Origin of the sequence: Neisseria oralis, from assembly GCF_045062685.1 — a bacterium.
In the GTDB taxonomy this organism is placed as follows: domain Bacteria; phylum Pseudomonadota; class Gammaproteobacteria; order Burkholderiales; family Neisseriaceae; genus Neisseria; species Neisseria oralis.
Map to the genome: position 1 here is coordinate 1 of NZ_JBJGEB010000009.1, position 57671 is coordinate 57671.

Here is a 57671-nt window from a genome sequence, read left to right on the forward strand (position 1 = left end):
CACACCCCACCAGTCAAGTCAAACAACCGCAAAAATTTACCCCACCCCGCAAATAACTGTTATTCAAAGAAATATTTTATTCCCTCCCGCCAAAATACCAACACAACACAAATTTTATTGAATCCAACAATCCTTTAATTGTTGGCCTGAATTATTTTATTTGTTTAACGTCCGTACATTTTCCATAGCCCGTCCTGCAAACCGACGGGTTTTTCGTTTTCAGACGGCCTGCAACGTTCGTATGTGCCATCCGGCTGCATCAACCATGCATGGGTATTATCTTGTAATGCCATGTCAAGCCCTTCACTGATGACGCGCTCTTTGAGTGCTTGGGTTTCTATCGGAGTGGCGACTTCGATGCGGCGGAAGAAATTGCGCCCCATCCAGTCTGCACTGGAGATGAAGGTATCGTCCGCGCCGTTATTGTGGAAGCAGTAAACGCGCGAATGTTCGAGCTGTCTGCCGATAATGGAGCGGACGCGAATGTTTTCGGACAGGCCTTTGACACCGGGGCGCAAGGTACACATGCCGCGTACGATGAGATCGATTTGCACGCCTGCGGCACTCGCTTGATAGAGGGCTTCGATGACGCTCGGCTCAATAAGAGAGTTCATTTTAGCGATAATGCGCGCGGGTTTGCCTGCTTTGGCGTGTTCGGTTTCTCGACTGATGCGTTCGATAACCATTTGGTGCAGGGTAAACGGGCTTTGGTAGAGTTTGTTCAGTCGCCCGGGTTTACCCAGTCCTGTAATTTCCATAAAGATAGTATTCACGTCGGCGGTGATTTGGTTGTCGGCGGTGATGATGCCGAAGTCGGTATAGATGCGGGATGTACCTTGGTGGTAGTTGCCGGTGCCAAGATGGGCGTAACGTTTGAGCGCACCGTCTTCGCGGCGGATGACGAGTGCCATTTTGGCATGTACTTTGTAGCCGAAGACGCCGTAAACGACGTGCGCACCTGCGTCTTCAAGCTGTTGCGCCCAGTTGACGTTGTTGGCTTCGTCAAAACGCGCCATGAGTTCGACGACGACGGTTACTTGTTTGCCGGCAAGGGCGGCTTTCATCAAGGCGCGGACGAGTTCGGAGTTGCTGCCGGTACGGTAAATGGTCATTTTGACGGCGAGTACGTCGGGATCGGCGGCGGCTTCGCGTATCATTTGGACGACGGGGTCGAAGGACTGGTACGGATGGTGCAGCAGGATGGGGGACTGTTTGGCCAGTTTGAAAATGGAACCGTTCTTGCGCAGTGCTTTCAGACGGCCTGCACTACGCGGCGGATACTTCAGGTCGGGGCGGTCTACCAAGTCGGGAACGGAATGGAGGCGCACGAGGTTGACCGGGCCTTTGACTTGATACAACTCTGACTCGTTGAGTTTGAATTGGGCAAGCAGGAAGTCGTGGATATGGGCGGGACAGGTGTCGGCAACTTCAAGCCGCACGCCGTCGCCGTATTCGCGGTCGTGCAATTCGTTTTGGATGGCGGCACGCAGGTTTTTTAGGTCTTCTTCATCGACGGTCAAGTCGCTGTCGCGGGTGAGGCGGAACTGGTGGCAGCCTTTGACCGCCATGCCGGGGAAGAGTTTGCCGACATGGGCGTGTAGGATGGAGGAGAGGAAGACGAAGCCGCTGCCGCCTTCGCACAATTCTGCGGGCAGAGGGACGACGCGCGGCAGGATGCGTGGGGCTTGCACAATCGCCATGCCGGAGGGGCGGCCGAATGCGTCCGTACCTTCCAATTCGACGGCGAAATTGAGGGATTTGTTCAAGGGCCGCGGGAAGGGATGCGACGGATCCAGCCCGATGGGGGTAAGGATGGGCAGCAGTTCGGCATCGAAATACTGCTCGATCCATTTCTGCTGCCCGGGCGTCCAATTGCGGCGGCGGTAGAAATGGATGCCTTGTTTGCCCAGTTCGGGCTGCAAAACTTCGTTGAACAACTGGTACTGCTCCCGTATCAGCGCGTGCGCTTCGGCAGCGACGGCAGCGATGGTTTCAGACGGCGTGGTGCCGTTATCCAGACGCTCGTGCGGACGCAGTTTCTGTTCTCGTTTGAGCCAAGCCATACGCACTTCGAAAAATTCGTCGAGATTCGATGAAACGATGCACAGAAAGCGCAACCGTTCCAACAGGGGGACGGACGGATCTTGCGCCTGCGCCAAAACGCGGCGGTTGAAGGCGAGCAGGCTCAATTCGCGGCAAAGGATACGGTTTTGTTCGGGCATAGCATTCTCTTCGATACGGTAATACGGCGGACTGACTATTATATATGAATACCGGCAAAGGCCGTCTGAAAGCATGTCGGCACTCCGCCGCAGGAGTTGTAAACAGGCTTAAAGTCGGAATAATCAAATGTTCAGTATAACGCGTTTGACTGTAAAAAGTGCGAAAACATACGAACGTGATTTCCTTCAGACGGCCTCGTCACCGAAGCCGAAGAAACGATTATGCCACGTCCGCTCCGCCGCCGTATTAGTCGGCTTTCTTCAGCAACCGGCGTTATCTGCGAGGATTTGGGCGTTTCGGCCTCACTGTCGGGCATGGCGCAGACGGCGGCGGAATGCGTACCGGTATGGTTTTCCGCCGACTCAAAAACGCTTCGCCAAACGGCGCGGAGGCCGTCTGAAAACCAGGTGCGGCAGACGGCTGTTTTTCGTTTAAATATTGTTTTCTATACTGAAACAGCCGCGTTTGCTATAATCGGCGCTTCCTGCAAACCGCAATACCATATTAAGGATGAAGACAATGGGCTTTCTGCAAGGCAAAAAAATTCTGATTACGGGCATGATTTCCGAACGTTCCATCGCTTACGGCATCGCCAAAGCCTGCCGCGATCAGGGCGCGGATTTGGCCTTTACCTACGTTGTGGACAAACTGGAAGAACGCGTACGCAAAATGGCGGCCGAACTCGGTTCGGAACTGGTGTTCCGCTGCGACGTCGCCAGCGACGACGAAATCAACCAAACTTTCGCCGATTTGGGCAAACACTGGGACGGTTTGGACGGTCTGGTCCACTCCATCGGTTTTGCACCTAAAGAAGCGCTGAGCGGCGACTTTCTCGACAGCATCAGCCGCGAAGCCTTCAACACCGCCCACGAAATTTCCGCATACAGCCTGCCCGCACTGGCCAAAGCCGCGCGCCCGATGATGCAGGGCCGCAACGGTTCCATCGTCGCCCTCACCTATTTGGGCGCAGTGCGCGCGATTCCGAACTACAACGTAATGGGCATGGCCAAAGCCAGTCTGGAAGCCGGCATCCGCTTCACCGCCGCCTGCCTGGGCCGCGAAGGCATCCGCTGCAACGGCATTTCCGCCGGTCCGATTAAAACGCTGGCCGCATCCGGCATCGCCGACTTCGGCAAACTGCTGGGACACGTCGCCCGGCAAAACCCGCTCGGCCGCAACGTAACCATCGAAGAAGTCGGGAACGCCGCCGCATTTTTGCTGTCTGACTTAGCGTCAGGCATCACCGGTGAAATCACTTATGTCGACGGCGGATACAGCATTAACGCCCTAAGCGTTGAAGAATAAGCCGTTTTTACTGTCGCAAAGGCCGTCTGAAAAATGCTGCGAAAACGCAACGCTTGATTTCAAACGGCTTTTTTTCAGGTTAAAAGGCCATGGTTTGATTGGCAATACACAATTTAACTTTTACAAAACTTTTTTAACCTCAAACACAGTAAGATGCCAGCCTTTCTTTTTCCTTAACCTATCTAACGAAACACACAGGAGTGTAAATAATGTCTATTGCATCTGAATTTAAAGAGTTTATTATGCGCGGCAACGTGGTTGACTTGGCAGTCGGTATGGTTGTCGGCACTGCGTTCAGCGGCATCGTAAAATCGCTGGTCGACGACGTCATCATGCCCCCTATCGGTATCCTGATTGGCGGCGTAGACTTCTCCAACCTGTTTATCACTCTGAAAGACGGCACGCCCGCGCCCGAAGCAGGCTACGCCTCCCTGGCTGCTGCCAAAGCCGCCGGTGCGGTTACTCTGAACGTCGGCCTGTTCATCAACACCATCATCAGTTTCCTGATTATCGCCGCCGCCATTTTCGTGGTAGTCAAGCTGTTGAACTCGCTGAAGAAAAAAGAAGTTCCGGTGGAAGAAGCACCGGCCGAACCGAGCGAAGAAGTTTTGCTGCTGCGCGAAATCCGCGACTCCCTGAGCAAAAAATAACGGTTTGACAGTCATCCGTTAAACGGTCAAACCCAAGAGAGGCCGTCTGAAAACACCTGCAAAACCTGTATCGGTGTTTTTCAGACGGCCTCCGTTTGTAGCGGTAGACATTGAACAGATGGGCCGCCATATCCGCCTCCGTAACGCAACAAAAAAGCCGCTTCCCGAAAGAAGCGGCTTCCTTATCATCCGATGAGGCCGTCTGAAATCACCAGATGTCCGATTTGATTTTGCGTTTCAGCCCCGGGTGCTCGGACAATTTGAACTGCGGGTCTTTGCCCATCTTCAGCTTGGCCGTGTAGTCTTTCAACAGCAGGAACACCAGCGGCGAGAGCAGCAGGATGGCAATCAGGTTGATCCACGCCATCGTACCCATCGCCATATCGGCCATGTCCCACACCAGCGGCACGCTGTTAACCGCACCGAAATACACCATGCCCAGCACGCCCATGCGGAACAGCGACAAAATCAACCAGTGGCTTTTAATGAATTTCACATTCGATTCGGCGTAGGCATAGTTGCCGATAATGGTGGAAAACGCAAACATAAACAGCACCACGGCCAGAAAATCCGCGCCCCAGCCGCCCACATGGCTGACAATCGCCGCCTGCGTAAGCTGCACGCCGCTCAAGCCCGAATCGGCGGGCAAGTCCGACATCAACACGATAAACGCCGTGCACGAGCAAACAATCATGGTATCGACAAACACACCCAGCATCTGAATCATACCCTGCGAAACAGGGTGTTTCACTTCCGCCGCCGCCGCCGCATTCGGTGCAGAACCCTGCCCCGCTTCGTTGGAATACAGGCCGCGCTTGATACCCATCACCATCGTCTGCGAAATCAGGCCACCGAGCAGCCCGCCGCCCGCCGCATCGAATTTGAACGCATTGCTGAAAATCATATCAAACACTTTCGGCACCATACCGATATTGGTTGCCACGATATACAGCGCCATCAGCAGGTACAGCGTCGCCATCACCGGCACAATCATTTCCGACCAGCGCGCCACCCGGCGGATACCGCCGAAAATAATCGGCGCGGTCAGAATCATCAGCGCCACGCCGACGGCGTGTTTGTCCCAACCCCAAGCCACTTCCATCGCCGCCACAATCGAATTGGCCTGCACCGACTCATATACGAAACCGAAACAGAAAATCAGGCTCAAGGCGAACAGAATGCCCAACCAACGCTGTCCCAACCCCTGCGTAATATAATAGGCTGGACCGCCGCGGAAATGATGGTCGTCGTAATCGCGGATTTTGAAAAGCTGCGCCAGCGACGACTCGGCGAAAGCCGAACTCATGCCGATTAAGGCCACCAGCCACATCCAAAACACCGCGCCCGGCCCGCCGACACTGATGGCGATGGCCACGCCGGCGATATTGCCCACACCCACACGGCTGGCCAAGCCGGTAACGAAAGCCTGAAACGGCGTAATCCCGTGCGGGTCGTCGCCCTGCTTCCGCCCGCCGAGCATTTCACGGATACTTCGCCCGAACAGGCGGAACTGCACGAATCCCGTGGCCAAAGTAAAAAACAGCCCCACGCCCAACAGCACGAAAATCAGGCCGTCCCACATCGGGCCGTTGATTTTATTGACCCAATAGTGCAGCGATTCGGTAAAACTTCCGTTCATAAATAACCTTTCAGAATGGGTTGCGTCCAGACGGCCTCAACCGCTTTGCCTGTTACCGGCAAAATCCTGCCGTCCGAATTTCCAGCGATTGTAACAGATTGCCGACAAACTTTGTAACAACGGGTTACAAAACATCAAAACAAATTGTTCATTTTCAAATAGTTAATACAAAACCATCATCAAAACGGCATGTAGGGGCCGTCTGAAAAACCATCATTTCAGACGGCCCGAATACCGAATTCGGGTTTGCACCGGTTGCGGCAATTCATTATAGTGAAGGCCGTTGTTTACAACCGCGCAGCAACCCGCCCGCACTGGAAAAATCATGCAGCCGATTCCCGCCAACATCACCCAATTCTTCCAAACCAACCACGTCGTCAGCATTGCCGCCTGTGCGGACGGAATCATCTGGAGCGCGTGCTGCTTCTACGTTTTCGACGAACCCGCCGCACGGCTGATAGTATTGACCTCGCAAAAGACCAAACACGGCCGACTGATGGCGGCAAACCCGCACATCGCCGGTACCGTGGCCGGACAGCCGGGCAGCATCACCAAAATCAGCGGCATCCAATTCACCGCCCGCGCCCGCCTGCTTGAAGACGAAACCGCCAAGAAACCCGCCCTCTCCCTCTACTACAAAGCCCACCCCGCCGCCCGCGCGATGAAAAGCGACGTGTGGGTGCTGGATTTGGATACGGTCAAATTCACCGACAACAAACTGGTGTTTGCCCAAAAAACCCATTGGCAGCGGGAAGAAGGCTGATCAGAGACGAGTCTCTCATATTAAATTCGTTTCCTAACCACAAATAGTCAACCCTAAAAGAACATGCAAACTGGATTGCAACAAATTTGATGAAGAACCACAACGAACGGTATCGAATTGCTAAAAGACAATACGTTAACAAACACCATGCCAAATAAACTTAAATGCAAAAATAAAGCCGTCTGAAAATCTCGTATCAGGTTTTCAGACGGCCTTTTTACTCAGTTAATCCTACTATTCAACTGTAACGGATTTCGCTAGGTTACGCGGTTTGTCCACATCCGTGCCGCGTGCGAGGGCGGTGTGGTAGGAGAGGAGCTGCACGGGGATGGTATGCACGATCGGCGAGAGTACGCCGACGTGGCGCGGGGCGCGGATGACGTGCACGGCATCGGTGGCGTTGAAATTGCTGTCCAGGTCGGCGAAAACGAAGAGTTCGCCGCCGCGCGCGCCGACTTCCTGCATATTGGCTTTGACTTTGTCTAAGAGACTGTCGTTGGGGGCGATGACGACAACGGGCATGTTTTCGTCCACCAATGCCAGCGGGCCGTGTTTCAACTCACCTGCGGGATAGGCTTCGGCATGGATATAGGTGATTTCTTTCAGTTTCAACGCGCCTTCGAGGGCAATCGGGAAATGGATGCCGCGTCCAAGGAAGAGTGCGCTGTTTTTCTTGGCGAATTTCTGCGCCCAGGCGGCAATCTGAGGCTCGAGGTTAAGGGCGTGTTGTACACTGCCGGGCAGTTGGCGCAATTCTTCGATATAGGCGTGCGCTTGTTCTTCGGATATTAAGCCGCGCTGTTTGCCCAAGGTAACCGCCAAGCCGAAGAGGACGACCAGTTGCGTGGTGAACGCTTTGGTAGAGGCGACGCCGATTTCTGCACCGGCGCGGGTGTACAGCACCAATTCGCTTTCGCGCGGCAAGGCGGATTCCATGACGTTGCAGACGGAAAGACTGTGTTTGTGCCCTAAGGATTTCGCGTATTTCAGGGCTTCCATCGTGTCCAAGGTTTCGCCGGATTGGGAGATGGTGATGACGAGCTGTTCGGGATCGGCAATCACGTCGCGGTAACGGTATTCGCTGGCGATTTCCACGTCGGTCGGCATTTTGGCGATGGATTCGAGCCAGTATTTGGCGGTCAGCGCGGCGTAGTAGGACGTGCCACAGGCGAGGATTTTGATGCTGCGGATGTCGTCGAACACTTCGCGTGCGTTCGCGCCGAAGTTTTCGGGTTCGAAGCCGCCGTCAAGGAAAACTTCGGCGGTATCGGCGATGGCGCGCGGTTGTTCATGGATTTCTTTCTGCATGAAGTGGCTGTATGGGCCCAATTCCAGCGAAGCGAGCGACAGTTCGGATACTTTGACGGTGCGCTGGGTTTCAGCACCGGTTTTGTCAATGAGTTTGTCGATGCCGTTCGCGCTTAGAAGGGCAATGTCGCCGTCTTCCAAATAGGCGATACGGCGGGTAAAGGCGATGACGGCGGATACGTCGGAGGCGATGAAAGTTTCTTGATCGCCCAATGCCACCAGCAGCGGGCAGCCCATGCGTGCGACCACCATTTCTTCGGGTTTGTCCTGCGCCATCACGGCGATGGCGTATGCGCCGTGGAAACGGGCGGTGGCTGCGCGGACGGCTTCAAACAGTTTGCCGCCGTTTTGGGTGTATTCGTGATTGACGCTGTGGGCGATGACTTCGGTGTCGGTTTGCGATTCGAAGGTGTAGCCCAAGGATTGGAGGCGTTCGCGTTCGGCTTCGAAGTTTTCGATGATGCCGTTGTGGACGACGGCAATCATGCCGCCGGAGATGTGGGGGTGGGCGTTGGGTTCGGTTACGCCGCCGTGGGTCGCCCAGCGGGTATGGCCGATGCCGATGTGTCCGAACACGCCTTTTTCGCGTGCGGCGTCTTCCATCAGCTGCACGCGGCCGACGCGGCGCACGCGTTTGATTTTGCCGTCGGTATTCACGGCGATACCCGACGAGTCATAGCCCCGATATTCAAGGCGTTTGAGACCGTCGGTCAGAAAATCGACTACATTGTGATTGGCGCGGATGGCGCCGACGATACCGCACATATAAGTTCCTTAGTATCAATATGGGGCGGTAGCCCCGTTGGTAAAATCCGCAACGCTGACTTTCAGACGGTACGGGGTATTGTTTCAAGTTTTTCGGTGCCATTACTAACTAAAAGAACGGCCACCAAAACTTTTCTCAACTACTTCCCGTTGTGCTTCTTGGGTAATAGTTTGTTGTTCTTCTTGCTTTATTTTCTCCTGAACTTTGGCATCAAAAGCATCAACGATATCTTTATTGTCTGCTAACAACTGTTTGGTAAACGAACCGTCTGTATCATTGATCAGGTTGTTAACTAAAGTACTAAAATCATCGTATTGTGCGTTTGATGAATGTTGCTGCCCTTTTTGAATTTTATCTAAATATTCAGGAGTTAGTTTTTGATAATACTCATCATACTTATTTTGTCTATCTGCCAAACCATTTAAACCGCCATTAATATATTTTGTAGCTTGTCGTACATTCTCTTTGTGAGAATCCGGAACTCTTTTTTCCCAATATAAAATAGCTATTTTAGCCGCAACTTCTGAAGTTGCGGCTAATTCTGGTTTATTAATTAGATCGATCTGCAATTCTTTCGTAGCCATTTCATAATTACTGCGCCCAGTTAATTGAATATATCCTCTACCTCGATAACGGTAACCATCTCCCGAATTAGAATTACCATTTCCCATTCTATTGGAGTACACATCATTAGCAATTTTTTCAGGGTTTTTAGCAATTTTCAGAGCTTTTTCATTTGGATTATGGTTTCCATCTGCATATCTTTTGGGCCATAATTGAGCTAATCTTTTAGCAGAATAATTTAAATTTTCTTCCATAGTACTAAAATTGTCAGATTCATGAGCAACCTGAGCAAGAAGATTGGCCAGTTCTTTTCTCGAAGAAATTCCATTCGACATAGCCTCTTGAAGGATTTTTTCCTCATGCATCAATTTCGTATTATTATTCATATAGACTCGCTCTACTTAATTATAAAAAAATTCATCATAATTGAAATCTTGAAGTTTTACTGGTTTTGAACTATTTATACTTTTCCTTCTTATCTCATTCTTGCCAGTTACCGTATCATACACGTTCAATCTCGCTTTTCTCAAAATCCATGTACTTAATTTAGGTGAATATTGAAATCTATATACAGAAGTCCATCTTTCACGACTTCCTCCTTCTTGTGTGATTTCAAACACATTTCTTTTTGCTTCAACCGAAACCAAAGGATCTCCTGTACTCACTCCTCCACAGTCTTTGCATAAAACCATATTACGGTTTTCAATAACTGTATTCCACTGTTTTTTAGAATCTTCAACAAGGATTTTTAAATTTCTTTTACCTTCCGTGTTTTCCTCAATAACTAATTTATCCTTTATTCTATCTTGATTTAAATCTATTTCTTTTTCATAAATTATTTTGGCAAGACTTTCAGGCTGACTTCCGGCATAAGCATTTGTTAAAAATAAAAAACTTGAAAATCCATATAAGAAATACTTTACCACGTTTAAAATCCTCACTATTTATTTAGCTCAAATAAGTTATCATCGTTTTTTAATAACTCTATACCCATTCTCTCCAGCCTTATTTGCCCTCGCGTATAAGTCGTTTCCACAACGGACAATATCTGCTTGGCTAATCCGTGTAACCATATCTGCATCGAGCTTCTCACTCTGAATAACACTCGATAAAACCAACCCAATGCAGTTCCCCCGATAACTAAGGTCGCCAATGTTAGTAATGTAACCCATACAGACCGGGAAGAAATTTTATTATCTCCTTCCTGTACTTTTCAAAGGTAATTATATGTTGGTTGAATCTACCATTTCATACTCCTTATTTAGTTAAAATAAACTCATTGCCTTTTTTATATAATTTATTATCTGTCATATCATATTCAATAATTTTATTATTTTTTTTAATAAAATAACTTCCGTCATTTTCATATTCAGGACAAGATTTATACCAATTATTTCCTTCATCAGAACAATAATTTAAAAATAGTTTATTTCCCTTCACATATCCTTTTAGTTTTCCACTTCCCCCGCTACCTGTCGAAATTCCCTCATTCCATATCCCTGTAACTAAATTACCCGTTTGTTTAAGGACCAATTCTTTCCCTCCAACGGTATCTCCAACCTGATCCGTATATAACCAAGTCCCTGAAAAAGATAATGGGCGAGCATTAGAAAATGCTGCCAAAGGAATTAATAAAAATATTGCGATAAGTTTTTTCATTATTTACCCTCCAAATATTACTAGTATCGTTTCTGAATTACTCTGTAACCATTTTCTCCAGCCTTACTTGTCCTTGCGCATAATTCGTTTTCGCAACGGACAATATCCGCCCGATTAATCCGTGTAATCATATCTGCATCGAGCTTCTTACTCTGAATAACACTCGAATAAAACCAGAACAATGCAATTCCGCCAACAACCAACGTTGCTAATGTTAGCGATGTAATCAATACAGAACGGGAAGAAATTTTATTATTCTCCTGTTGTACCTTATGCAGATAACTGTTAAATTCTCTGACTTGTTCTCTCATTCGATTACGGGCTTCCTCCATATCTTCCACATAACTATGGACAGTTTGAGAAATTTCATTTGTTATTTCTTCTCTGAGCATTTGGATAATCATATGACGTTGTTCAGCCAAAGATCTATCTAATTCATGTTGCACACCATTAACAATTTTTTCGCTATTTTCTTTATATGCAACCATTAGCCTAGACGTTTCAATCACCAAATTACGGGCTCTTTCTATATTATTATGTTCTTCCATTATTTTTCCTAAGAGAATCTGTGGCTTTCAGACGGCCTTTTGGTTTTGAAGGCCGTCTGAAAAAAGATAGAAACCAGTTGACTTTATTTCTTATCCCCTTTTTCCGGACGCACCCAGCCTTCGATCACCGTTTGGCGGGCGCGGGCGAGGGCGAGTTTGTTGTCTTCGACGTTGCGGGTAATCGTGCTGCCTGCGCCTGTCGTGACTTTGTTGCCGAGGGTAACGGGCGCGACTAGGACGCAGTTGGAACCGATGCGGACTTCGTCGCCGATGACGGTTTTGTATTTGTTCACGCCGTCGTAGTTGGCAATAATCGTGCCTGCGCCGAAGTTGGTTTTGCTGCCGACTTCGGCGTCGCCGATGTAGGTGAGGTGGTTGGCTTTGGTGCCTTTGCCGATGGCGGCGTTTTTGATTTCGACGAAGTTGCCGACGTGTACGTCGTCTGAAAGGCGGGCTTGCGGACGCAGGCGGGCGTAAGGGCCGATTTGGTTGTTTTGTCCGATTTCGCAGTCTTCGAAGTGGGAGAAGGGGGCGATTTTGCTGTTTGCGCCGATTTTGGCGTTTTTGATGACGCAGTTTGCGCCGATTTCGACGTTGTCGCCGATTTCGATGTCGCCTTCGAGGACGACGTTGACGTCAATCACGACGTCTTGTCCGTGTTTCAGACGACCCCTTAAATCGAAGCGGGCGGGGTCGCGCAGGGTAACGCCTGCTTTGAGCAAGGCTTGCGCCTGTTCGGTTTGGAAGATGCGTTCGAGTTCGGCGAGCTGGAGTTTGTTATTTACGCCGGCGGCGAGGTGGGAGGCGCGCACTTGGACGGGATGGACTTTGATGCCGTCGGCAACGGCTTTGGCGATGAGGTCGGTCAGGTAGTATTCGCCTTGGGCGTTGTTGCTGGAGAGGCTGTTCAGCCAGTTTTCGAGTTTGGCGTTGGGCAGGACGAGGATGCCTGTGTTGATTTCGCGGACGGCTTTTTGGGCGGCGTCGGCGTCTTTTTCTTCGACGATGGCGGTTACGCTGCCTTGGCTGTCGCGGATGATGCGGCCCAAGCCTGTCGGGTCGGCGGGAACGTCGGTCAACAGTCCGACTTCGCTGCCGGCGGCTTCGAGCAGGGTTTCGAGGGTGGCGGTGTCAATCAGGGGAACGTCGCCGTACAGCACCAGCGTGCGGCCTTCGGCGGCGAGGTGGGGCAGGGCGGTTTTGACGGCGTGGCCGGTGCCGAGCTGTTCGGTTTGTTCGACCCAGACGACGTTGCGTTTGACGGTGTCTAAAACTTGGTCTTTGCCGTGTCCGATGACGACGCAGATGTTTTGGGGATTCAGGGCGGCGGCGGTGTCGATAACGCGCTCGACCATGGGCCTGCCGCCGACACGGTGCAGCACTTTGGGCATTTTGGAATACATGCGCGTGCCTTTGCCGGCGGCGAGGATGACGATGTTGAGGGGTGTTGTGGACATGGGGATTCTTTCGGCTGATGGAATTCGCTAGATGGACAGAGGCCGTCTGAAAACGGGTTTCAGACGGCGTTACGGTTGCGTCTACGCAGTGTTATTCGGCGGTTGTTTCGTTTTGTTTTTGGGGTTTTTGCCAGTTTGTACCGCGTACATCCCGTTCGGCGTTCATCGCAGGCCGAATGGCATGTTGTTCGGGGCGGAACTGGTTATAGCGCATGTTGCGGGAGTAGGTGCCGTCCTGATAATAGACGCGCGTGCCTTTTTCGTATTTCTGCCGCAGTGAGGTGTGGCCGTCGGCATTTTGGTAGGTCTCCCATGTGCAGCCTGCCAGCGCGGCAGCGGCCAGAATCATTGCTAAATAGCGCATTTTCGGTTTCCTTAAACAGATAATATTCAAATTGTAATGAATTTGCGTATCGATTCATAGTGGCGGCCCCGTTTCCGATGCCTTACGGCCCGACATTGCCGCCCCACTCTGCCAGCGCGGCCATGTTGGAAACGGCGGCGTCGGTAAAAGGCAGCGGATGCGCGTGCCGGCCGAACCATACGGTCCGCATACCCAGCATTTTGGCGGCGTGCAGGTTGTCGGCGCTGTCGTCCACCATGATGCAGGCGGCGGGATGTGTTGCCAGCAGGCGACAGACATTCAGATAGGCGCGCCGGTCGGGTTTGTAAAGCAGGCCGAAGTCTTCGGTGCCCGCCAGCAGGTCGAAATATTTTTCCAACCCGAGGGCGTTGACGACGGCGCGGACGTAAAACGACGGACCATTCGAGAATACTGTTTTTCGACCTTTCAGACGGCCTAAAGTTTCTTCGGTGCCTTCAATCGGCGTGAGTTTGGCTAAAATTTCATCAAGGGGGTGGGATTGGCGCAGAAAGTCGCCGACATCGATTTCAGGATGGTGGATTTGCAGTCCGGCCAGCGTGGCGCCGTAGCGGTGCCAGTAATCCTGCCTGAGGCGCGAGGCTTCTTCTTCGGGCAGGTTCAGACGGCCTGCCAGATATTCGGTCATGCGGCGGTTGATGAGGTAGAAAATGCCCGCATCGGCGTTGTGCAGCGTGTTGTCGAGGTCGAACAGCCAAACGGTTTCGTTCATCGTTAATTCCGGATTAAAAACGGCAGAGGCGGTATGGTATGATGGCTGCCTTATCTACACAATAAGAAAGGAAGAAATAATGAAACTGCACGTCTTCTCCGGCATCGCCGCACTGGCGCTCTGCCTGAATGCGTGGGGGCAGGCGGAGGTCCGCCTCGCGGTGCACAAAACGTTCAAACTGCCCAAGGAAACCATCGCCCGATTCGAAAAAGCCAACGACGCCAAGGTTTCGGTCATCACGGCGGGCAGCGGCAACGAAATGCTCAACAAGCTGATTTTAAGCAAGGCCAATCCGATTGCCGATGCGGTATACGGTTTGGACAATGCCAACATCGGCAAGGCGCGGCAGGCCGGTATTTTGGCGGAGCGGCAACCCGAATCCGCGCCCGTTTCGGCCTCCATGCCGGTGGCGTTGGCGGTGGATTACGCCTATGTCGCGCTCAATTACGACAAAGAATGGTTTGAGAAACACAAACTGCCGCTGCCCAAAACCATGCAGGATTTGGCCAAACCCGAATATAAAGACCTGCTGGTCGTGCCCAATCCGGCCACATCCAGCACCGGCCTGACCTTCCTGCTGGCCAATATCGGCGGCATGGGCGAAGAGGCGGCGTTCAAATGGTGGGCGCAAATGCGGCAGAACGGCGTGAAAGTCGCCAACGGCTGGAGTGAGGCGTATTACACCGATTTCACCCGCAACGGCGGCGCATATCCCCTCGTCGTCAGCTACGCCACCAGCCCTGCGGCCGAAGTGCATTTTTCCAAAGGTAAATTCAGCGTGCCGCCGACCGGTAACCTCTTCCTCAAAGGCGGCGTGTTCCGCCAAGTCGAAGGCGCGGCGGTATTGAAAGGTGCGAAACAGCCGGTGCTGGCGGCAAAACTGGTGCAATGGCTGCAAAGCGGCGAAGTGCAAAAAGCCCTGCCGACCGAAATGTGGGTCTATCCCGCAGTGAAAAACACGCCGCTGCCCAAAGTGTTCGAGTTTGCCCAAGCCCCGCAGCATAACGATTCACCGGGCCGTGCCGACATCGACGCCAAGCAGAAACAGTGGCTTAGCCGCTGGACGCGGACGGTGTTAAAATAGCCGCCCCGCACGCAGCGGAAAACCGTTAAACCGTTGTCCCCGCCCGTCAAAAAAGGCCGTCTGAAACCGAAATGCCGTTTCAGACGGCCTTATCACGGCAAAAGCTTCCAAACGTCCGTTCAGAACCAACCATAAATTTCAACAGTTTCGATTTCCACCGCCTCGCCGGCCGCAACTTTTCTGCACACCTATGCCGACGAAAAAATCATGCTGCTCAACAGCATCGTTAACCAATCCTCGCTGCCGCTCTGGCGCGCGCAGGTCAATGCGATTTGAACGGGCAGGTTGTCAAAAAATTGCGCGCGGCCGACATCAACATCCCATTCCCGCAGTGCGACGTAACATATCGTTTCACAAAATGCCTGAATCCGCCGTCTTACAATGGAAGGCCGTCTGAATTTTGTTTCAGACGGCCTTTTGCTACAATGAAATCTTTTCAGACGCAGGCATTCCCATGAGCAAATCCGCCGTTTCCCCGATGATGCAGCAGTATCTCGCCATCAAATCGCAGCACGCCGACAAGCTGGTGTTTTACCGCATGGGCGATTTTTACGAGCTGTTTTTGGATGACGCGGTGGAAGCGGCGAAGCTGTTGGACATCACCCTGACCACGCGCGGGCAGATGGACGGCGTGCCGATTAAGATGGCGGGCGTGCCGTTTCACGCGGCGGAGCAGTATCTGGCGCGGCTGGTGAAGATGGGCAAAAGCGTGGCGGTGTGCGAGCAGGTGGGCGAAGTCGGCGCGGGCAAAGGGCCGGTGGAGCGCAAAGTCGTGCGCATCGTTACGCCCGGCACGCTGACCGACGCGGCGTTTTTGGAAGACAAGGAAACCAACCGCATCGCGGCGGTGAACGCGGATAAAAAACACATCGCCATCGCGTGGGCATCTTTGCAAAGCGGCGAATTCAAAACCAAGCTGACGACGGCGGACAAACTCGCCGACGAGCTGGCGCGTTTGCAGGCGGCGGAAATCCTGTTGCCCGAAGGCAAAAGCCTGCCTAATGGTTTTCAGACGACCTCTGCCAACATTACGCGCCTGAACTCATGGCAGTTTGCCGCCGACGCGGGCGCGAAGTTGTTGACCGAATATTTCGGCTGCCAAGACCTGCACGGCTTCGGTTTGGATGGCAAGGAACACGAAGCCGCCGTCGGCGCGGCGGGCGCGCTGTTGAACTACATCCGCCTGACGCAAAACCTGATGCCGCAACACCTCGACGGCATTTCGCTCGAAACCGACAGCCAATATATCGGCATGGACGCCGCCACGCGCCGCAATCTCGAAATCACGCAAACCCTCTCCGGCAAAAAATCGCCGACTCTGTTTTCCATACTCGACGGCTGCGCCACCCACATGGGCAGCCGCCTCTTGGCACTCTGGCTGCACCACCCCTTACGCAGCCGCGCCCACATCCGCGCCCGCCAAGAAGCTGTCGCCGCGCTGGGTTCGCAATACGAAACCCTGCAAGGTCGTCTGAAAAACATCGCAGACATCGAACGCATCGCCGCCCGCATCGCTGTCGGCAACGCCCGCCCGCGCGACCTCGCCGCCCTGCGCGACAGCCTGTTTGCCCTGTCCGAAATCGAATTGTCCGCTTCAGGCAGCAGCCTGTTGGAAACCCTCAAAGCCGTTTTCCCCGAAACCCTGCCCGTCGCCGAAACCCTCAAAGCTGCCGTGATGCCCGAACCCGCCGTCTGGCTCAAAGACGGCGGCGTCATCAACCAAGGCTATTGCGCAGAACTCGACGAACTGCGCCACATCCAAAACCACGGCGACGAATTCCTGCTCGACCTCGAAGCGCGCGAACGCGAACGCACCGGCCTCTCCACCCTCAAAGTCGAGTTCAACCGCGTCCACGGCTTCTACATCGAGCTATCCAAAGTCCAAGCCGAACAAGCCCCCGCTGACTACCAGCGCCGCCAGACCCTGAAAAACGCCGAACGCTTCATCACCCCCGAACTCAAAACCTTCGAAGACAAAGTCCTGACCGCGCAAGAGCAAGCATTGGCACTGGAAAAACGCCTGTTTGAAGCCCTCCTCAAAGACATTCAGACGACCCTGCCCCAGCTTCAAAAAGCAGCCAAAGCCGCCGCCGCCCTCGACGTACTCTCCACCTTCGCCGCCACCGCCGCCGAACGCGGCTTTGTCTGCCCCGAGTTCGCCGACTACCCCGTCATCCATATCGAAAACGGCCGCCATCCCGTCGTCGAGCAACAAGTGCGCCACTTCACCGCCAATCACACCCGCCTCGACCACAAACACCGCCTCATGCTCCTGACCGGCCCCAACATGGGCGGCAAATCCACCTACATGCGCCAAGTCGCCCACATCGTCCTCATGGCGCACACCGGCAGCTTCGTCCCCGCCGATGCCGCCCAAATCGGACCCATCGACCAAATCTTCACCCGCATCGGCGCATCCGACGACCTCGCCTCCAACCGCTCCACCTTCATGGTCGAAATGAGCGAAACCGCCTACATCCTCCACCATGCCACCGACCAATCCCTCGTCCTCATGGACGAAGTCGGACGCGGCACCTCCACCTTCGACGGCCTCGCCCTCGCGCACGCCATCGCCGAACACCTGCTGCAAAAAAACAAATCCTTCAGCCTTTTCGCCACCCACTATTTCGAACTGACCAAACTGCCCGAAGCCCACGCAACGGCAGTCAACATGCACCTTTCCGCGCTCGAACAAGGACAAGACATCGTCTTCCTCCACCACATCGAACCCGGCCCCGCCAGCAAAAGCTACGGCATCGCCGTCGCCAAACTCGCCGGCCTGCCCAACCGCGCCCTCAAAGCCGCCCAAAAACATCTGGACGAACTCGAAGCCCAAGCCGCCGCCGTCCGCCCGCAGTTGGACATCTTCAGCATGATGCCGTCTGAAAATAGGGTAGAGGAGGAAAAGATTGAGTGTACCGACAATCCGCCAGCAGATGCCTTAGTCGAAGCCTTGGCGCAGATCCAGCCCGACAACCTCACACCGCGCGAAGCCTTGGATGCGCTGTACCGCCTCAAACAGATTTTAATCTGATCTTTTATTCAATAAATCACAACCGTTTGAGAAAGTTTACTTGGCTTACGAACCCGTAGGTTTTATACTCCAATGTCCTGACGATTTAGAAAAAACAGTAACTTAGATAATTTTTCACATAAGGATTACCAATGGACTTAGGCCATTCCCGTAACCGGGACCTTGAGCAAAACCAGCCGCAGCAGCAGGAAATGTCTCACGAGCAACGGGTCGGTCAGCTTTACAACGACATAGACGCCCAAAGCAGGAAAAACAGCGAAGTCGCCCAAATATTCAACCGCTATTCAGGCCCCGAACAGCTCGAACTCAAAAACCAAATCGCCCATGCCGCCGCTTCGGCAACGCGAAGTCCCGATCCCCACATCACCGGCATGTTCGTCAGCAACGACAACCGGCACATCGCCGGATGGGTAAACGAACATTTCATGTTCAAAGTCCCCTTTCCCGAACATTCCCGAAAAGAAGAACAACCGCAGCCTATCCAGCAGAGGGTTGAGGAAGTGGTAATAGATGGTCAGAGATATAAAATGACCATCGAAAGTGCAGAGGCGATCGATCCACCCACAGGAAAAACGGAAGGCCATCCGGCAACACCGTCCGGCATCACGCAGGAAAAAAATCTTATCGGCAAAAGCGGCGACTGGTTGGAAGAAAACCTTACCTCACCCGTCCGCAACGGTTATGAAGAATATGTCAAAAGACCGTTAGCGGATGCCTTAAAAATCGAAGCGGACGATTCCGAAATTACCCGCACCTTCAAGCAGGGAGCGACCGCCGTCGGCGGGGCGGCCTTGGGTGTAGCGGAATCCGTCGGGGAAGGCATTACCGGAGCAGGCAATCTAGCCAAGGAAGGCGCGTCGCTCGCCTACGACAAAGCCTCCCTCTTCGCTTACGAACACCTAGACATAGACATAGGCACAGGCAGCGAAGACGACGCCCGGATGGCCAAAGAGCGTTCCGACGCGCAATTGGAAACCCTATCGCGGGTATGGGAACATACCAAAGATTCCGCACAGGAATACATCAACAATCCCGCCAAACTGAAAACCGACCTTTCAGACGGCTTGGACAGCATGAAAGCCGGTGCGGAGCGCTGGGCTGAAGCAGTGGGCAATGCCGATCTGAACCGAACGGTGGAAGAAAGCAAACCGCTGACCGATGCGGCCACGTTGCTTGTGGGTGGGGCGGGACTGGTCAAAGGCGGGATGGCTTTACGCCGCAAGGCCCTGCACGCCGCCGAAGAAACCGCCGCCCGCGCCAAGGCGGAATTCTATCGAGAGAACTTGCAGAACATAGGCGATTGGGGAAAAGATAAAAACCTGTCTCCCGACAGCTTTGTCTATAAAAATCTGGCCGAGTCGCTGGCGCGGGAGAATATGTCGTTCGAAGACTTTAAGGCCCTGACCCGCACCCATATGGACGACATGACGCAGGAACAGATCGGGCAGATGAAGCGCATACGGGATGATGTGCCGATGATCGACGATAAGACGACGGTTACCAAAGTCATGCCCTACGAATATCTGGAAGGATTTGCCAGCGGCAGAAATAACCAAATCGGCGGTTTTATCGCCCGACAGTCGGATACGGCACACCTGAGCGGACATAATCTGAAGCAGACGATAGATAATTTTGCTTTGGATTACGAAGGTTCGAGATTTACGCAGGCATTGGCCGACGGGCAGGACCGTTATTTGATATTCGAAGGCAGGCTAACCGGCACAAAAAATCATATAGATATTCCGAGAGGGGAGCGTTTCGGAGGACAACATACGGATAACCTTCCTTGTACGTTAAACGGTTTCACAGCCTGCCGCTCGGATGAGATTCTGCCCGAATACAAAATCCCATATAAACAGGAACGCTATCCCGAACATGGGTCGACAATTTCTGTAATAGAAAATGGCATTAAAAGAGAAATGTTGATGTTCGATAGCAAAGAAGGGAAATTTGTTCCTTTCCAAAGTATTAAATGAAGGATAATTAAATGAGTATTAAATCAGGAATATATACTATATATTATGGAAAAGAATATCGTATAGCTAGGATAGAAAATCATTATGAGATCATATCAAATGATGAAAAAGATTTAAATAAAGGTTTTATTGAATACAAACCTGAGAAAAATTTAAATCCTAGAATTTTCTTTAAAATGGTCTCCCCTTCCGAAATAGGAGACGTTTACGAAATCAGCACCTTCTGTCTTTATCACGGTTTCGAATTTCATATTACCTACGACGACGGTGAAAATTACGTTTTGGTATCCGATTACAGTCCTTTAGTCGAAAAATTCAATTTTACCCGTATCGACAAATTCGGATACGAAAAAACCGTTCCCAAGGATGAAGTCGATTTGGTGTATGAGAAAAAAGAACTGATTACCGACTTCTTCGATTAAACTTGAGGCCGTCTGAAAAATATCTTTCAGACGGCCTTTATAGTTTATGCGACTTACTTACGGTCTGAAGCAGACGATAAACAATTACGTTAAACAGATTCATAGCCTGCCGTTCCGATGAAATCCTGCCCAAATTTGAAGTTAATGCTAAAAATCAATATCCTGAACACGGTTCTGTTATTTAGGTAATAGTGAAAGGGAAAAGACAAAAGGGTGCCGTATTCGATAAAATAGAAAAAAGATTTATACCTGCTGAAAATTTTTATAAGGAAATAAATAATGAGAAATGATACCTATGCCATTTATAACAGAAAAGAATATAGAATATTTTTATCAGAAGAAATGGCCGAACTCATTTCTAATGATGTGAAAGATTTATCTAATGGTTTTAAAGAATATAGGCCCGAAAGAAATCATACTATCCCTATATTAACTAAAACTGTTTCCCCTTCCGAAATCGAGGAAGTCTATGAAATAAGCACTTATGCCCTATATCAAGGATATGAATTTTGGATTAAGTGGGCAAGTGAGAACGAATATCTCCTAGATGGAAACAATAACCTTACCCTTATGGATAAATTAAACTTTAAAAGAGTAGATAAATACGGTTATGAAAAATTAGTTAAAAAAGACGAAGTTAATTTAGTGTATGAGAAAAAAGAACTGATTACCGGCTTCTTCGATTGAACTTGAGGCCGTCTGAAAGAGATTTTTCAGACGGCCTTTTTATAACGGGAAACAACCATTACGAAAAATACAACCCCTTTGTCAGCTTTTCTCACACTGTACAATCCTTAAATTATATATATGGCTGAGATATTTTTGATAAAATGACGAACGTTTCGATTCAAATGAAAACAACGTCTTTTAACATCTTGTCTTGACCTCTCAAATTTATCTAACATTATGATTTCTTTAAAACATAAAATATTTTTAGTATTACTGGGACTGCTGGTCGCACTCTTCGCAGGTATTTATTTATCCGGCTGGATATTGCTGACATGGGTGCATTCCCACCAAAGTACCGAATTTACGACCATATTTCAGTATCTGTATCACTATGGCGACCATCCTGTCCATGGAACAAAAATCAAAATATCCGCATTTATAGGTTTCTTAGCCCCGCTCCTGCTGTTGATTTTCTTCGCGGCAGTGCTTTTAGTGCGCAAAGAAGAAAACTTATACGGTAAAGCTAGATTCGCCAAATCATCTGAATTGCAGAAGGCCGGTTTCTTCAAATCTACTGAAAATTCAATTGTTGTCGGTAAGCAAGGTAATCAGTATCTTTTCTATAGTGGGCAGCAATTTGCTTTATTGGCTGCTCCTACCCGCTCAGGCAAGGGAGTGGGCATCGTTATTCCTAACTTGCTTAGTTATCAGGGTTCTATGGTTGTACTGGACATTAAACAGGAAAACTTTGACTTAACCAGCGGCTTTCGTGAAAAGCATGGGCAAAAAGTATACTTGTTTAATCCTTTTGCCGAAGACCAATGTACACACCGTTGGAACCCTTTGAGCTATGTTTCTGAAGATCCGAATTTTCGGATTTCGGACCTATCCAGTATCGCCAACATGCTTTATCCGACGGGAGAAAATCCGAAAGACAGATTCTGGCTCAATCAGGCTCAAAATGTTTTTATGGCACTTGCTTTATTTCTCTTGGATAAACGCAACCAGGACGGTTCTACTCTTTGTTCGATAGGCGCTTTATATCGTTTGTCAAACGGAGACGGCAGGGATTTGCGGGATTATTTTCGGGAAATATCAGAGGCTCCTTTTGTCAGCAAACAGTGTAAATCTGCTTTTGCCGGAATACTCGGACAACCTGAAGAAACTTTCGGCAATATTATGGCTACTTTCAAGGAACCGCTACTTCCTTGGTTGAACCCTATTGTAGATGCGGCAACCAGTGCGGATGATTTTCTGCTTACCGATGTACGCAAACAAAAGATGACTATCTATATCGGTATCCAACCAAACAAACTGGCTGAAGCCCGATTAATCATTAATCTATTCTTTAGCCAACTGATTAACCTTAATACCAAAGAACTTCCTCAAAGCAATAAGGAACTGCGGTATCAGTGCCTTTTATTGATGGATGAATTTACTTCCATAGGTGCTGTAGATATTATTGCCAAATCAGTCAGTTATATCGCAGGTTACAACATTAGGCTGTTTCCGATCATTCAATCTTTAGCCCAATTAGATTCTGTATATGGAAAAGAAGTAAGCCGGACTATGGTAACCAACCATGCCTTACAAATCCTCTACACCCCGCGCGAGCAACAAGATGCAGCGGATTACTCGGAAATGCTCGGTTATACATCAGTAAAAAAATCCAATGTAACTAAAGGCAGGGAGAAAAGTGTCAGTATTGGTGACGAACGTCGGGCATTGATGCTTCCACAAGAATTAAAGGCAATGCCGGAAGATAAAGAGATTTTCGTGTATGAGGGTCTATCCCATCCTGTAATGTGTGAAAAAATCCGCTATTATAAGGATAGTTCGTTTACAAAACGATTACAAGGCAAGATTAAAGTGCCGAGATTAAACGTATCTGCTTAACCATATAATTTCTATAAAATATTTAAGGCCGTCTGAAACTGTATCGGGATACGGTTTCAGACGGCCTACAAAGTGCGGTCAATTTTAACCGTGTTTTTCATTTTAAGGATTTATTGCTACAATGCTACAAAATCACAGCTACTCAAGGAGTTATTATGCAATATAAAAAATTACTCATTATCCCAACTATTGCACTTTCTATTTTTTCGGCAGGTTGTACAGTGAATGCAAAAGAGCCTGTTTCTACAATAAACGATTCATATATGAATGAAACAACGAACTACAAATTTAACTTTCGGGCTGCCAATGGCACAATTTATTGTGGAGCAGAAAGTCAGCTTGAAGATGCAGAAGTAATAGGCGTAGAGTGTTTTACCCGAATTGAGAATGAGCCGATTTTGCCACGCGGTGAGTGTGAATTGGAATGGGGTGAATCGTTTTTTGTGGGACAAAATGGAAAAGCCAGTCTGGTTTGTAGTAGCGATTTTCCATTTAACCCTAGGGCAACAATATTAAAATCAGGGGAAAGTATTAAAGGTGATGGTTGGCAATGCACAGCAAGCGAATCAACGCTAACTTGTACTAACCGTGATAAACATGGCTTTAAAATCAACAAACAGTCACAGGAATTATTTTAATCCCTAAAAATCATCAGGTAGCCGTTGTATTATTTAGATTTCAACCATTATTTCAAAGGAATGAAAATGGCAGCAAATGAATTTAAAGTAAGCAATCAAGAAAATTCGAAAGAATATATTAAAGATCAAGTAATTAATGATTATATTGAAAACTTAAGGAAATATAACGGCTATACAGAAAAAGGCAAAGACATAACCATTTTTGGTGCGCACTATGGACTACAAGGAAAATTTTGGTGCGATATGTATGTTGATTATGTTATGGAAGAATCTTTTGGTAAACAAAATGCAAGACAAATGATTGGGGGATTTTCCGCAAGAACAGAAAATAGTAAAAATAATTATCAAAAAATTGGGGGGTGGAATGATTCGGCAAATTATACACCCCAAAAGGGAGACCAGATTTTTTTCCTCTTACCTACAAAAGACAAAACTAGAACTGTTAATCATACTGGCGTTGTTACCGATGTGGATTTGGAAAAAGGGATTGTTTACACGATAGAAGGAAATACAAGTGCCAAACCAGGCGATCGTTCTGGAACAACTGTCAGAGAAAAACAATATAATTTAAATCATCCTTCAATTAAGGGGTATGGCACGCCTAATTGGGATATTGAAATTAAGGACAGATTAGATAATTTAGAACAAAACGAAAATACAAAAGAAAACAACTCTCCAGCCGACAAACTCCAAGCCCTTATTCAAGGTTTGAAAAACGACACCGACGGCACATTTGCCACCAAAGCCTTGGCAGAAAATCCCGATGTAGTGGCAAATTTCCGTGCCGAACAGGCAGAAGCCTTAAAAGAAAACCGCCAGCAGCAAGAAACCGCCCAAAATACGCCGCAAATGCAAGAAGAACGCAGCTATGGCGGTAGGTCGTTCGGTTGATTTAACAGATTATAGGGAATGCTGATAAAGCATTCCTTTTGTTTTATTTTTTCTTTAAGAAAGCGATTCATGGATAACAATGAAATTGAGCGTGCGCACAAACTTTTGCTCGAGACGGCGGATGGTTATGGCGCAATTCAAGCAAAACAGCAATAAAATTGTTCAAAATCTTCAAGAAAAATTGGACAAATCCCTTTACGAACAACGTGAAATGATTACGGATATGGTTCGTTCCAGCGTTATGCACGAACCGATGCCAAAGATGCCAAAATGCTCGCCTTCTTCGCACAGATGATGACGCAGAAAGAAGATTGGCAAACCATGCATGCTCTACCACCCGCCCACCGAAGCGGAAGAAGTGTTGGAAGCATTGGTCAACCGCCGCAACCAGCTGGTGGATATGCGGGCTGCCGAGAAAAACCGACTGCATCAGGTTCACGAAACGCAAGTCGAAAGCGTCAAACAACTGATTGCCCATTTTGACCGGCTGATTGACGAATTGGACAAACAAATCGACGACCACACCCACACGCATTTTGACGGCAAAGCCCAAGTGGCAGAGCAAATCAAAGGCATCGGTTCGATAACGACGGCGATGCTGCCCGAATTGGGACGGCTGTCGCACAAACGGATAGCGAGTTTGGTCGGCATTGCCCCGCACCCGAGGGAGAGTGGGGAAACCAAATTTAAAAGCCGCTGCTTCGGCGGAAGGTCTGCGGTGCGTAAGGCGCTGTATATGGCTACCGTGGTAGCGACACGTTTTGAACCGCTTATTCGGGATTTCTACCAACGCCTGTTGTCTAAGGGGAAGCCGTATAAGGTTGCCGTTACGGCATGTATGCGCAAACTGCTGACGATATTGAATGCCCGGATGCGTGATTACTTTGCCGAAAACGGTACCACCGAAAACGGTATCCGAACGGCTTGATTTGAGTTTTGGTATTTTTGCCCGACGGGGTGAAAAATACAGTTGCTACTTAATTTTCAGCGGTTTGCCTTCTGAACCGTCGTTTTGACTGGAGATGCAGACTACCTACAGCCCCAGTAGCCCCTGTCCCAAAAAACCGCCTTTTTCTACACCGGGCAGGATGAAGAAATAGCCGCCGCCGAAGGGGCTGATGTACTCTTCCAGCGGTTCGCCGTTGAGTAGGTTTTGGACGAAGATGAAGCCGTCGGAGAGGTTGGCTTGGTAGCAGATGAAAACCAAGCCGACGTCGAGCTGGCCGTTGGCGGCGAGACCGCGGGAGTAGTTGAAGGCGCGGCGGTAGAGCAGGTGTTTTTTCATGAACTCGGGGTCGCGCGGGTTGGCGAGCCTCATGTGGCTGTCTTTGGGGGTGGTTTTGCCGTCGGGGTCTTTGGCGAAGTCGGCGGTGTCGCTCTCTTTTTTGCCGTCCATGGGGGCGCCGCTGTATTTGCGGCGGCCGAAGATGTCGGTTTGTTCCTGCAAGGGCGTCCTGTCCCAGAATTCGACGAAGTGGCGGATGAGGCGGGCGGCCTGATAGCTGCCGTTTTTGGTCCAGGCGGGTTCGTCTTGGCTGTTGGCGGCGATGCCTGTCCAGAGGACTTGGTCGGCAATTTTGGGATCGGATACGTCGGGGTTGCCGGATCCGTCGCGGAAGCCTAGGAGGTTGCGGGCGGCGATGGCGCCGGGTTCGGCTTTGGGCAGCCAGCCGTCTATGCTCCAGCGGATGACGGCGGTTTGGGCGGTGTTTTTGATGATGTCGCGCAGGGCGGCTTGGCAGGTTTCGGGGGTGAAGGCGCAGATTTGGAGGCTGAGGTCGCCGTCGCACCATGATTTTTGGAGGCGGTCGTTGGGGAAGTCGCGCATTTCTTGGAGGTGGCGGGGTTTTTTGTCTTTGAGTCCGAAGCGGTCATCAAAGAGGCTGCTGCCGACGCCGACGGTGATGGTGAGCCCGTCGGGGCGGAATGTTTTGCCGAGCAGGCCGCTGCCTGCGGGGGGGAGTTTTTTGTCGCCGTCTTGGTATTCGCCGCCTTGGGTGAGGAATTCGATGCGGGCGGTAAGGGTGCGGAAGAGGTTTTCGAGTTGTTTGGGGTCTTTGGCGGTTACGTCGAAGGCGCACATGATGCCGAAGAGTTGGTGCGGGGTGGTAATGCCGGCTTGGTGCGTGCCGTAGCAGGGGTAGGCTTGCGGGGAGTGTTCGTTGTTGCGGGTCTCGGCGGCGGTTTCGCCTTGTTGTTTGCCGGCGAACCAGCCTGCCGCGCCGGCTGCGCCGGCGGCTAGGACGGTTTTGAACAGGGTGCGTTTGGTCGGTTGGGCGGGTTGTGGGTTGTTGTCTTGGCTCATGGCGGAGTCCTTTGTGGGATTCGGGCTGCGGTATGTACGCGGTTGTTTTGTTTAAGTTTGCTATTTTGAATTTTCAGACGACGTTTAAGGTCGTCTGAAAACTTTGAATCATCGATCAATCGAATAAACGGTAAGGGATGCGCGATTTCCGCGTGCGTGGCTGCGCCACACACCCTACCTGTTCTTCTACCGGAGGATTAGCGGACCTCCGAAATGCTTGTGCTTGCATTTGGGGCAAACCAAACTTTCTCAGAAATCTAATCTTGGAACGGCGATACAGCTAACCCGTTTAATTTTTGATACGGCTGTCAGCAGGGCAGGTTGGGTTGGCAAACCCGACCCAGCCTACGATTTCTGTATTCGGGTTTTTCGCAGGCAAAGCCCACGCTACGGCCTTTCCCTTTCCGTGGGAGAGGGCATCAGCGATAAGTTTTCAGACGACCCCTTGTATCTCAAAAGGTCGTCTGAAACGGGCGGGTCAAGTTTATTTGAGGCCCAGTGTGCCGCGCAGTTGGCTCAGGTCTTCGGCAAGGGCGTTAATCGGTGCCTGAAGGGTTTTGCGGTCTGCGTCGCTGAGTTTGTCGTAGGTTTCAAAGCCGTCTTTGGTTTTGTATTTGGCGAGGATGTCGGTTACTTGTTTGAAGTTGGCATCGACTTTCTCGAGCAGGGCTTTGTTTTTCTCGGCAATCATCGGACGGAAGAGTTCGACGATTTTTTGCGCGCCTTCGATGTTGGCTTGGAAGTCGCTCAAGTCAGTGTGGCTGTAACGGTCTTCTTCGCCGCTGATTTTGCTGCCGGCAACTTCTTCAATCAACACTGCCGCGCCGCCGACGACTTTGTTCGGCGGGAAGGAGAGGGCGTCGATTTCTTTTTGCAGGGCTTCAACGTCTTTCATGAGTTTGTCGGCAATGTCTTTCACGCCGGATACGTCTTTTTTGACCCACAGGGCGTGTTCGATGCGGTGGAAGCCGGTGAAGGCCGCGTCTTCGGTTTTGTCTTTGAAGTCGTCTTCACGCGCGTCGATGGCGGGGTCGAGTTCGTTGAAGAGTTCGGCAATCGGCTCGATGCGTTCGTAGTGGGTGCGGGCGGAGGCAAACTGGGATTTGGCTTTTTCGATGTCGCCCGCTTTGACGGCATCGGTGAAGGCTTTGGTTTTGGCAACCAGCTCTTTGGCTTCGCCTTGGACGTAAACTTTATAGTCGGCAAGCGGTTTGGCGAGTTTTTCCAAATCGGCTTCGTTGCCGGTGTCTTTAAAGCCGCTGTCGGTTACCACCAGCTTGCCGCGCGGGTTGGTCAAGAGGCCGCAGGTCATTTCGTATTCGCCCGGCAGCAGGGTAACGGTCATTTTGTCGGAAAGTCCGGGTGCGATGTTTTCGCGTTCGTCAACCACCATCACGCCTTTGAGGATTTCCCATTCGAGCTTGCGACCGCTGTTGTTTTTGATGTTGAACACGACTTGTCCGCTCGGTACGGTCAGTTCCATCGGTTCGCAGGCGGTGTCGTTCACGCCGACGTTGACGGTGCCGCCGGCATTCGCGCCGGACGCGCCCGAAGCACCTGACGCGGCAGGCGCAGATTTTTCCGCTTCGGGCGGCTGACACGCGGTCAGACCCAAAGCCAGCATCACGGATAAAGCAGTTATATTGAGTTTTTTCATTTCAAACCTCTTTGGCATGTTGATAAGAATGAGATACGGAATTTTTAAGCGCCACTAATGGCTTTCAGACGACCTCTGCACCGCGGCGGGCTTACTGCCGTGCAGAAACCAAATCATGACCGGAACCAAATACAGCAGCCACGCCAGCACCTCGCCCTGCGTCGGGTGATCGGTATAGCCGAAGAAGCCGCCGAGCAGCACGCCCAGCGGGCTGTCTTCATGCAGGTATTTGGAAGAATCAAACACCACCTCTTGCAGGTGGTTCCACACGCCTGCCTCATGCAGCGCGCGCAGCGAACCGGCCACCAAACCGGCCGCCACTACAATCAAAAACACGCCCGTCCAGCGGAAAAACTTCGCCAGATTCAGACGCATACCGCCCTGATAAATCAGCGCGCCGATGACCACTGCGGCCAGCAGCCCCAATACCGCGCCGACGGGCATAGACCAAGTCGGACTTTGTTGAAATACCGCCAAGAGGAAAAACACACTCTCCAGCCCCTCGCGCGCCACAGCCAGAAAAGCCATGCCGACCAAAGCCCAACCTTGGCCGTTGCCTCGGTTTAAGGCCGTCTGAACCGAATCCTGAAGCTGCTGCTTCATCGAACGGGCGGCTTTTTTCATCCATAAAATCATATAAGTCAGTATCGCCACCGCCACCAAACCGATAACGCCGACCACAAATTCCTGTTCCTTCTGTGGAATCTCGCCCGTTGCCGAATGGATGCCGTATCCGATGCCCAAACACATCAGCGCAGCCAAAGCCACGCCCAGCCACACCTTAGGCATCAGCCGCGAATGTCCCGACTGTTTCAAAAAACCGGCGACGATGCCCACAATCAGGGCGGCCTCGATGCCCTCGCGCAGCATAATCAAAAAAGCAATCAGCATAAACGAATCCTAAATTATTTTGGTTGGGCTGCCTTAAAAGGCAATTTTTCCATTTATATGCGTATATTTGTACAAATGCAAATAATTTTTGTTCTTTAATTAAGTGATGATTGATTAAGAAATTGTCGGAACAAGAAAACGGGTTTGCCGATTTAAATCGCGGCAACCGGACGGGAACGATGCCCGCCGCCGTTTCAGAATGTCATAAAAGGCTGATTTGTCGGCATATTCGGCATGACATACATTCTATGTTAGAATGAAGCGCAGCAAGACAAACCCTTAAACGATGCCGTCTGAAACCCCGTTTCAGACGGCCTGCTTCTTTCCTTGGCCCATATAATCTATGAACACAAACAAACAGATTTTCCGCACCCTGCTGCTCGGCCTGACAGCCGCACTCTTATCGGCCTGTCCGAGCAAAAGCATCAAGAAACCGCAAACCGGCACCACAATCCCCGTCGTCAAAGGCCCCGACCGGCCGACTGGCACGCCGCACCCGCCCGGTACGACCGTTACCCCCGGCGGCGGCGCCAGCTATACCGCCGTCCGACACGGCGACCTGCCGCACTGGGCGACCCAGCACTTCGCCCAAAGCCTCAAATCGTTCAAACTCGGCTGCGAAAAGCTGAGAAACCGCGAAGGCTGGCAAGACGTCTGCACACAGGCCGCGCAAACCGGCGAACATCATTTCTCCGCCAAGGCCTTCTTTGAAAAATACTTCACCCCGTGGCAGGTCAGCGCCAACGGTTCCCAGGCCGGTACCGTAACCGGCTATTACGAACCCGTCCTTCACGGCGACACCCGCCAGACCGCCAAAGCAAAATTCCCCATCTACGGCATCCCCCACGACTTTGTTTCCGTACCGCTGCCCGCCAACCTGCGCGGCAGCAAATCAACCGTCCGCGTCCGCGCCACCGGGCAAAACAGCGGCGTGATAGACGAAGCCGGACAATACGCCGCCGATTTGTCCCAGTTCCCCATCACCGCCCGCACCACCGCGCTCAAAGGCCGTTTCGCAGGCGGCCGCTTCTTGCCCTACCACAACCGCAATCAGATTAACGGCGGCGCACTCAACGGCAAAGCCCCGATTCTCGGTTACGCCGACGACCCCGTCGAACTCTTCTTCATGCAGATTCAAGGTTCAGGCCGTCTGAAAACCCCGTCCGGCAAATACATCCGCCTAGGTTACGCCGATAAGAACGAACAACCCTACGTCTCCATCGGCCGCTACATGGCCGACAAAGGCTACCTCCCGCTGGGACAGACCACCATGCAGGGCATCAAAGCCTACATGCAGCAAAACCCGCAACGGCTGGCCGAAGTATTGGGGCAGAACCCCAGCTACGTCTTCTTCCGCGAACTTCCCGGCGACAGCGACGAAGGCCCGCTGGGCGCACTCGGCACGCCGCTGCTGGGCGAATACGCCGGCGCCGTCGACCGCCACTACATCACCCTCGGCGCCCCCCTGTTTGTCGCCACCGCCCACCCGCTCACCGGCCACGCCCTCAACCGCCTGATTATGGCGCAGGATACCGGCAGCGCCATCAAAGGCGCCGTGCGCGTGGACTACTTCTGGGGCTACGGCGACAAAGCAGGCGAAACCGCCGGCAAAATGAAAGCCAAAGGCTACGTTTGGCTGCTGCTGCCCAACGGAATGCAGCCCGAATACAGGCCGTAACCGGCATTTCTGACTTCACAAGGCCGTCTGAAAAACATTTTCAGACGGCCTTTCGTATTGAACGGCCGGCCCGCACCCACACTCTCTTTCGGAAAAATTATCCGCCTGCGGGCGCAAACATACGGAAAATCCCTTATAATTCGGTCTTTAACGACACTTCCCGCCGGATACCCGTCCGGCGCGCCTCCTCCAAAACGAAAGAATCACTGTGGACAAACTCAAAATCACCGCTAACGGCCCGTTAAACGGCGAAATCACCGTATCCGGCGCGAAAAACGCCGCCCTGCCGCTGATGTGTGCGGGTCTGCTGACCGCAGGCACGCTGCGCCTGAAAAACGTGCCGATGCTGGCCGACGTCAAAACCACTCAGAAACTGCTGCAAGGCATGGGCGCGCGCGTGCTGACCGACAACGTCCATGAATTCGAAATCAACGGCGGCACGGTCAACAACACCTGCGCCCCCTACGAATTGGTCAAAACCATGCGCGCCTCCATCCTCGTGCTCGGCCCGACGCTGGCGCGTTTCGGCGAAGCCCAAGTCAGCCTGCCCGGCGGCTGCGCCATCGGTTCGCGCCCCGTCGACCAGCACCTCAAAGGCCTCGAAACCATGGGGGCGGAAATCACCATCGAACACGGCTACGTCAAAGCCAAAGGCCGTCTGAAAGGCTGCCGCGTGGTGATGGACGTGGTAACAGTGGGCGGCACGGAAAACCTGCTGATGGCGGCAACCCTTGCCGAAGGCACCACTGTTTTGGAAAACTGCGCCATCGAACCCGAAGTCGTCGACTTGGCCGAATGCCTCGTCAAAATGGGCGCGAAAATCAGCGGCATCGGCACACCCGTCATGACCGTTGAGGGAGTCGAAGAGCTGCACGGCTGCGAACACAGCGTCGTACCCGACCGCATCGAAGCCGGCACCTTCCTCTGCGCCGTCGCCATGACCGGCGGCAAAGTCGTGCTGCGCCGCGCCGCGCCGAAAACGATGGAAGCCGTGTTGGAAAAACTGACCGAGGCGGGCGCGGTCATCGAAGCAGGCGACGACTGGATTTCCATCGACATGCAGCAGCGCCCCAAAGCCGTGGACATCCGTACCGTCGTCCATCCCGGCTTCCCCACCGACATGCAGGCGCAGTTTATGGCGATGAACGCCATTGCCGAAGGAAGCTGCCGCGTGGTCGAAACCATTTTCGAAAACCGCTTCATGCACGTTCCCGAACTCAACCGCATGGGCGCGAACATCACCACCGAAGGCAACACCGCCTATGTCAAAGGCGTGGAAACCCTCTCCGGCGCCACCGTCATGGCGACCGACCTGCGCGCCTCCGCCAGCCTCGTCATCGCCGGCCTAGTCGCAGGCGGCGAAACCATCGTCGAACGCATCTACCACCTCGACCGCGGCTACGAGCATATCGAGAAAAAACTCGGCCGCGTAGGCGCGAAAATCGAACGCGTTTCGGGTTGAGCGGCCATATAGCCTGAAAGAAGGGAGGCCGTCTGAAAATCCTGTTTCGGGTTTTCAGACGGCCTCTTTTTGATTTGCTATTTTTCCCATGCAGAATATGGGTGCTTGCTCAGATACGCATTGGTGAATCTGCCGTCGGACGTGATTTCTTCGCCCAGCCAGTCGGGTTTTTCAAATCGGGCGTCTTCCGAGGGCAGTTCGATTTCCGCCACTATCAGGGGCGCGTTGTCGCCGCCGTATTCGTCGATTTCAAACACGAAGCCGCCGTAAGGCACGCGGTAGCGGCGTTTTTCCATTTTGAACGGACACATGCCGTCCATCATCTGCCGCGCGTGTTCCAGCGGGATTTCATACTCAAATTCGCTGCGGCTGAGGTCGGAAATATAGCCTTTCAGCGTCAGCCAAGCCCTGTCGCCAATGATGCGCACGCGGATGGTGCGTTCCTTTTCCACGCTGATATAGCCCTGATGCAGGGTTTGCGGCGCGGACGCTTGGTTGCGCCAGCCGTCGTGTTTCAGCAAAAAACGGCGTTCGATTTCAACAGTCATGTTCAGACGGCCTCTCCGGATTCGTCAATCAAAAATCAAAACGGTTTGAATACCACCAGATACAGTGCGGCAACCATCATCAAAACCGGTATCTCGTTAAACACGCGGTACCATTTGTGCGAATGGCGGCACGCGTGTTCGCAAAAACGGCGCAGATGGGCGCGGCAGACGTGCTGGTAGCCCAGCAGCAGCAGGCCCAGCAGCAGCTTGACATGTACCCAGCCGAATCCCCACCAGCCGTTGGCAAACGGTATCACGATGCCGCACACCAGCGCGCCGATGCCCAGCGGCGACATGAATTTGTACAGCCGCTGCGCCATGCCCAGCAGCCGCTGATATTCCGCCGGCTCGGCCTGCGGGTCGACCTGTGCCAGATTCACATAAATGCGCGGCAGGTAAAAAAGTCCTGCAAACCAAGAAATCATAAAGAAAATATGGAGGAGCTTAAACCACAGATACATTTTCAGACGGCCTCAAAACACAATATCCGTATTGTAACGGCAAAACGGAGCCGATTGCCGCCCTGTTTTGTATCAATCGGAACACAACGACCGCCGCAACACCGTCCGAAAAGTGCGGCCGAATGCACATTCTGTTAAAATAACTTCAGTAAGTAGTTCATAACAATAACGTTTCAAGTCAACGCATATACGGAAAGGAAAGCCTGATGAAACAGTTTGAAATCAACGGCGGCGTGAAAAAAGCCATCAACGACTACCTGCTGGCGCATGGTACCGACCTCAAAACCGCGATGGACAGCGAATCCGCCAACGGCGAAATCGCCGCCATCATCCACAACGGCCTGCCCGCAATGGTCAGGAAGATTTATTCGCTGGAAAAAATGAAAACCTTTTTCTGGACGAAAAAAGACCTGATGGTCGAGTTCGTCGCCATGCGTTTGGCGGCGTCGGACAAGAAAAAACCGGCAAAAGCGAAACGCTGATTTAAAGAAGTCCGTTCCGTCGAAAGGCCGTCTGAAACACCCTTGCAGAGGTTTCAGACGGCCTTTCCATATTTGTTTTGCGGTATAATTCACCATCTTTAATGATTGTTTTCCCAAGCATAAACCATGACACGCAAAATCCTCGTTACCTCCGCGCTGCCCTATGCCAACGGCAGCATCCACCTCGGCCACATGGTCGAACACATCCAAACCGACGTTTGGGTGCGCTTCCAAAAACTGCGCGGCCACGAGTGCCACTACTGCTGCGCCGACGACACCCACGGCACGCCCGTGATGCTGGCTGCGCAAAAACAAGGCATCGCGCCCGAAGACATGATTGCCAAAGTGCGCGAAGAGCACCTCGCCGACTTTACCGGTTTCCACATCGGCTACAGCAATTACTACAGCACCCATTCCCCTGAAAACAAAAAGTTTTCCCAAGACATTTACCGCGCGCTGAAAGCCAACGGCAAGATTGAGAGCCGCGTCATCGAGCAGCTTTTCGACCCCGAAAAACAAATGTTCCTGCCCGACCGCTTCGTCAAAGGCGAATGCCCCAAATGCCACGCCCAAGACCAATACGGCGACAACTGCGAAGTCTGCGGCACGACCTATTCCCCGACCGAACTGATCAACCCGTATTCCGCCGTTTCCGGTGCCAAACCCGAATTGCGCGAATCCGAACACTTCTTCTTCAAACTGGGCGAATGCGCGGGCTACCTGAAAGAATGGACTTCCGGCAACAACCCGCACGACGGCAAGTCCCATCTGCAACCCGAAGCCCTCAACAAAATGAAAGAATGGCTGGGCGAAGGCGAAGAAACCACCCTGTCCGACTGGGACATCTCCCGCGACGCCCCGTATTTCGGTTTCGAAATCCCCGACGCGCCGGGCAAATACTTCTACGTCTGGCTGGACGCGCCCGTCGGTTACATGGCGTCGTTTAAAAACCTGTGTGACCGCATCGGCATCGATTTCGACGAATACTTCAAAGCCGACAGCCAAACCGAGATGTACCACTTTATCGGCAAAGACATCCTCTATTTCCACGCCCTGTTCTGGCCCGCCATGCTGCATTTTTCCGGCCACCGCGCCCCGACCGGCGTGTACGCACACGGTTTCCTGACCGTGGACGGACAAAAAATGTCCAAATCGCGCGGCACCTTCATCACCGCCAAATCCTATCTGGAACAGGGCCTGAACCCCGAGTGGATGCGTTACTACATCGCCGCCAAGCTCAACAGCAAAATCGAAGACATCGATTTGAACCTGCAAGACTTTATCTCGCGCGTCAACAGCGACCTCGTCGGCAAATACGTCAACATCGCCGCCCGCGCGTCAGGTTTCATCACCAAACGCTTTGAAGGTCGTCTGAAAGACGTTTCAGGTAGCGCATTGCTGGCAAAACTCGCTGCCGAAAGCGAGACCATCGCCGAGCAATACGAAAACCGCGAATACGCCCGCGCCCTGCGCGACATCATGGCATTGGCAGATGCCGTGAACGAATACGTCGATGCCAACAAGCCGTGGGAGCTGAACAAATTTCTGGAATCTCCAAAATACAAATGGAGATTTACTAAGAAAGACAATGCTAAATTAGCAGACTTACCTGAATTGGATGATGCACTTTTTACCAAACCAATCATTATCAAAAATGATTTAGATGATTTAAATAAATTTATTAATTCACTTCCTAAAAATAAAAAAGATATTTTCCAAAAAGAAAAAGAAACTTTCTCATTGGAAAACTATGAAAAAGTTAAAGAATCAATTCTAGGGTATTCACAAGAGGAAGGAAGAAAAATTCTCGAGAATTATAATAACGACCCTAACCACAGCCCATACCCCCTGAGCTTAGAGGAAATTCAATCTGAAAATTTGGCGACTACTATTGCTGACTTATGGATCAGTATTAAGGTACTGGATACGCATCATATATTAGATGATTTGCTGCACGAAGTATGCAGCGAACTCATCAACGCCTTCACCATGCTGACCGCCTACCTCGCCCCCGTGTTGCCGCAAACCGCCGCCAACGCCGCGCGTTTCCTCAATCTGGACGCGATTACCTGGGCGAACACGCGCGAAACCCTAGGCGAACACGCCATCAACAAATACGAACATTTAATGCAACGAGTGGAGCAAAAACAAGTGGACGATTTAATCGAAGCCAACAAACAAAGCATTCAGACGACCCCCGCGCCTGCCGCCGAAGAAAGTCAATACGAAAAAGTCGCCGAACAAGCGAGCTTCGACGACTTCATGAAAATCGACATGCGCGTCGCCAAAGTATTGAACTGCGAAGCCGTCGAAGGCAGCACCAAACTTTTGAAATTCGACCTCGATTTCGGTTTTGAAAAACGCATCATCTTCTCCGGCATCGCCGCGTCTTATCCCAACCCCGCCGAATTGAACGGCCGCATGGTCATCGCCGTCGCCAACTTTGCCCCGCGCAAAATGGCAAAATTCGGCGTATCCGAAGGCATGATCCTCTCCGCCGCCACCGCCGAGGGCAAACTGAAGCTCTTGGATGTCGATGCAGGCGCGCAGCCGGGCGACAAAGTGGGTTAGGGTTTGCTGTTTTCCGTCTGAAACAAATTAAATCTTAAGGAAAAACCATGTTCAACCTTTCCAAACCGGTGCTTAAGGAAATCGAGTTGCTTGATGCCGCAGGATTGTCGGTCGGCGCCATCGTTACGGCGTTGCGTCTGAAATTCCCGATAGAACTTATTGATCGGGATGACAACGAACTCGAAGAGGTAGTCCGCCTGACGGTAAACCCGCCGCGGAAGGCGCCGTCTTTTTCCCGTTAACGCGCTGCTGCCGGTTTGAAGGGCAGATTCGGTTATTTTCCTACAAAGGCCGTCTGAAAAATAAATTTCAGACGGCCTTTTGACATATTTTATTGCGGGAAAATACCTCTTTATTTGATTCGGCAGGCCGTTTATCCGCTTTCCCGTTTGGCCATCTTTCGGCGCTTGAAAAATCCTGTAATTTAATATAAATTAAAGAAACAATAATTGTTATCGATTAAATTATAAGGAATAAACTTAATGAAATTTCAGCGTTTGTCCGCCTTCGCGCTGGCTGCCGCACTTTCCTGCGCAACCCTTGCCACTTATGCCAAACCGGTTCAGATTACCGATGTCAACGGCCGCAAAGTAACCGTCGATCTGCCTGCCAAGCGTGTGGTTTTGGGCTTTTATTATCAAGACTACATGGCCATCGGCGGCAAGGACGCGCTGAATAATGTGGTCGGTTTCTCCAAAGCGGTTTGGGCCGACTGGGCGCCGCCGAGCTGGGTGGCGTTCAGCAAAGCCGTGCCTAAGCTGAACCAGCTAGCCGACGTGGGCGAGGTGGAAGTCGGCACGTTCTCCGTTGAAAAGGTTTTGGCATTGAAGCCTGATTTGCTGATTCTGGCGGACTGGCAGTATAAGGCTTTGGGTTCAGACCTTGCCCGTATCAACAAAGCGGGCATTCCGATTGTGGTGTTGGACTACAACGCGCAAACGGTCGCCAAACACGTCCAGTCAACCAAACTCATCGGCACGCTGACCGGTCAGCAGCAAAAAGCGGACAAGCTGGCGGCAGACTACAAACGCATCGCCGACACCATCCAAGCGCGCGTGAAAAAAGCCAACCTGCCCAAGCCTAAAGTGTATGTCGAGTTCGGCAACAAAGGCCCTGCGGAACACAGCGTCACCTTCGGCAAGAGTATGTGGGGTTCGATGGCGACGCTGGTCGGCGGCAACAATATTTCCGCATCTTCGGTCGAGTTCTACGGCCCGATCAACCCTGAAAAAGTCCTCGCCGCCAAACCCGACGTCATCGTGATTACCGGCCGCGAAACCGAATTAAAGAAAAGCCCGACCGCCATGGTGATGGGTTGGGGCATTCCGAAAGCCGAAGCGGAAAAACGCTTGGCCGGTTTTGCCAAACGCGCCGGCTGGGCGAACCTGCCTGCGATTAAAAACAACCGCCTCTACGCCGCCTACCACGCCAACTCGCGCACGCTTTCCGACGGCGCATCAATTCAATTTATGGCCAAAGCGATTTATCCGCAGTTGTTCAAAGACTTCAATCCTGAGAAAACTTATACCGACTTCTACCGCCAAAATCTGCCGGTCGTGCCGAACGGTACGTTCTACCTGTATCCGAAAGGGCAGTAAGGCGGGCTTATGGGTTTCAGACGACCTTTTTTATGCGAAAGGTCGTCTGAAAGTAGCGTGAATCTTGTACAGAACTGTAGCGTGGGCTTTGCCCACGGGTAAAGTTTGCAGAAATGATGGCGAACGGTATGGGATTTCATGTTTTTGTTGGCAAAGCACACGCTATGACTTTCCGTCGTGCCGAACAGGGAACTTCAGGTGGGTTTGACTGTTGTGGCCCTCTCCCTAACCCTCTCCCACGGGGAGAGGGGATCAGATAACTGAAGCCCGACCATTGTTGTGACTCCCTACAATTTGCTCCCTCTTTCATGGGGAGTAGCATTTGTAGAAATGATGGCGAACGGTCTGAGGTTTTCCCTGTTTTCGCGGGCGAAGCCCACGCTACGACTTTCCGTCGTAGCGAGCGGGGAGTGTTAGGTGGGTTTGACTGTTTTTGCCCTCTCCCTAACCCTCTCCCGCGGGGAGAGGGAACAAATGGCAGAGAATCACAACAATGGTCGGACTTTACCCTCTCTCCGTGGGAAAGAGAACAAAACAAATTGCAGGGAATCACAACAATAGTTGAATTTCAGTCATCCGATTCCCTCTCCCCGTGGGAGAGGGCTAGGGAGAGGGCAAAGCCGTTTGGAATGCCGTTATCCCGATTTTCAAAAAACCACCTTTCAAAACGGATACAGACAAAAGAGATTGCAGGGTATGGATACCCGACCTTGTTCCTTAATTTCAAAGGTTTGAAAAATGAATGATTCGGTTGTCGCCGAGATTGTGAGAAACCAGCGCAGGCTAGAAGGCAAGCGTTGGTTGATTGTTTTGATGTTTTTAATCATCGCGGCGGTCAGCTTCCTATTCGACATCGCCACCGGCCCGGCGATGACGGACACGCTGCCGGTCGGCGAAGTGGTCAATGTTTTGCTGGGCAAACCCGAAGTCGATGAAATGAACCGCCTGATTGTGATGGATTTGCGCCTGCCGATTGCGGTGATGGCCTTGGTGGTCGGTGCGGCTTTGGGTGTCGGCGGGGCGGAGATTCAGACGCTGTTGAACAATCCGATGGCCAGCCCTTATACGCTGGGCTTGGCGGCGGCGGCGGGTTTGGGCGCGTCGGTGGTGATTGCGTTCGGCGGTTTCGGGCTGCCTGAAACGGTCGCCGTCCCCATCGGCGCGTTTGTGATGACCATGCTGGCTTCGGGCATCTTGTTTCTGTTTGCCTCGGCGCGCCGCTTCAATTCGGCGATGCTGGTGCTGGTGGGGATTGCGCTTTTGTTCCTATTTCAGTCGATTCTGTCGCTGATTCAGTTTATCGCCGCGCCTGAGATTTCGCAGCAGATTCTGTTTTGGCTGTTCGGCAGCCTGACCAAGGCGACTTGGGAGACGGTGGCGGTTACGGCGGCGGTTACGGCGGTGTGTGTGCTACTGCTTTCGCGCGATGTGTGGAAGCTGACCGCGCTGCGCTTGGGCGAAGAACGCGCCGTCGGGCTGGGCATCAATCTGCAACTTTTGCGCCTGAAAACGCTGGTGTTGGTGGCGGTGATGACGGCGACGGCCATCAGTTTCGTCGGCGTCATCGGCTTTATCGGACTGGTCGCGCCGCATGTGGCGCGGATTCTTTTGGGCGAAGACCAACGCTTTTTCCTGCCCGGCGCGATGCTGGCGGGGGCGGCGTTTTTATCGGTAGCGAGCGTGTTGTCCAAGGTGATTATCCCTGGCGCGCTGTTTCCGGTGGGGATCGTTACGTCGTTTGTCGGCGTACCGTTCTTCTTCTGGATTGTGTTAACGAAACGGTAGGTCGTCTGAAATGTTGAAACTTGAAAACGTCCATATCCGGCGCGGCGATTATGTGGTCGCCGACAGTATCGATTTGACGCTGGAACAAGGCAAAGTCTATTCCGTGCTCGGCCCCAACGGCACGGGCAAATCCTCGCTGATGAAAACGATTTTCGGCGAAGTGGCGCACAAAGGCACCATCCGCTACGGCGACGAAGTGTTGAGCAAAATCCACCTGCAAAGCTGGCGCAAACGCATAGGCTATATGCCGCAGGACACCGCCGCCGAAGCCTCGCTGACCGCGCTGGAAGTCGTGTTGCTCGGCCGCATGGACGCGCTGCACATGCACGTCGGCGACGAACTGCTGCACGAAGCCGCAAGTATCATGGCGGAGCTGGGCATCGGCCATCTGGCGCACCGCGACGTCATGCGGCTTTCCGGCGGACAGCGGCAGCTCGTCATGTTTGCCCAAGTCATGCTGCGCCGCCCCGAAATCCTGATGCTGGACGAACCGGTCAGCGCGCTGGATATGCACCATCAACTCAATCTTTTAGAACGCGTGGTGCAATACACGCACGAACACAATCTGGTTACGCTGATGGTGTTGCACGATTTGAGCCTCGCCGCGCAGTTTTCAGACGGCGTTATTCTGCTCGGCGAAGGCAAAGTACAGGCGCAGGGCGCGCCGCAGGATGTGTTGCAGGCGGACATGATAGGCAGGCTGTATAAAGTGGACATCGAACTTTTATACGACAGCAAAGGCCTGCCCGTTATCCGCCCGATGCGGCAGAGTGCTTAACTTAACCGCTCCTGAAATGTCGGATTTGAGCATCCGGCCTGCGGACTCCCTGCAACTTATCCCCTCTCCCGCGGGAGAGGGTTAGGGAGAGGGCGGTAAGCCCAAGGCTTACCTCTTTGACCCATCAGCCCGCCCCATATTTTTTATCCTTAGAAAGGACTCCCTCCATGAAAAAATCCCTCTTCCTCCTCATGCTGACCGCTTCCCTCGGCGCATACGCCGCCAATCACGAAGTCAAAATGCTCGACAACGGCAAAGACGGTAGCATGGTGTTCGAACCCGGCTACGTCAACGCCAAAGTCGGCGACACCGTAACCTTCAAAGCCGCCAACAAAGGCCACTGGGTGCAAAGCAAAGCCCTGCCCGACGGCGTTGCCGACTTCCTGTCCGAAGACGGCAAAGACTTCACCCTCAAACTCGACAAAGAAGGCGTGTACGTCTATATCTGCCCGCCGCACCGCATGATGAACATGAGCGGCGTGATTCAGGTCGGCAAACCGGTAAACAAAGCCAAAGCACAAGCCGTCGTGGACGAACTGGAAAACCGCGCCATGCAGAGCAAGGGTCGTCTGAAAAAATACATGCAGCAGGTCAAATAAACCGCAAAGGCCGTCTGAAAACGTTTCAGACGGCCTTTTGAGATTCCTGTCCAACCGATACCGCCCGACCATGCTCACCATCACCACCTGCCGCACCTATCCGCAGCCGCCGCAAAACCTGCTGCCGCTGGCGGACATACTTAACCGCCAATCCGTCCCCACCCGCTTCGACATCTGGCAAAACCGTCCGGCCGACCCATTCCTGCTGCCTCTGTGCGCGTGGGACTATGCCGCCGAACCGCAGGCATTCCGCCGCTGGCTGGACGACGCGGAAAAAAGCGGGCAGCGGTTTGTCAATCCGCCGCCGCTGATGCGCTGGAACATGAACAAAAAATACCTGTGCGACCTGGCCGCATGGGGTGCGGACGTGATACCGAGCGTGTTCGCACCGCCCGAAAATCAAGCGGTGCAAAATATTTTGCGCGAACGCGGCTGGCAGGAAGCCGTCATCAAACCCGCCGTCGGACAAAGCGGGCGCGCCGTCGCCAGAATCACCGCCGCTTCGCCGCCGCCCGATTGGCGGGCCTATCCGCAGGGCGTCATCGTCCAGCCATACATCCGCGAAATCGAACAGGCGGGTGAAACCTCGCTGATATTTTTCAACGGCGCATTCAGCCATGCCGTACTCCGCCGGCCGCCGCAGGGCGAATGGCGCGCCAATTCCGCCTACGGCGTCGGAATCCGCCCCGTCGCCCCGTCCGAAACCGTCGTCCGCACCGCCCGCAGCGTGCTGGACTTATTGCCGCAAATGCCCGCTTACGCACGGGTGGACGGCACAATCATCGGCGGCAGGCTGCTGCTGAACGAACTGGAACTCATCGAACCCGCACTCTACCTGCACACGGCGCAAGGCGCGGCGGAACGCTTTGCGGCGGTGCTGGTTTCCTTACTATTTTCTGTTCCGTCTCAAGAATAGGCCAACTCTAAACCACCCTTGATCATAAAAACCACACCCCGCATGTAAACATAGATTTTTAGACGGAACATTCTAAACTCCGTCTTTTTACCGCATTACGTTTTAAAAACAATCGGATTCTTTCCCAAATTCTGCCGCATTATCATTACGCTGAACAAAAACGGGCAGATGCTGCAACAATCACTTTAAACACGTAATTTCAAAAAACCCTTAAATTACAAACGTAAAATCGAAGCAGCGGCGTGTAACCTCTAGGCAAAGGCTGTTGCAGGCCGTCTGAAACGCTTTGATACTGTAATCGTCGGAAAGCGAAAAGCCGCCTTCCTTTCATTCTGACAGGAGTTATGAAAATGAAGAAAACTTTATTGACTGCATTCTTTCTGAGCGCCGCAGCTTCCGCCGTTGCCGCCCCGTTGAATACTGAAGGTACGTTTACCGGTGCCGCTGTCGAAGTGGGCGCAGGTGTGAGCAAAAGCGATGTCAAAAATTCAAGCCTGAAAGAGAAAAACAAAGCCGACGTATCCGTGCGCGGCAACTACAATACCCAGTTTGGCGCAAGCAACTGGATAGGCGGCGCGGAAGTGGCCGTCAAACCGTTGCACCGCACCATAGGCGAAAACTCCATCGGCAAAGCCAAACAGAAAGTTGATGCTTCTGCCTCCTATATTCAGGGCTACCGTCTGACCAATGACGTGATGGCCTACGGTAAAGTCGGCTACCACTACGGCAGATTCGAGGGCGGAGGCCGCAGCCGTACCAATATGAACGGCCTGGGCTACGGAGTGGGTGCGAAATACGCCGTTACTCCGAATGTGGAAGTAGGCGCGGAATGGGAACAGACCCGCTATAAAAAAGACAATTTGAAAATCCACAACAACAGCTATATGGCTACCGTGGGTTACCGCTTTAAATAAACCGTTTTATTGCTGTAAAAGGCCGTCTGAAAAACCTGAAATAGGTTTTTCAGACGGCCTTTTTTTATTTTGTTTCCTGAACTGACAGGTTCAAATGTTTTTTGTCAGATTCTCCGCCAGCCAATCCAGCGCGAACCGTACCGCCTGATTGCGGACGCTTTCGCGGTCGCCTTCGAATAAAGCCGTGCGCTCCAGTGATTCGGTCGGGGTAGCCAAGCCGAACCATACCGTGCCTACCGGTTTGGCCGCACTGCCGCCGCCCGGTCCGGCGATACCGGACACGCTCAGGGCATAATCGGCTCCGGCAACGGCTTTGGCGCCGCGTGCCATTTCGTAGACCGTTTCCCGACTGACCGCGCCGTGTTTCAACAGCGTATCGGGCATCACGCCGAGCCGGTCTTCTTTGGCTTTATTGCTGTATGTTACAAAACTTTGGTGGAACCATTGCGAGCTGCCGGCAATACTCGTCAATGCGCCGGCCAGCAGGCCGCCGGTACAGGATTCGGCACAGGTAACGGTTTGGCGGCGTTCAGTCAGGATGCGGGCGATTTTTTCTAAAGACGGGTTCATACGGATTCTCCCATTCAAAGAATATTTCTGTCAGATGAAAAACAATAATACTGCTATTGCCATGATGATGAATATTAAGGCGTTAAACCTGTTTTTGTTCTTAATCTCGGCAACTTGTACCCATTGAAATTTCAGAGCCGATACGGTTAACAACATCACAGACACACCCAGCAAAACAAACAAATATCTTTCAGACGGCATGAACGAACCCTCCCGAATAATCAAACCTTAATAAGCAATCATGTATCAACCGATATATTCATACGGATTCTGCGGATTTATTAAGGTTCAATTTAAAAGCGTCTCCGTATCAAACAAAACGGCCTGTCTCTCGCAGGCCGTCTGAAATCTTATTTTTTCGCTTTGAAACCGAGCAGGTGCTGTGTGGCGGCCATCCATGCGCCGAACACGCCCAATGCGACGACGATAACCGACACCAGCGCAATCTCGCCCGCCGTGAAAAACCGCCAGCCGATGTTCAGACCGTAGGGTTTGAAAATCTGGTCGACCAGCGGACGGGTCGCGCCGGTAAGCCACGAACACAAACCCAGACTGACCACGGCGGAAAGCAGGCTCTGCCATGCGGCCTGATAAAGGAACGGACGGCGGATAAACGAAGCGGGCGCGCCCAAAAGTTTGGTGATTTCGATTTCTTCTTTGCGGCTTAGGATTTGCAGACGGATGGTGTTGTGCGCCACCAATACGAAGGCCATGCCCAGCGTTACCGCCAGAAACCACAGAATCTTGCGGACAAATTCGTTAATCTGATACAGCGTGCGCACCCATTCGGTGTCCACCGTGGCCGATTCGACCATCGGCAGCCTGACCAAATCGCCGTACAGCGTCTGTATCTGCGCCGGAGTCGCCGCCGCGTCGGGTGTAACGATAAATACGTCGGGCAGCGGATTGCTGTCGAGCATGGATATCAGGTTCTGATCGAGGTTGGCTTGCAGCTCCTCCAGCCCCTGCTGTTTGCCGATAAAGCGGATTTTGGTCAAACGCGCGTCGCGTTGCAGCAGGTTTTGCACCGTGTCGTTGTCCGCCTGCGATGCGCCGGTTTCCATATACACGGTAATCTGCGGCGATTCGTTGAGCTTGCCCAGCACGCTTTGTCCGCTCTGCACGCCCAGATACAGCGCCAGCGGCAGGGTCATCGCCACCGCCAGCATCGCCAGCGTCAGCAGGGTACCGACCGGCTGGCGCAAGAGTTGTCTGAACGCGGTGCGGGCGGATTCCACATGCAGCGAAACATAATGAATCATGCTCATGCCAAACGCCCTCCTTGAAGCCGCAGGATGCGGTGGCCGTAGTCGGCCATCAGCGTTTCGTCGTGTGCGGCGACGATGACGGTAGTGCCCGCCTCGTGGAAGGTTTTGAACAATTCCATAATATCAAGCGCGTAGGCGCGGTCGAGGTTGGCCGAAGGTTCGTCGGCAATCAGGAGGCTGGGCTGGTGGACGACGGCGCGGGCGATGCACAAGCGTTGCTGTTCGCCGCCGGACAAAGTAACCGGATCGTCCAGCTCGCGGCCTTTCAGGCCGACTTTTTCAACGGCGATGCGGGCGCGTTCCTCAGCCTTGCCGGGCTGATAGCCGATAATCCGCAAGGGCAGGATGACGTTTTGCAGCACGTTGCGGTCATACAGGATTTTATGGTCTTGAAACACAATGCCGATATGCTGGCGCATGAAACCGATTTGGTTGTCGTTCAGCGCGCCCAAATCCTGATTGTTGAACCACACTTTGCCCGAAGTCGGCTTGGTAATGCCCGAAATCAGCTTCAATACGGTCGATTTGCCCGAACCGGAATGTCCGGCAACGAAAATCATCTCGCCTTTCTTGATGCGGAAACTGACGTTTTTTAAGGCTTCAAAACCGCCGGGATAGGTTTTGGAAACTTGTTCGAAACGGATCATAAACATTCCTGTAAAGGTTTCAGCTTCAACGAAACTGCTTTTCAGACGGCCTTTTGAAAAATTATCCACAGAAACGGACGGGTTACGCACAGCCGCATTGCCGGACACCCGCCCTGCTCTCCTGAAAATACGCAACCGGTGACAGGCCGTCTGAACAATAAACATATGCCCGAATTATAAAGGCTGGCGGCCGATTGGGATAGTGGCGTCATTTTAAACGGCATAATCCTGCCGTTTATCGGAAGATGCCGCTGTTTCGCGGATTCATGCGGATTTGGGAAGTTATCCCTAAATTATCCACAGGCGGTCGGGGATAAGGCCGGAGGAAGCATTGCGCTTTCCGCTTGAACGAGGCCGTCTGAAAAAACGGTTTTCAGACGGCCTCGATTCCGCCCCGCCTATTTGCATTTGCCCTTGGCCAGATTCACGGCCTCGGTCAGTTTTTTAGCGTTGACTTCGCCGGTAATCGTCTGCTTGTAGCCGCATTTCGGCGCTTCGACGACGGTAAAGGGCAAAACGCCGACGTTGTTGCCAAACGTTTTCATGAAATTACGGCTGTCGGCGCCGGTGTAACGCCAAACCGGATAACTGACGGGGGTTTGTTTCAGAAACTTGCCGATGTTTTCGGTGTTGTCCAGCGCGATGCCCACCATATCGACACTGCCTTTTTTCTGCGCTTTATACCAAGACGACATTTCCGGCATTTCTTTGCGGCAGGGGCCGCACCATGTCGCCCAAAGGTTGATGACGCGCACGGGCGCTTTGAGGGATTCCTGCGTCTGCGGGGTGTCGCTGTTCCAGCTTTGCAGGTCGGCGGCGGACGCGGTTTGCGCACCCAAGGCGGCAGCGGCGGCGATAATGGCGGCGGTCAGTGTTTTCATGGCTTGTCCTTAATGAAAATATCGGATGTAGGGTATTGTAATCTTTTCAGACGGCCAAAGGTACTTTCTTGAGTAAATTGCATATACGGACCATAATAGCCGTTATTCTGCGAAAGGATTGCCATGCCTGCCCCGTTTATTCTCTACCACAACCCCCGATGCAGCAAATCGCGTTCCGCCTTCGACCTGCTGCAAGAACGCGGCATCGAAGCCGAAGTGGTACGCTATTTGGACACACCGCCCAATCTGGCTGCGTTGCAGGACATTTTCCGCAAGCTGGGGCTGGAATCGGCCCGCGGCATGATGCGCGTGAAAGACAGCCTGTATCAGGAGCTGGGGCTGGACAATCCGGATTTGGACGACGACGCCCTGCTGCGGGCCGTAGCGGAACACCCGGCCCTGCTGGAACGCCCGATTCTGGTTACGCCCGACAAAGCCGCCATCGGCCGGCCGCTCGAAAACATCGAAGCCCTGCTTCCCGAATAGATAGAGGCCGTCTGAAACCATGCGTTTTCCCTTGTTCCACAGCCGTAACGGCCTGCGCTTTTACCTGCTGCGCGGTATCGCACTCAGCATCTTGCTGGTGCTGGCCGTGTTTGCGGGGAACGTATGGCAGGTGTACCGCACCGGCAACCAGACCCTGCCCGCCGCCGCTACCGCCGATGCGGCCGTGGTGCTCGGTGCGGCCGCATGGAACAAACAGCCTTCGCCGGTATTTCTGGAACGCATCAACCACGCGATTGCGCTATATCAAAGCCACCGTGTCGGCAAAATCGTCTTTACCGGCGGCACACCGAAAAAAGGCTATATGACCGAAGCCGAAGTCGGCCGCCGCTATGCGCTCAAGCAAGGCATTCCCGCCAAAAACATCCTGTTTGAAAACACATCGCGCAACACCTACGAAAACCTGCGCAACATCAAACCCATCCTGCGCGCCAACAGCGTGGACAGCATCATCATCGTCAGCGACCCCTACCACCTCGCCCGCGCCCAAGCCATCGCCCGCGATTTGGATTTAAACGCCGAAGTCTCCGCTACGCCGACCACCCGCTTCGACGCGCGCGAAAAAAAAGGCAGGTTTTTATTCCAAGAAAGCTATCTGCTGTTTCTCTACCAATTCGAAAGCTGGGGCGACCGGATTTGGGACTGGATAACACGCAACGGCTGACGCCGCTTCCTTGCCCGAAGGCCGTCTGAAACAGGTTTGCCGCCACCCCCGTTTCAGACGGCCTGATTTCTCAACCCGTTCGAAACACAGTACAATATTCTTTTTCATCACTTATTTTTACCGGAAATCCCATCATGACCGTCAAAACCCGTTTCGCCCCCAGCCCCACCGGCTACCTGCACATCGGCGGCGTGCGCACCGCCTTGTTTTCATGGGCGTTTGCCCGCCATCACAAAGGCGAGTTCTTATTGCGTATCGAAGACACCGACTTGGCGCGTTCCACCGCCGAATCCGTCAACATCATCCTCGACGGCATGAAATGGGTCGGTCTCGATTACGACAACGCCGACAACGTCGTGTACCAAACCCGCCGTTTTGACCGCTATAAAGAAGTCATCGCCGAACTCTTGGAAAAAGGCGCCGCCTACTACTGCTATTGCAGTAAAGAAGAGCTGGAAGCCATGCGCGAGAAAGCCGAAAAAGAAGGCACGGCGACTTACGACCGCCGCTGGCGCCCCGAAGCAGGCAAAACCCTGCCCGAAATCCCTGCCGACGTGCAACCCGTCGTCCGCTTCAAAACGCCTTTAGACGGCGTTACGAAATGGACAGACTTGGTCAAAGGCGAAATCTCCATTCCCAACGAAGCGCTCGACGACCTGATTATCGCCCGCGCCGACGGCACGCCTACCTACAACTTCTGCGTCGTGGTGGACGACTACGACATGGGCGTTACCCACGTTATCCGCGGCGACGACCATGTGAACAACACGCCGAAACAAATCAACATCTTAAAAGCCATCGGCGCGAATCTGCCCGAATACGGCCACCTGCCCATGATTCTCAACGAACAAGGCAAAAAAATCTCCAAACGCAGCGGCGATACCGTCGCCATCACCGATTTCGGCGCGATGGGCATCCTGCCCGAAGCCATGCTCAACTATCTGGCGCGTTTGGGTTGGGCGCACGGCGACGACGAGTTCTTCACGATGGAACAATTCATCGAATGGTTTGATTTGAAAAACGTTTCCCCGTCGCCCAGCCGCATGGATTTGAAGAAACTCTACTGGATCAACAGCGAACACATCAAAATCACGCCCAACGAAAAACTCGCCGAACTCGTCAAACCCCGCCTCGCCCTGCGCGACATTTACGACACGGCAAAACCCGCATTGGAAGACGTGTTGGCACTGGTCAAAGACCGCGCCCAAGACCTGAACACGCTCGCCGACGAGTGCCTTTACTTCTACGTCAAACAAACGCCCGCCGAAGCGGACGTGCAGAAACACTGGGACGACGAAGCCGCCGCCCGTATGCTGCGCTTCGCCGAACGCCTCGAAGGGCTGGAAGACTGGAACACCGAAGCCATCCACGACCTGTTCAAACCCTTCTGCGACGAAGAAGGCATCAAAATGGGCAAACTCGGCATGCCCCTGCGCCTCGCCGTCTGCGGCACGGCGAAAACGCCCAGCGTCGATGCCGTGTTGGCATTAATCGGCAAGGAAGAAGTGTTGAAACGGATACGTTCTTAAAGCGTTGAAAAGGTCGTCTCAGAATCCTTTTGGCAGATATAGATATCTATAAATGTTACGATATGCAGAGAGGAACTTTAATAAAATACGGTTTAAGAAACAAAATATGCCAAAGCAACCTTGGTGGTAGCTTGTGTGGTTTAAACATACGGCACAGGGATGTGCAGCCAAATGGGTTAACCAATACTTGCGTATGAAAAATGGTTCACAAGTGAACTTTGATTGTGAAGTATAAGCAAAAACTCTACCCAAAAAAGAAAAGAATAGGAGTTGGAAAATTATGACAAAACATAATATTTCAAACTTTGAAAATGGAAAGAAGATATTCATAGGTAATTTTATTTTGAATCTTTTTTCCTATTTTCTAATCTGTTTTTGGCTTGATGGGTTTGTTGATGAAAATAGCATTGAATTGCCTTCTTTTCGTAGGTGTGGTTGCAATTTCTTTTATCTTTAACTTCTTAATACCTTTATTGCTATTCTTGATTTATCGGGGTATGAAACAAAGCTATTGAACGATATTTTTAATGGATTTTTTCTTACCTTGTTTATTTCAGTATCGGATACTTCCATCGCCGGTATATGCTGAGGCCGTCTGAAATCTTTTAACAAGGATTAGATTTTTGCAATGTTTTTATAGTAGGTAAGAAAGGAATTTTAATGAGATACGGTTTAAGAAATGCGATATATACCAAAGCAACCTTGGCGGCAGTATCCCTAGCTTTAGCGGGTTGTACGGCTCAATCGAACGCACCCAAGCAGATAAACGGGCATACTGTTTATGGCATCCCATTTGAACGACCATTACTTTTAAAGCCCAATATAGGACAGGAATTTTATTTTTACCTTACGGATGAACAACAGCAGGCATATAGCGACTATATGGTGGGCATTACGGCACTGATTCCTGATGATGATAAAAAGCTGATGGAAGAACAAGATACTTGGACTTATACGGATGAAAATAATCAACCCAAAAAAAGCAATCTGCAATTTGATGTGAAAATCGAATACATTGTGAAAGACAAAACCGTACCGGTCATATTAACCAAGACTTTTTGGAAGGATAGCGGAAAAAAGCATACTGGATGGCAAAGGTTATGGTTAACCCCTTACGCTCATTCTCATAGAAAAGGAGGGGGGAATATAATTGCTTTTAGAAAAGATTTAGTCAGGTTTGTACCAAGAAATTTAAAAATTGGGAATGAGGGATTTTACAAGGTATCAATTAGACCGTCTTGGGGAATTCAATATCCTGATGTTGATTTTGAGATCTTTGTAGAAGAATATTATCGCGGTAAGTAACCGTAATTTCTGGAGAATTATTTTATGAGTAAAAGATATACGGCAACGGTTTATGTAGCAGCACCGGGTACTCCTTTAACTAAAGAAGATGGTAGTCCCTTATTATTGCCCGGCAGCAATAAACAAGACTATTCCGTAGTCGGTCATCTGTATTACAAAATAAGCGACGGTACGAGGGATGGTACGAAAGGTTTCGGTTTCGCTCCGAAAAAAGCAGGAAAGCCTTTTGGAGAAGGGGAAATCAAGAAAGACGAGTTTAAAAAATATCAAAACCCGATTTACGAACGGACGCTGGAAATATCGGAGCAGCAATATAAAAAGCTGTTGAATTACGGCAATAATCCTGCACTGGGTGGATTCGATGAAACAAAATACAGGGGTACGCACAACAGTTGCGTCGATTTCCTTTACGGCGGTTTGGCTTACGCCCACGTCTATAATCCCGAACGGTCAAAATTGAACCCGAGAAGCTGGTTCGGAGACAAAAATTACGAAGGGGAGTTCAAAGTCCGTCCGAATATGGACGAATTGGATAAAATCCCCAACCAAAAAGAATTCGAGCGCAGCGAATTAAACACACCTTTGCACGAACGGCGGAAAAATCCCGAACCCGGTTGCGAAAAAGCATTCGGCAAAATGCCGACAGTCAAAGAGCTTTTTCTAGATAAAAAATCATGGGAAGGTATCTCGGATAAAATTGGTTGCAGGCTAGCGGAGAACGAAACAGAGCAAACTGATATAAATATTGCCTCCTCAAACCCCGATAAAGCCCAAAGGCTCAGAGCACTGATCGATGGGTTCAAAAACGACACCGACGGATCGTTTGCAGCGATGGCGCTGGAAGAAAACCGGGATGTAGTAGAAAACTTCAAGGCAAGGCAACAAGAATGGCTTAACCAAAACATGCAACAACAGGTGGCTATACGAGAAATTCAACCGGAAATACGGCAGGAACGCAATTTCGGCGGAATTTCCTTTGGTTAAGAACTTTGATTGAGAACAGTTAAAAAGGCCGTCTGAAAGTTTCAGACGGCCTGATAAGGAAAACCATATGAAAAAAACCCTGATTACCCTGACTGCTCTGTTCGCCGCTTCGGCGGCATCCGCCGATGGCGCGGAAGATGCCCTGTTGAACGCGCAATCTGCCTACCGTACCGCACTGAAGGCGCAAAACGGCAACGACGGCAGGATCATTTCGCTGCAAACGGACCTTGCCGACGCGCAGCGGCGCGCGCAAAAGGCGCAGGCCGACATCGACCGCCTGCAAAAGGAACTGGCATCGGCCATGTCGTTCAAGAACGAACAGGCTTCGACGTTGCAACAGGCGGGACAGCGCCTTGATGCGGCGTGGCAGGCCGTTTACGGGCCGGGCGGTACGAAGGCGGCCCGTTGATTTCCGCCGTTAAACCGATTTGTGATGAAAACCGTCCCCCTGCGCCCCGAACACATCGACCCGCTGGCGCAGGCACTCTATACCGAGTGGTACGACTTCGCGCCGTGGTCTTCCGTGGATAAAATCCGCGCCTATTACGAGACCTGCCTGCAAGGCAGCGGCCTGCCCGTTGCTTTTGCCGCGGTCGACGGCCAAGGCCGCCTGCTCGGTTCGTCCGCGCTCAAACGGCACGACATTGCCACCCTGCCGCAATACGAATACTGGCTCGGCGACGTATTCGTGCTGCCGCCGTACCGCGGCAAAGGCGTGGGAAAACTGCTGGTGGAACACTGCTTGGGCGCTGCCCGCGAAATGCGTCTGCCCGCGCTTTATCTGTACACGCCCGATGTACAGGCCGTATATGAAAAATACGGCTGGCGGGAAATTGAACGGCGCCGGCACAACGGCGAAACAGTATCGGTCATGAAGCTGGATTTATGAAAACAGGCCGTCTGAAAATTTCAGACGGCCTGAACTTTATCTTTTGCCCACCTTTATCTACGCCGGTAATGCACGAACGCATACCGTATCCCCTGCGCGCCGACATGTTGCTCGCGGGCGGTTTCCCGCCACTGTTCGGCGGAAAATTCGGGAAAAAACGCATCGCCGTTCGTTACTTGAACATCCACTTCGGTAATCCGCAAATCGGTTGCGAACGGCAGGGCCTGCGCGTAAATCTGCGCCCCGCCCATCACGATGATTTCTTCCGCTCCGGCACACAATGCAAACGCTTCTTTCAAACCGTATGCAAGTTCCGCTCCGTCCGCCGGATAATCCGGCCGGCGGCTGATAACAATATTCCTTCTGCCCGGCAGCGGCTTCTTCGGCAGCGATTCCCACGTTTTCCGGCCCATAATCACGGGTTTGCCCAAAGTATAGCTTTTGAAAAAGGCGAAATCTTCGGGCAGATGCCACGGCATGGTGTTGCCGATGCCGATGCAGTGGTCGGGGGCGCAGGCGGCGATAAGGGTGATTTTCTGCATAGGTTATCCTTGTGTTTGGGCGGATTATACCGCAAAGCCCGCGTTACGCCGCCGAAACGCGTTTTCAGACGGCCTCATCAGGACAAATCCGGCCAATCGGTTCCTGATAAGGCAAAAACGGCAGATTTGTATTACCTATTATAGACAAACCGACTAATGCCGTTTATCATAAAAATCTACCATTTATTTGATTCATGCATAATTTATAAATAGGGAGATTTTATGCAGGGTTCGTATGCGCTCTACCGTTGCGCGGTATTATCCACCTCGACCAGCTCGCTGTCGGATATTTTAGACCGCGACAGCCCGATTCAGATTCTGCATCTGGGCGTGGAAATGGAAGGTCGGGTGGCGGCCGATGGTTTGGAAGTGGATAACGCGCAGTATTGCGGCTGGCGTAAAAACCATTTGAACGAAAAAGTCAGAACCATACCGCCGACACAGGAAACGCTGTCGCACACATTTCAATATTTAATCGAACAAGGCTACCACGAAGCCATCATCACCACCCTCGGCAGCAGGTTGAGCGACACTGCCGAAGTTATCCGAAAAATAGCGCGGGAATACAAAGAATTAAAGATTTATGTGGTAGACACGGGCATGTGCTGTATGCCGGAAGGCTATTTCGCGTTGGAAGCGTTGCGCCTGCTCAGGGAAGGCAAAAGGCCGCCCGAAATCATAACGTATCTGGAACGGCTCAAACCGCGCTGCAACATTTTCTTCGGCATCCCTTCTACCCGCCCGCTGGTGGTCAACGGCACGGTGGCGCGCATGGGTGCGCGTTTGAGCGACTGGCTGGGTCTGAAAACGGTATTGCGCTTTACCGACAACGAGCTGACGCGCGTCGGTTCGGTATCGGACATCGACGAAATGATGGACGCGGTAATTCTCTCGGTTATGCAGGCCATGCGCGGCAAAGACAGCAGAGATTTCGTCCTGGCCGGACTTTATTCCGGCAGCCCCGAGTTTTACCATCATTTCGCCAACCGTTTCCACAACCAAACCGGTTTGCGCCTGGGCGACGGCGTGCCCGTGTCGCCGGTGGTGGCGGTACATGTCGGTTTCGACTGTATCGGCATCGGCATGGTGGAACGGATTAAAGACTGAATTTCCAATCCGTGAAAAGGCCGTCTGAAACGCGATAATCCGTTTCAGACGGCCTTATTGCGTTTTTTCCCCGTTCGAACCACACCGTATACATAAACCGCCACGCCCAGCCACACCCAAAGATAACCGGCAAAACGCTGCGTGCTGAATGCTTCGCCGAACAGGGTCAGCCCAAGGAAAAACTGTATCGACGGCGAAATGTACTGAATCATGCCCAAATCGCCCAAAGCAATCCGTTTGGCCGCCGCCGCGAACATCAATAAGGGGACGACCGTTACCGCACCCGAACCAATCAGCACCGCCATAGGTACGGCACCAAGTCCGCTAAACACCAAACCGCCCTGCGCCGCCTTGAGACCCAGATAACCCAACGCAAACGGCAGCATCAGCAACGTTTCCAGCGTCATCCCCGACAATGCGTCCAACGGCGCAAGTTTGCGCAGCAGCCCGTACACGCCGAAACTTGCCGCCAACAATAACGACACCCACGGCAGGCGTCCGGCGGGAACGGCCAGCCACAGAATCCCCGTTACCGCCAGCAATACCGCCGCAATCTGAACAAAGCCAAGTTTTTCCTTGAAAAATATACGTCCCAGCAAAACATTCACCAGCGGCGCAATAAAATAGCCCAGACTCGCATCAAGCACATGGTCATGGGTAATCGCCCACAGATAAACCAGCCAGTTTACCGAAATCGCCGCCGCCGAACAGACAAACGCCAGCAGTAGCCTGCGGTCGCGCACGGCCCTCAGCAGCGGTCCCGCCTGCCGCATCAGCAGCAGTACGGCCGAGGAAAACACCGCCGACCAGCAGATACGCTGCGCGAGAATCTGATCCGCCCCCATACCGCTGTGCGTAATCGGGAACCAATAAAGCGGAAACAGCCCCCACAACAGATAACAGGAAAACGCGTAAATCAAACCTTTTCGGTATTCTTCGGACGGCGGGCGGGTCATTTTCGGCAACTTTGCGTGTGATGGGTTTATCAAGCGGGCGGCACGAATTTTCAGACGGCCTCCGCAGGGTTCAGAGCCGCCCATTATACTCCTGCGGAATCAGACGGCCGCAAAATCCGCAAGAGGCCGTCTGAAAAGCCAGAAACATAAAAAACCCGCCCGAAGGCAGGTTTTTTATGTTCTCGATGAAATTTTAAAAAGTGTTTGAAGCCGGATTCAAACCGGAAACAGCATTTTTTGAAATTCCATCATCCGGCATTATTTAACTGCGCTGGCAGCACCCGGAGCAGCGGGAGCAGGAGTGGCAGTACCGGTAGTAGCAGATTGGTCGTTCAGACCTGATTCAGCCGCACCGCTTTGGGTTTTTGCAGATTCTACTTTTTCAACTTTGGCTTTAGATTTGCCTTTGTGCTCGGCTTTTTTAGCAACCGGAGCAGCCATTACAGAAGCGGACAATACGGCCAAAGACAACAATGCTGCAAATTTTTTCATAATCAATATCCTTCTTACTTTAGTAATTAAAACACTTAATGCACCTTTCTCGGTACATGGCTGTAAGAAAGAAAGAAACGAAGAAAGTTCATCTTCATTTCTATAATTAACTGTTTATTACAGTTTATTTTATCTTTATATTTCATGGGCATATAATTTATTCCATAGAAATGTAATTTTACTCGTTCATATATTTGAACGGCATTGGAAAGGCCGTCTGAAACGGGAAGCGTTTTCCCATTTTCAGACGACCTTTTATTTCTTTTTTTCAAAAACTTAATCACCCATCACTTTGCCTTCGCGGCGCGGGTCGGCACCGCCTTGCAAACCGTTTTTACCGATAACGATGCCCTGCACGCCCGAATTCAGGTCGCGCACCTGGACTTTATAACCCAACTGCTCCAAAGCGGGCGCTTTAGCGGCGGCGGCGGTTTTTTCCTCGATTTCATATGTGCTGCCGCGGTTGAGCATGTTCGGCAGCGAAATGGCCGTCTGAATATCCATGCCCCAATCGATATGGGCCACCAGCGTTTTGGCGACGAAACCGATGATGCGGCTGCCGCCGGGCGAACCGACCGCCATATACGGCACGCCGTTTTTCATCACGATGGTCGGCGCCATCGAAGAACGCGGCCGCTTGCCGCCCGCCACGCTGTTTGCCACCGTTTTGCCGTCTTCGCCTGCTGGCTTGAAGGCGAAATCGGTCAACTCGTTATTGAGCAGGTAGCCGTTGGCCATCAACGTCGAACCGAAAGCGTTTTCAATCGAAGTGGTCATCGAAACCACGTTGCCTTCTTTGTCCACAATCACCAGATGACTGGTGGACGGCAGCTCAACCGCCTTGCCCGCCGCCAAAGCCCCGAACCTGCCCGCCTCGACTTTCGGCAACGCCTTATCGGTACCGCGGATTGCTCCGGCGCGCGTTTTCAGATAGGGCTGCCCGATTAGTGTTTCGGTCGGAACATTGACGAAGGCAGGATCGCCGACATAATAATCACGGTCGGCAAACGCCACCCGCGAAGCATCGCCTATCCAACGCCAACTGTGGATATTGTCCGCGCCAAGCGTTTTCATGTTCTGATTTTGCAGAATGCCCAAAATTTCGCCCAAGGCAATCGCACCCGAACTCGGCGCGCCCATGCCGCAGACTTTGTATTCTCGATAAGGCGCACATACGGGCGTACGCTCGATGACGCGGTAGTTTTTAAAATCCGCCAAACTGATTTTCCCCGGATTATCGCGCGCGCCGGTAACGGCCTTCACCATATTCCGCGCCGGCTTGCCGGTATAAAAAGGCGCGCTGCCCTTTTGTGCCAGCAGGCGGACGGAAGCTGCAAACTCGGGATTTTTCAAAACGGTACCCGCCGCCAGCGGTTTGCCCTCCGGCAGGAAATAAGCGGCGGTCTGCGGGTAACGCTGCAAATACTGCCGGTTCTGTTCGATGGATTTCGCCATCCGCGACGATACGGCAAAGCCTTTCTCCGCTAATTCTATCGGTTTGCCGAACAAACTTGCCCACGGCAATTTGCCGTAACGCTTGTGGACATCTTCCAGCAGCTTCGGAATCCCAGGCACGCCGACCGAACGGCCGCCGACCACCGCATTCATAAAGTCCATCGGTTTGCCGTTTTCATCCAAAAAAAGCTCCGGCGTCGCCGCTTTCGGCGCCGTTTCGCGGGCATCAAACGTCGTCAGTTTTTTTGCCTTGTTGTCCCAATACACCAGAAATGCGCCGCCGCCCAAACCGGAAGACTGCGGCTCGGTCAGGCCCAGCGTGGTCTGCATGGCAATCATCGCGTCAATCGCACTGCCGCCGCGTTTCAATATTTCGTAACCCGCTTCAGTCGCCAACGGATTGGCCGAAGCCGCCATAAAGTCTTTGGCATATACCAGTTTCTGTTCGGTCAGGCCCGTGCCCTGCTCCGGCGCATGACCCTCCGCCGCAACGGAAGGCAGCGGCTCTGCGGAATATTGTGTACAGGCCGCTAAAACCAATGCAGCCAATGTACTTTTCAATAAGAAAGAATATTTCATGTTTTCTCCAATTTTCAGACGGCCTTTTAAAATCAGTCGGCACATTTGGTTGACGACTGTAACGAACA

At 52.1% G+C, this 57671-nt stretch carries 53 protein-coding genes and 1 pseudogene; 31 read left to right on the forward strand and 23 right to left on the reverse strand.

Annotated elements, in window-relative coordinates; genetic code table 11:
- Positions 1–164: 164 nt before the first annotated feature.
- Positions 165–2222: a polyphosphate kinase 1 gene (gene ppk1 / locus ACI43T_RS08955; protein ID WP_405386592.1), complete on the reverse strand. Its 2058-nt coding sequence runs from the start codon at positions 2220–2222 to the stop codon at positions 165–167.
- A 520-nt stretch (positions 2223–2742) separates the two neighbouring features.
- On the opposite strand from ppk1, the gene fabI reads away from it, so the two are divergent.
- Positions 2743–3528 (forward strand): enoyl-ACP reductase FabI, encoded by a 786-nt coding sequence (gene fabI / locus ACI43T_RS08960; RefSeq protein ID WP_405386594.1) that lies wholly within the window; start codon positions 2743–2745, stop codon positions 3526–3528.
- 209 nt (positions 3529–3737) lie between these two features.
- Positions 3738–4178, forward strand: a complete 441-nt coding sequence (mscL, locus tag ACI43T_RS08965; RefSeq protein WP_009175201.1) for a large conductance mechanosensitive channel protein MscL — start codon at positions 3738–3740, stop codon at positions 4176–4178.
- 208 nt (positions 4179–4386) lie between these two features.
- Here mscL and ACI43T_RS08970 read toward each other — a convergent pair whose 3' ends face one another.
- Positions 4387–5817: an alanine/glycine:cation symporter family protein gene (locus ACI43T_RS08970; protein ID WP_009175200.1), complete on the reverse strand. Its 1431-nt coding sequence runs from the start codon at positions 5815–5817 to the stop codon at positions 4387–4389.
- 325 nt (positions 5818–6142) lie between these two features.
- On the opposite strand from ACI43T_RS08970, the gene ACI43T_RS08975 reads away from it, so the two are divergent.
- The gene (locus ACI43T_RS08975) at positions 6143–6580 is read left to right on the forward strand and encodes a pyridoxamine 5'-phosphate oxidase family protein (RefSeq protein WP_377081374.1); all 438 of its coding nucleotides are present in this window, start codon (positions 6143–6145) and stop codon (positions 6578–6580) included.
- A gap of 234 nt (positions 6581–6814) precedes the next feature.
- Here the strand turns inward: ACI43T_RS08975 and glmS are convergent, their stop codons facing one another.
- From glmS to ACI43T_RS09015, 8 genes are all read right to left on the reverse strand, one after another.
- Positions 6815–8653: a glutamine--fructose-6-phosphate transaminase (isomerizing) gene (gene glmS, locus ACI43T_RS08980; protein ID WP_377081372.1), complete on the reverse strand. Its 1839-nt coding sequence runs from the start codon at positions 8651–8653 to the stop codon at positions 6815–6817.
- 105 nt (positions 8654–8758) lie between these two features.
- On the reverse strand, positions 8759–9604 hold the full coding sequence (locus tag ACI43T_RS08985) for a glycoside hydrolase family 19 protein (RefSeq protein ID WP_377081370.1): 846 nt from the start codon (positions 9602–9604) through the stop codon (positions 8759–8761).
- Between the two features lie 15 nt (positions 9605–9619).
- Positions 9620–10144: a hypothetical protein gene (locus tag ACI43T_RS08990; protein ID WP_009175196.1), complete on the reverse strand. Its 525-nt coding sequence runs from the start codon at positions 10142–10144 to the stop codon at positions 9620–9622.
- A gap of 331 nt (positions 10145–10475) precedes the next feature.
- On the reverse strand, positions 10476–10877 hold the full coding sequence (locus ACI43T_RS08995; protein ID WP_405386598.1) for a hypothetical protein: 402 nt from the start codon (positions 10875–10877) through the stop codon (positions 10476–10478).
- A 20-nt stretch (positions 10878–10897) separates the two neighbouring features.
- A complete protein-coding gene (locus ACI43T_RS09000) occupies positions 10898–11425 on the reverse strand; it encodes a lytic enzyme (RefSeq protein WP_377079791.1) in 528 nt (175 codons plus the stop codon).
- Between the two features lie 83 nt (positions 11426–11508).
- Complete coding sequence (gene glmU, locus ACI43T_RS09005) at positions 11509–12882, reverse strand: bifunctional UDP-N-acetylglucosamine diphosphorylase/glucosamine-1-phosphate N-acetyltransferase GlmU (protein ID WP_405386601.1); 1374 nt, start codon at positions 12880–12882, stop codon at positions 11509–11511.
- Positions 12883–12973: 91 nt separating this feature from the next.
- Positions 12974–13246, reverse strand: a complete 273-nt coding sequence (locus tag ACI43T_RS09010) for a spore cortex protein (protein WP_138627957.1) — start codon at positions 13244–13246, stop codon at positions 12974–12976.
- Positions 13247–13328: 82 nt separating this feature from the next.
- Positions 13329–13976: a pyrimidine 5'-nucleotidase gene (locus ACI43T_RS09015; protein WP_405386603.1), complete on the reverse strand. Its 648-nt coding sequence runs from the start codon at positions 13974–13976 to the stop codon at positions 13329–13331.
- A 79-nt stretch (positions 13977–14055) separates the two neighbouring features.
- Between ACI43T_RS09015 and ACI43T_RS09020 the strand changes: the two genes are divergently transcribed.
- The 9 genes and pseudogenes from ACI43T_RS09020 to ACI43T_RS09060 form a co-directional block, all read left to right on the forward strand.
- Positions 14056–15060 (forward strand): thiamine ABC transporter substrate-binding protein, encoded by a 1005-nt coding sequence (locus ACI43T_RS09020; protein WP_009175190.1) that lies wholly within the window; start codon positions 14056–14058, stop codon positions 15058–15060.
- Between the two features lie 454 nt (positions 15061–15514).
- A complete protein-coding gene (gene mutS / locus ACI43T_RS09025) occupies positions 15515–18094 on the forward strand; it encodes a DNA mismatch repair protein MutS (RefSeq protein WP_405386606.1) in 2580 nt (859 codons plus the stop codon).
- A gap of 191 nt (positions 18095–18285) precedes the next feature.
- Complete coding sequence (locus ACI43T_RS09030; RefSeq protein WP_405386608.1) at positions 18286–20070, forward strand: hypothetical protein; 1785 nt, start codon at positions 18286–18288, stop codon at positions 20068–20070.
- 176 nt (positions 20071–20246) lie between these two features.
- Positions 20247–20492: a hypothetical protein gene (locus tag ACI43T_RS09035; RefSeq protein ID WP_039851191.1), complete on the forward strand. Its 246-nt coding sequence runs from the start codon at positions 20247–20249 to the stop codon at positions 20490–20492.
- 279 nt (positions 20493–20771) lie between these two features.
- Positions 20772–21179, forward strand: coding sequence for a hypothetical protein (locus ACI43T_RS09040; RefSeq protein ID WP_314105394.1), 408 nt, complete (start codon positions 20772–20774; stop codon positions 21177–21179).
- 219 nt (positions 21180–21398) lie between these two features.
- Positions 21399–23057: a type IV secretory system conjugative DNA transfer family protein gene (locus ACI43T_RS09045; RefSeq protein WP_377079805.1), complete on the forward strand. Its 1659-nt coding sequence runs from the start codon at positions 21399–21401 to the stop codon at positions 23055–23057.
- A gap of 155 nt (positions 23058–23212) precedes the next feature.
- Positions 23213–23695, forward strand: coding sequence for a DUF6636 domain-containing protein (locus ACI43T_RS09050; protein WP_039851184.1), 483 nt, complete (start codon positions 23213–23215; stop codon positions 23693–23695).
- Positions 23696–23761: 66 nt separating this feature from the next.
- A complete protein-coding gene (locus ACI43T_RS09055) occupies positions 23762–24586 on the forward strand; it encodes a CHAP domain-containing protein (protein WP_377079807.1) in 825 nt (274 codons plus the stop codon).
- 243 nt (positions 24587–24829) lie between these two features.
- Positions 24830–25514: pseudogene (locus ACI43T_RS09060) on the forward strand (IS110 family transposase); the annotation flags it as partial.
- 105 nt (positions 25515–25619) lie between these two features.
- Here ACI43T_RS09060 and efeB read toward each other — a convergent pair.
- The 3 genes from efeB to efeU all read right to left on the reverse strand — a co-directional run bounded on the left by efeB (position 25620) and on the right by efeU (position 29439).
- Positions 25620–26891, reverse strand: coding sequence for an iron uptake transporter deferrochelatase/peroxidase subunit (efeB, locus tag ACI43T_RS09065; RefSeq protein ID WP_405386612.1), 1272 nt, complete (start codon positions 26889–26891; stop codon positions 25620–25622).
- 484 nt (positions 26892–27375) lie between these two features.
- A complete protein-coding gene (efeO, locus tag ACI43T_RS09070) occupies positions 27376–28548 on the reverse strand; it encodes an iron uptake system protein EfeO (protein ID WP_405386614.1) in 1173 nt (390 codons plus the stop codon).
- A 54-nt stretch (positions 28549–28602) separates the two neighbouring features.
- Positions 28603–29439, reverse strand: coding sequence for an iron uptake transporter permease EfeU (efeU, locus tag ACI43T_RS09075; RefSeq protein ID WP_405386616.1), 837 nt, complete (start codon positions 29437–29439; stop codon positions 28603–28605).
- Between the two features lie 343 nt (positions 29440–29782).
- Between efeU and mltA the strand changes: the two genes are divergently transcribed.
- Together mltA and murA are read left to right on the forward strand one after the other, a co-directional pair.
- Positions 29783–31117 carry a murein transglycosylase A gene (gene mltA, locus ACI43T_RS09080; protein ID WP_293278163.1) on the forward strand — a complete coding sequence of 445 codons (1335 nt, stop codon included), beginning with the start codon at positions 29783–29785 and terminating at the stop codon, positions 31115–31117.
- A gap of 208 nt (positions 31118–31325) precedes the next feature.
- Positions 31326–32579, forward strand: a complete 1254-nt coding sequence (gene murA, locus ACI43T_RS09085; RefSeq protein ID WP_293278162.1) for a UDP-N-acetylglucosamine 1-carboxyvinyltransferase — start codon at positions 31326–31328, stop codon at positions 32577–32579.
- Positions 32580–32656: 77 nt separating this feature from the next.
- On the opposite strand, the gene ACI43T_RS09090 is transcribed toward murA, so the two are convergent.
- Positions 32657–33127: a CYTH domain-containing protein gene (locus ACI43T_RS09090; protein WP_009175172.1), complete on the reverse strand. Its 471-nt coding sequence runs from the start codon at positions 33125–33127 to the stop codon at positions 32657–32659.
- A gap of 35 nt (positions 33128–33162) precedes the next feature.
- Positions 33163–33588, reverse strand: a complete 426-nt coding sequence (locus tag ACI43T_RS09095; protein ID WP_405386619.1) for a CopD family protein — start codon at positions 33586–33588, stop codon at positions 33163–33165.
- 206 nt (positions 33589–33794) lie between these two features.
- Between ACI43T_RS09095 and ACI43T_RS09100 the strand changes: the two genes are divergently transcribed.
- The 9 genes from ACI43T_RS09100 to ACI43T_RS09140 all read left to right on the forward strand — a co-directional run bounded on the left by ACI43T_RS09100 (position 33795) and on the right by ACI43T_RS09140 (position 43231).
- Positions 33795–34070, forward strand: a complete 276-nt coding sequence (locus ACI43T_RS09100) for a hypothetical protein (RefSeq protein WP_009175170.1) — start codon at positions 33795–33797, stop codon at positions 34068–34070.
- Between the two features lie 126 nt (positions 34071–34196).
- Positions 34197–36641: a methionine--tRNA ligase gene (gene metG, locus ACI43T_RS09105; RefSeq protein WP_405386622.1), complete on the forward strand. Its 2445-nt coding sequence runs from the start codon at positions 34197–34199 to the stop codon at positions 36639–36641.
- Positions 36642–36688: 47 nt separating this feature from the next.
- Positions 36689–36883 (forward strand): virulence regulator, encoded by a 195-nt coding sequence (locus tag ACI43T_RS09110; RefSeq protein WP_377079825.1) that lies wholly within the window; start codon positions 36689–36691, stop codon positions 36881–36883.
- Between the two features lie 240 nt (positions 36884–37123).
- Positions 37124–38239, forward strand: coding sequence for an ABC transporter substrate-binding protein (locus ACI43T_RS09115; protein WP_377079827.1), 1116 nt, complete (start codon positions 37124–37126; stop codon positions 38237–38239).
- Between the two features lie 738 nt (positions 38240–38977).
- The gene (locus ACI43T_RS09120; protein WP_009312537.1) at positions 38978–40024 is read left to right on the forward strand and encodes a FecCD family ABC transporter permease; all 1047 of its coding nucleotides are present in this window, start codon (positions 38978–38980) and stop codon (positions 40022–40024) included.
- A gap of 10 nt (positions 40025–40034) precedes the next feature.
- Positions 40035–40802: an ABC transporter ATP-binding protein gene (locus ACI43T_RS09125; RefSeq protein WP_070655426.1), complete on the forward strand. Its 768-nt coding sequence runs from the start codon at positions 40035–40037 to the stop codon at positions 40800–40802.
- Positions 40803–40969: 167 nt separating this feature from the next.
- A complete protein-coding gene (locus ACI43T_RS09130; RefSeq protein ID WP_377080434.1) occupies positions 40970–41401 on the forward strand; it encodes a plastocyanin/azurin family copper-binding protein in 432 nt (143 codons plus the stop codon).
- Positions 41402–41471: 70 nt separating this feature from the next.
- A complete protein-coding gene (locus ACI43T_RS09135) occupies positions 41472–42317 on the forward strand; it encodes an ATP-grasp domain-containing protein (RefSeq protein WP_405386626.1) in 846 nt (281 codons plus the stop codon).
- Positions 42318–42667: 350 nt separating this feature from the next.
- Positions 42668–43231: a porin family protein gene (locus ACI43T_RS09140; RefSeq protein ID WP_009175161.1), complete on the forward strand. Its 564-nt coding sequence runs from the start codon at positions 42668–42670 to the stop codon at positions 43229–43231.
- A 90-nt stretch (positions 43232–43321) separates the two neighbouring features.
- On the opposite strand, the gene ACI43T_RS09145 is transcribed toward ACI43T_RS09140, so the two are convergent.
- The 4 genes from ACI43T_RS09145 to ACI43T_RS09160 form a co-directional block, all read right to left on the reverse strand.
- On the reverse strand, positions 43322–43801 hold the full coding sequence (locus ACI43T_RS09145) for a CinA family protein (RefSeq protein ID WP_009175160.1): 480 nt from the start codon (positions 43799–43801) through the stop codon (positions 43322–43324).
- 350 nt (positions 43802–44151) lie between these two features.
- On the reverse strand, positions 44152–45069 hold the full coding sequence (gene ftsX, locus ACI43T_RS09150) for a permease-like cell division protein FtsX (protein WP_314105368.1): 918 nt from the start codon (positions 45067–45069) through the stop codon (positions 44152–44154).
- Positions 45066–45716, reverse strand: coding sequence for a cell division ATP-binding protein FtsE (locus ACI43T_RS09155; RefSeq protein WP_039851315.1), 651 nt, complete (start codon positions 45714–45716; stop codon positions 45066–45068). Before ACI43T_RS09155 ends, ftsX begins: the two co-directional genes overlap by 4 nt.
- 398 nt (positions 45717–46114) lie before the next feature.
- Complete coding sequence (locus tag ACI43T_RS09160) at positions 46115–46597, reverse strand: TlpA disulfide reductase family protein (RefSeq protein WP_377080427.1); 483 nt, start codon at positions 46595–46597, stop codon at positions 46115–46117.
- A gap of 123 nt (positions 46598–46720) precedes the next feature.
- Between ACI43T_RS09160 and arsC the strand changes: the two genes are divergently transcribed.
- From arsC to ACI43T_RS09195, 7 genes are all read left to right on the forward strand, one after another.
- Positions 46721–47083 carry an arsenate reductase (glutaredoxin) gene (arsC, locus tag ACI43T_RS09165; protein WP_308024668.1) on the forward strand — a complete coding sequence of 121 codons (363 nt, stop codon included), beginning with the start codon at positions 46721–46723 and terminating at the stop codon, positions 47081–47083.
- A 19-nt stretch (positions 47084–47102) separates the two neighbouring features.
- Positions 47103–47765 (forward strand): YdcF family protein, encoded by a 663-nt coding sequence (locus tag ACI43T_RS09170; protein WP_009175155.1) that lies wholly within the window; start codon positions 47103–47105, stop codon positions 47763–47765.
- A 134-nt stretch (positions 47766–47899) separates the two neighbouring features.
- Complete coding sequence (gene gltX / locus ACI43T_RS09175; RefSeq protein ID WP_405386630.1) at positions 47900–49294, forward strand: glutamate--tRNA ligase; 1395 nt, start codon at positions 47900–47902, stop codon at positions 49292–49294.
- 660 nt (positions 49295–49954) lie between these two features.
- Positions 49955–50599, forward strand: a complete 645-nt coding sequence (locus ACI43T_RS09180) for a hypothetical protein (RefSeq protein WP_293278152.1) — start codon at positions 49955–49957, stop codon at positions 50597–50599.
- A gap of 24 nt (positions 50600–50623) precedes the next feature.
- Positions 50624–51583 (forward strand): hypothetical protein, encoded by a 960-nt coding sequence (locus ACI43T_RS09185; RefSeq protein ID WP_377080422.1) that lies wholly within the window; start codon positions 50624–50626, stop codon positions 51581–51583.
- Positions 51584–51650: 67 nt separating this feature from the next.
- A complete protein-coding gene (locus ACI43T_RS09190; RefSeq protein WP_377080419.1) occupies positions 51651–51992 on the forward strand; it encodes a hypothetical protein in 342 nt (113 codons plus the stop codon).
- A 24-nt stretch (positions 51993–52016) separates the two neighbouring features.
- A complete protein-coding gene (locus ACI43T_RS09195) occupies positions 52017–52472 on the forward strand; it encodes a GNAT family N-acetyltransferase (RefSeq protein WP_405386633.1) in 456 nt (151 codons plus the stop codon).
- A 53-nt stretch (positions 52473–52525) separates the two neighbouring features.
- Here the strand turns inward: ACI43T_RS09195 and ACI43T_RS09200 are convergent, their stop codons facing one another.
- The gene (locus ACI43T_RS09200) at positions 52526–53014 is read right to left on the reverse strand and encodes a dihydrofolate reductase (protein WP_405386635.1); all 489 of its coding nucleotides are present in this window, start codon (positions 53012–53014) and stop codon (positions 52526–52528) included.
- Positions 53015–53236: 222 nt separating this feature from the next.
- On the opposite strand from ACI43T_RS09200, the gene ACI43T_RS09205 reads away from it, so the two are divergent.
- The gene (locus tag ACI43T_RS09205; protein ID WP_405386637.1) at positions 53237–54121 is read left to right on the forward strand and encodes a DegV family protein; all 885 of its coding nucleotides are present in this window, start codon (positions 53237–53239) and stop codon (positions 54119–54121) included.
- 44 nt (positions 54122–54165) lie between these two features.
- On the opposite strand, the gene rarD is transcribed toward ACI43T_RS09205, so the two are convergent.
- The 3 genes from rarD to ggt form a co-directional block, all read right to left on the reverse strand.
- Positions 54166–55077, reverse strand: coding sequence for an EamA family transporter RarD (gene rarD, locus ACI43T_RS09210; RefSeq protein WP_405386710.1), 912 nt, complete (start codon positions 55075–55077; stop codon positions 54166–54168).
- 258 nt (positions 55078–55335) lie between these two features.
- Positions 55336–55569, reverse strand: a complete 234-nt coding sequence (locus ACI43T_RS09215; protein WP_009175146.1) for a hypothetical protein — start codon at positions 55567–55569, stop codon at positions 55336–55338.
- A 276-nt stretch (positions 55570–55845) separates the two neighbouring features.
- Positions 55846–57603, reverse strand: coding sequence for a gamma-glutamyltransferase (ggt, locus tag ACI43T_RS09220; RefSeq protein ID WP_405386640.1), 1758 nt, complete (start codon positions 57601–57603; stop codon positions 55846–55848).
- Positions 57604–57671: the final 68 nt, after the last annotated feature.

Coding starts and splice junctions, on each gene's coding strand:
- ACI43T_RS09200 (WP_405386635.1), bottom strand. CDS start 53,014: ATGCAGAAAATCACCCTTATCGCCGCCTGCGCCCCCGACCACTGCATC.
- ACI43T_RS09180 (WP_293278152.1), top strand. CDS start 49,955: ATGAGATACGGTTTAAGAAATGCGATATATACCAAAGCAACCTTGGCG.
- ACI43T_RS09000 (WP_377079791.1), bottom strand. CDS start 11,425: ATGGAAGAACATAATAATATAGAAAGAGCCCGTAATTTGGTGATTGAA.
- glmU (WP_405386601.1), bottom strand. CDS start 12,882: ATGTCCACAACACCCCTCAACATCGTCATCCTCGCCGCCGGCAAAGGC.
- ACI43T_RS08995 (WP_405386598.1), bottom strand. CDS start 10,877: ATGAAAAAACTTATCGCAATATTTTTATTAATTCCTTTGGCAGCATTT.
- mltA (WP_293278163.1), top strand. CDS start 29,783: ATGAACACAAACAAACAGATTTTCCGCACCCTGCTGCTCGGCCTGACA.
- ACI43T_RS09095 (WP_405386619.1), bottom strand. CDS start 33,588: ATGTATCTGTGGTTTAAGCTCCTCCATATTTTCTTTATGATTTCTTGG.
- efeU (WP_405386616.1), bottom strand. CDS start 29,439: ATGCTGATTGCTTTTTTGATTATGCTGCGCGAGGGCATCGAGGCCGCC.
- ggt (WP_405386640.1), bottom strand. CDS start 57,603: ATGAAATATTCTTTCTTATTGAAAAGTACATTGGCTGCATTGGTTTTA.
- ftsX (WP_314105368.1), bottom strand. CDS start 45,069: ATGAGCATGATTCATTATGTTTCGCTGCATGTGGAATCCGCCCGCACC.
- ACI43T_RS09115 (WP_377079827.1), top strand. CDS start 37,124: ATGAAATTTCAGCGTTTGTCCGCCTTCGCGCTGGCTGCCGCACTTTCC.
- ACI43T_RS09040 (WP_314105394.1), top strand. CDS start 20,772: ATGAGAAATGATACCTATGCCATTTATAACAGAAAAGAATATAGAATA.
- ACI43T_RS09125 (WP_070655426.1), top strand. CDS start 40,035: ATGTTGAAACTTGAAAACGTCCATATCCGGCGCGGCGATTATGTGGTC.
- fabI (WP_405386594.1), top strand. CDS start 2,743: ATGGGCTTTCTGCAAGGCAAAAAAATTCTGATTACGGGCATGATTTCC.
- rarD (WP_405386710.1), bottom strand. CDS start 55,077: ATGACCCGCCCGCCGTCCGAAGAATACCGAAAAGGTTTGATTTACGCG.
- ACI43T_RS09120 (WP_009312537.1), top strand. CDS start 38,978: ATGAATGATTCGGTTGTCGCCGAGATTGTGAGAAACCAGCGCAGGCTA.
- arsC (WP_308024668.1), top strand. CDS start 46,721: ATGCCTGCCCCGTTTATTCTCTACCACAACCCCCGATGCAGCAAATCG.
- mutS (WP_405386606.1), top strand. CDS start 15,515: ATGAGCAAATCCGCCGTTTCCCCGATGATGCAGCAGTATCTCGCCATC.
- ACI43T_RS09185 (WP_377080422.1), top strand. CDS start 50,624: ATGAGTAAAAGATATACGGCAACGGTTTATGTAGCAGCACCGGGTACT.
- ACI43T_RS09195 (WP_405386633.1), top strand. CDS start 52,017: ATGAAAACCGTCCCCCTGCGCCCCGAACACATCGACCCGCTGGCGCAG.
- mscL (WP_009175201.1), top strand. CDS start 3,738: ATGTCTATTGCATCTGAATTTAAAGAGTTTATTATGCGCGGCAACGTG.
- ACI43T_RS09145 (WP_009175160.1), bottom strand. CDS start 43,801: ATGAACCCGTCTTTAGAAAAAATCGCCCGCATCCTGACTGAACGCCGC.
- ACI43T_RS09045 (WP_377079805.1), top strand. CDS start 21,399: ATGATTTCTTTAAAACATAAAATATTTTTAGTATTACTGGGACTGCTG.
- ACI43T_RS08970 (WP_009175200.1), bottom strand. CDS start 5,817: ATGAACGGAAGTTTTACCGAATCGCTGCACTATTGGGTCAATAAAATC.
- ACI43T_RS09050 (WP_039851184.1), top strand. CDS start 23,213: ATGCAATATAAAAAATTACTCATTATCCCAACTATTGCACTTTCTATT.
- efeO (WP_405386614.1), bottom strand. CDS start 28,548: ATGAAAAAACTCAATATAACTGCTTTATCCGTGATGCTGGCTTTGGGT.
- ACI43T_RS09140 (WP_009175161.1), top strand. CDS start 42,668: ATGAAGAAAACTTTATTGACTGCATTCTTTCTGAGCGCCGCAGCTTCC.
- ACI43T_RS09215 (WP_009175146.1), bottom strand. CDS start 55,569: ATGAAAAAATTTGCAGCATTGTTGTCTTTGGCCGTATTGTCCGCTTCT.
- metG (WP_405386622.1), top strand. CDS start 34,197: ATGACACGCAAAATCCTCGTTACCTCCGCGCTGCCCTATGCCAACGGC.
- ACI43T_RS08985 (WP_377081370.1), bottom strand. CDS start 9,604: ATGAATAATAATACGAAATTGATGCATGAGGAAAAAATCCTTCAAGAG.
- ACI43T_RS08975 (WP_377081374.1), top strand. CDS start 6,143: ATGCAGCCGATTCCCGCCAACATCACCCAATTCTTCCAAACCAACCAC.
- efeB (WP_405386612.1), bottom strand. CDS start 26,891: ATGAGCCAAGACAACAACCCACAACCCGCCCAACCGACCAAACGCACC.
- glmS (WP_377081372.1), bottom strand. CDS start 8,653: ATGTGCGGTATCGTCGGCGCCATCCGCGCCAATCACAATGTAGTCGAT.
- ACI43T_RS09055 (WP_377079807.1), top strand. CDS start 23,762: ATGGCAGCAAATGAATTTAAAGTAAGCAATCAAGAAAATTCGAAAGAA.
- ACI43T_RS09030 (WP_405386608.1), top strand. CDS start 18,286: ATGTCTCACGAGCAACGGGTCGGTCAGCTTTACAACGACATAGACGCC.
- ppk1 (WP_405386592.1), bottom strand. CDS start 2,222: ATGCCCGAACAAAACCGTATCCTTTGCCGCGAATTGAGCCTGCTCGCC.
- ACI43T_RS09010 (WP_138627957.1), bottom strand. CDS start 13,246: ATGCGCTATTTAGCAATGATTCTGGCCGCTGCCGCGCTGGCAGGCTGC.
- ACI43T_RS09100 (WP_009175170.1), top strand. CDS start 33,795: ATGAAACAGTTTGAAATCAACGGCGGCGTGAAAAAAGCCATCAACGAC.
- gltX (WP_405386630.1), top strand. CDS start 47,900: ATGACCGTCAAAACCCGTTTCGCCCCCAGCCCCACCGGCTACCTGCAC.
- ACI43T_RS09015 (WP_405386603.1), bottom strand. CDS start 13,976: ATGAACGAAACCGTTTGGCTGTTCGACCTCGACAACACGCTGCACAAC.
- ACI43T_RS09020 (WP_009175190.1), top strand. CDS start 14,056: ATGAAACTGCACGTCTTCTCCGGCATCGCCGCACTGGCGCTCTGCCTG.
- ACI43T_RS09155 (WP_039851315.1), bottom strand. CDS start 45,716: ATGATCCGTTTCGAACAAGTTTCCAAAACCTATCCCGGCGGTTTTGAA.
- ACI43T_RS09205 (WP_405386637.1), top strand. CDS start 53,237: ATGCAGGGTTCGTATGCGCTCTACCGTTGCGCGGTATTATCCACCTCG.
- ACI43T_RS09190 (WP_377080419.1), top strand. CDS start 51,651: ATGAAAAAAACCCTGATTACCCTGACTGCTCTGTTCGCCGCTTCGGCG.
- ACI43T_RS09035 (WP_039851191.1), top strand. CDS start 20,247: ATGGTCTCCCCTTCCGAAATAGGAGACGTTTACGAAATCAGCACCTTC.
- ACI43T_RS09110 (WP_377079825.1), top strand. CDS start 36,689: ATGTTCAACCTTTCCAAACCGGTGCTTAAGGAAATCGAGTTGCTTGAT.
- ACI43T_RS09130 (WP_377080434.1), top strand. CDS start 40,970: ATGAAAAAATCCCTCTTCCTCCTCATGCTGACCGCTTCCCTCGGCGCA.
- ACI43T_RS09160 (WP_377080427.1), bottom strand. CDS start 46,597: ATGAAAACACTGACCGCCGCCATTATCGCCGCCGCTGCCGCCTTGGGT.
- ACI43T_RS09090 (WP_009175172.1), bottom strand. CDS start 33,127: ATGACTGTTGAAATCGAACGCCGTTTTTTGCTGAAACACGACGGCTGG.
- ACI43T_RS09135 (WP_405386626.1), top strand. CDS start 41,472: ATGCTCACCATCACCACCTGCCGCACCTATCCGCAGCCGCCGCAAAAC.
- ACI43T_RS09170 (WP_009175155.1), top strand. CDS start 47,103: ATGCGTTTTCCCTTGTTCCACAGCCGTAACGGCCTGCGCTTTTACCTG.